At 40.9% G+C, this 57,671-nt stretch carries 51 protein-coding genes (1 of these 51 cut by a window edge); 16 read left to right on the top strand and 35 right to left on the bottom strand.

Annotated features, from left to right (window positions below):
* Positions 1-30: 30 nt before the first annotated feature.
* Positions 31-897: a nucleotidyl transferase AbiEii/AbiGii toxin family protein gene (locus AC3IRT_RS06400; protein ID WP_489395582.1), complete on the bottom strand. Its 867-nt coding sequence runs from the start codon at positions 895-897 to the stop codon at positions 31-33.
* Positions 898-1,698 (bottom strand): type IV toxin-antitoxin system AbiEi family antitoxin domain-containing protein, encoded by an 801-nt coding sequence (locus AC3IRT_RS06395; RefSeq protein ID WP_489395581.1) that lies wholly within the window; start codon positions 1,696-1,698, stop codon positions 898-900. It lies immediately after the preceding gene.
* A 202-nt stretch (positions 1,699-1,900) separates the two neighbouring features.
* On the opposite strand from AC3IRT_RS06395, the gene AC3IRT_RS06390 reads away from it, so the two are divergent.
* Positions 1,901-4,873, top strand: coding sequence for a TOTE conflict system archaeo-eukaryotic primase domain-containing protein (locus tag AC3IRT_RS06390; RefSeq protein WP_489395580.1), 2,973 nt, complete (start codon positions 1,901-1,903; stop codon positions 4,871-4,873).
* A 551-nt stretch (positions 4,874-5,424) separates the two neighbouring features.
* Here AC3IRT_RS06390 and AC3IRT_RS06385 read toward each other — a convergent pair.
* Complete coding sequence (locus tag AC3IRT_RS06385; RefSeq protein ID WP_489395579.1) at positions 5,425-5,727, bottom strand: hypothetical protein; 303 nt, start codon at positions 5,725-5,727, stop codon at positions 5,425-5,427.
* Between the two features lie 773 nt (positions 5,728-6,500).
* Here AC3IRT_RS06385 and AC3IRT_RS06380 point away from each other — a divergent pair.
* From AC3IRT_RS06380 to AC3IRT_RS06370, 3 genes are read left to right on the top strand one after another with little or no spacing between them, the layout of a single operon-like run.
* Complete coding sequence (locus AC3IRT_RS06380) at positions 6,501-9,575, top strand: SusC/RagA family TonB-linked outer membrane protein (protein WP_489395578.1); 3,075 nt, start codon at positions 6,501-6,503, stop codon at positions 9,573-9,575.
* A gap of 13 nt (positions 9,576-9,588) precedes the next feature.
* Positions 9,589-11,046, top strand: a complete 1,458-nt coding sequence (locus tag AC3IRT_RS06375) for a RagB/SusD family nutrient uptake outer membrane protein (protein ID WP_489395577.1) — start codon at positions 9,589-9,591, stop codon at positions 11,044-11,046.
* Positions 11,047-11,068: 22 nt separating this feature from the next.
* Entirely contained in the window at positions 11,069-11,617 is a 549-nt protein-coding gene (locus tag AC3IRT_RS06370) for a hypothetical protein (protein ID WP_489395576.1), read from the top strand.
* Positions 11,618-12,317: 700 nt separating this feature from the next.
* Here the strand turns inward: AC3IRT_RS06370 and AC3IRT_RS06365 are convergent.
* The 5 genes from AC3IRT_RS06365 to istB all read right to left on the bottom strand — a co-directional run bounded on the left by AC3IRT_RS06365 (position 12,318) and on the right by istB (position 15,638).
* A complete protein-coding gene (locus AC3IRT_RS06365; protein ID WP_489395575.1) occupies positions 12,318-12,989 on the bottom strand; it encodes a hypothetical protein in 672 nt (223 codons plus the stop codon).
* 11 nt (positions 12,990-13,000) lie between these two features.
* Positions 13,001-13,525: a DinB family protein gene (locus tag AC3IRT_RS06360; protein ID WP_489395574.1), complete on the bottom strand. Its 525-nt coding sequence runs from the start codon at positions 13,523-13,525 to the stop codon at positions 13,001-13,003.
* Between the two features lie 18 nt (positions 13,526-13,543).
* Positions 13,544-14,194 carry an NADPH-dependent F420 reductase gene (locus AC3IRT_RS06355; RefSeq protein ID WP_489395573.1) on the bottom strand — a complete coding sequence of 217 codons (651 nt, stop codon included), beginning with the start codon at positions 14,192-14,194 and terminating at the stop codon, positions 13,544-13,546.
* Between the two features lie 126 nt (positions 14,195-14,320).
* A complete protein-coding gene (locus AC3IRT_RS06350) occupies positions 14,321-14,884 on the bottom strand; it encodes a Crp/Fnr family transcriptional regulator (RefSeq protein WP_489395572.1) in 564 nt (187 codons plus the stop codon).
* A 172-nt stretch (positions 14,885-15,056) separates the two neighbouring features.
* A complete protein-coding gene (gene istB / locus AC3IRT_RS06345; protein ID WP_489395571.1) occupies positions 15,057-15,638 on the bottom strand; it encodes an IS21-like element helper ATPase IstB in 582 nt (193 codons plus the stop codon).
* Between the two features lie 158 nt (positions 15,639-15,796).
* Between istB and AC3IRT_RS06340 the strand changes: the two genes are divergently transcribed.
* Positions 15,797-16,162, top strand: a complete 366-nt coding sequence (locus AC3IRT_RS06340) for an HIT family protein (RefSeq protein ID WP_489395570.1) — start codon at positions 15,797-15,799, stop codon at positions 16,160-16,162.
* Between the two features lie 50 nt (positions 16,163-16,212).
* On the opposite strand, the gene AC3IRT_RS06335 is transcribed toward AC3IRT_RS06340, so the two are convergent.
* Positions 16,213-16,794, bottom strand: a complete 582-nt coding sequence (locus AC3IRT_RS06335) for a DUF4142 domain-containing protein (RefSeq protein WP_489395569.1) — start codon at positions 16,792-16,794, stop codon at positions 16,213-16,215.
* A 555-nt stretch (positions 16,795-17,349) separates the two neighbouring features.
* Between AC3IRT_RS06335 and AC3IRT_RS06330 the strand changes: the two genes are divergently transcribed.
* Together AC3IRT_RS06330 and AC3IRT_RS06325 are read left to right on the top strand one after the other, a co-directional pair.
* A complete protein-coding gene (locus AC3IRT_RS06330) occupies positions 17,350-17,499 on the top strand; it encodes a hypothetical protein (RefSeq protein WP_489395568.1) in 150 nt (49 codons plus the stop codon).
* 250 nt (positions 17,500-17,749) lie between these two features.
* Entirely contained in the window at positions 17,750-18,001 is a 252-nt protein-coding gene (locus AC3IRT_RS06325; protein WP_489395567.1) for a hypothetical protein, read from the top strand.
* A 54-nt stretch (positions 18,002-18,055) separates the two neighbouring features.
* On the opposite strand, the gene AC3IRT_RS06320 is transcribed toward AC3IRT_RS06325, so the two are convergent.
* From AC3IRT_RS06320 to AC3IRT_RS06270, 11 genes are all read right to left on the bottom strand, one after another.
* Complete coding sequence (locus AC3IRT_RS06320; RefSeq protein WP_489395566.1) at positions 18,056-18,805, bottom strand: LytR/AlgR family response regulator transcription factor; 750 nt, start codon at positions 18,803-18,805, stop codon at positions 18,056-18,058.
* A 4-nt stretch (positions 18,806-18,809) separates the two neighbouring features.
* Positions 18,810-20,447: a sensor histidine kinase gene (locus AC3IRT_RS06315; protein WP_489395565.1), complete on the bottom strand. Its 1,638-nt coding sequence runs from the start codon at positions 20,445-20,447 to the stop codon at positions 18,810-18,812.
* Positions 20,448-20,708: 261 nt separating this feature from the next.
* The gene (locus AC3IRT_RS06310; RefSeq protein WP_489395564.1) at positions 20,709-23,090 is read right to left on the bottom strand and encodes a GH92 family glycosyl hydrolase; all 2,382 of its coding nucleotides are present in this window, start codon (positions 23,088-23,090) and stop codon (positions 20,709-20,711) included.
* Between the two features lie 72 nt (positions 23,091-23,162).
* Positions 23,163-24,332, bottom strand: a complete 1,170-nt coding sequence (locus AC3IRT_RS06305) for a glycoside hydrolase family 76 protein (protein ID WP_489395563.1) — start codon at positions 24,330-24,332, stop codon at positions 23,163-23,165.
* Between the two features lie 5 nt (positions 24,333-24,337).
* Complete coding sequence (locus AC3IRT_RS06300; protein WP_489395562.1) at positions 24,338-25,537, bottom strand: glycoside hydrolase family 76 protein; 1,200 nt, start codon at positions 25,535-25,537, stop codon at positions 24,338-24,340.
* Positions 25,538-25,540: 3 nt separating this feature from the next.
* On the bottom strand, positions 25,541-26,683 hold the full coding sequence (locus AC3IRT_RS06295; RefSeq protein WP_489395561.1) for a SusE domain-containing protein: 1,143 nt from the start codon (positions 26,681-26,683) through the stop codon (positions 25,541-25,543).
* A 17-nt stretch (positions 26,684-26,700) separates the two neighbouring features.
* The gene (locus AC3IRT_RS06290) at positions 26,701-28,305 is read right to left on the bottom strand and encodes a RagB/SusD family nutrient uptake outer membrane protein (protein WP_489395560.1); all 1,605 of its coding nucleotides are present in this window, start codon (positions 28,303-28,305) and stop codon (positions 26,701-26,703) included.
* A gap of 11 nt (positions 28,306-28,316) precedes the next feature.
* Complete coding sequence (locus AC3IRT_RS06285) at positions 28,317-31,364, bottom strand: SusC/RagA family TonB-linked outer membrane protein (protein ID WP_489395559.1); 3,048 nt, start codon at positions 31,362-31,364, stop codon at positions 28,317-28,319.
* Positions 31,365-31,588: 224 nt separating this feature from the next.
* Positions 31,589-32,761 carry an ROK family protein gene (locus AC3IRT_RS06280; protein WP_489395558.1) on the bottom strand — a complete coding sequence of 391 codons (1,173 nt, stop codon included), beginning with the start codon at positions 32,759-32,761 and terminating at the stop codon, positions 31,589-31,591.
* Positions 32,748-33,902, bottom strand: coding sequence for an MFS transporter (locus AC3IRT_RS06275; protein WP_489395557.1), 1,155 nt, complete (start codon positions 33,900-33,902; stop codon positions 32,748-32,750). The genes AC3IRT_RS06280 and AC3IRT_RS06275 overlap by 14 nt, the downstream gene beginning before the upstream one ends.
* Positions 33,903-33,927: 25 nt before the next feature.
* Positions 33,928-35,652 (bottom strand): class I mannose-6-phosphate isomerase, encoded by a 1,725-nt coding sequence (locus tag AC3IRT_RS06270; RefSeq protein ID WP_489395556.1) that lies wholly within the window; start codon positions 35,650-35,652, stop codon positions 33,928-33,930.
* A gap of 125 nt (positions 35,653-35,777) precedes the next feature.
* Between AC3IRT_RS06270 and AC3IRT_RS06265 the strand changes: the two genes are divergently transcribed.
* Complete coding sequence (locus AC3IRT_RS06265) at positions 35,778-36,512, top strand: GntR family transcriptional regulator (RefSeq protein WP_489395555.1); 735 nt, start codon at positions 35,778-35,780, stop codon at positions 36,510-36,512.
* Between the two features lie 126 nt (positions 36,513-36,638).
* Here the strand turns inward: AC3IRT_RS06265 and AC3IRT_RS06260 are convergent, their stop codons facing one another.
* The 4 genes from AC3IRT_RS06260 to AC3IRT_RS06245 form a co-directional block, all read right to left on the bottom strand.
* The gene (locus AC3IRT_RS06260) at positions 36,639-36,911 is read right to left on the bottom strand and encodes a hypothetical protein (RefSeq protein ID WP_489395554.1); all 273 of its coding nucleotides are present in this window, start codon (positions 36,909-36,911) and stop codon (positions 36,639-36,641) included.
* 366 nt (positions 36,912-37,277) lie between these two features.
* Positions 37,278-38,492 (bottom strand): enolase C-terminal domain-like protein, encoded by a 1,215-nt coding sequence (locus AC3IRT_RS06255; RefSeq protein WP_489395553.1) that lies wholly within the window; start codon positions 38,490-38,492, stop codon positions 37,278-37,280.
* A gap of 296 nt (positions 38,493-38,788) precedes the next feature.
* Positions 38,789-39,244 carry an SRPBCC family protein gene (locus AC3IRT_RS06250; protein WP_489395552.1) on the bottom strand — a complete coding sequence of 152 codons (456 nt, stop codon included), beginning with the start codon at positions 39,242-39,244 and terminating at the stop codon, positions 38,789-38,791.
* 4 nt (positions 39,245-39,248) lie between these two features.
* Positions 39,249-39,566, bottom strand: a complete 318-nt coding sequence (locus AC3IRT_RS06245; RefSeq protein WP_489395551.1) for a cation:proton antiporter regulatory subunit — start codon at positions 39,564-39,566, stop codon at positions 39,249-39,251.
* Positions 39,567-39,585: 19 nt separating this feature from the next.
* Between AC3IRT_RS06245 and AC3IRT_RS06240 the strand changes: the two genes are divergently transcribed.
* A complete protein-coding gene (locus tag AC3IRT_RS06240) occupies positions 39,586-39,894 on the top strand; it encodes an AAA-type ATPase lid domain-containing protein (protein WP_489395550.1) in 309 nt (102 codons plus the stop codon).
* A 23-nt stretch (positions 39,895-39,917) separates the two neighbouring features.
* On the opposite strand, the gene AC3IRT_RS06235 is transcribed toward AC3IRT_RS06240, so the two are convergent.
* Positions 39,918-40,505, bottom strand: coding sequence for a pentapeptide repeat-containing protein (locus AC3IRT_RS06235; RefSeq protein WP_489395549.1), 588 nt, complete (start codon positions 40,503-40,505; stop codon positions 39,918-39,920).
* Positions 40,506-40,661: 156 nt separating this feature from the next.
* Here AC3IRT_RS06235 and AC3IRT_RS06230 point away from each other — a divergent pair, with 156 nt between their 5' ends.
* Positions 40,662-41,252 (top strand): riboflavin synthase, encoded by a 591-nt coding sequence (locus AC3IRT_RS06230; RefSeq protein WP_489395548.1) that lies wholly within the window; start codon positions 40,662-40,664, stop codon positions 41,250-41,252.
* A 9-nt stretch (positions 41,253-41,261) separates the two neighbouring features.
* Here the strand turns inward: AC3IRT_RS06230 and AC3IRT_RS06225 are convergent, their stop codons facing one another.
* Entirely contained in the window at positions 41,262-42,203 is a 942-nt protein-coding gene (locus AC3IRT_RS06225) for a hydrogen peroxide-inducible genes activator (protein ID WP_489395547.1), read from the bottom strand.
* 173 nt (positions 42,204-42,376) lie between these two features.
* Here AC3IRT_RS06225 and AC3IRT_RS06220 point away from each other — a divergent pair, with 173 nt between their 5' ends.
* Complete coding sequence (locus AC3IRT_RS06220) at positions 42,377-44,536, top strand: S46 family peptidase (protein ID WP_489395546.1); 2,160 nt, start codon at positions 42,377-42,379, stop codon at positions 44,534-44,536.
* A gap of 72 nt (positions 44,537-44,608) precedes the next feature.
* On the opposite strand, the gene AC3IRT_RS06215 is transcribed toward AC3IRT_RS06220, so the two are convergent.
* Positions 44,609-44,926 carry a hypothetical protein gene (locus tag AC3IRT_RS06215; RefSeq protein ID WP_489395545.1) on the bottom strand — a complete coding sequence of 106 codons (318 nt, stop codon included), beginning with the start codon at positions 44,924-44,926 and terminating at the stop codon, positions 44,609-44,611.
* A 102-nt stretch (positions 44,927-45,028) separates the two neighbouring features.
* On the opposite strand from AC3IRT_RS06215, the gene mazG reads away from it, so the two are divergent.
* Together mazG and AC3IRT_RS06205 are read left to right on the top strand one after the other, a co-directional pair.
* Complete coding sequence (gene mazG / locus AC3IRT_RS06210) at positions 45,029-45,832, top strand: nucleoside triphosphate pyrophosphohydrolase (protein ID WP_489395544.1); 804 nt, start codon at positions 45,029-45,031, stop codon at positions 45,830-45,832.
* Between the two features lie 17 nt (positions 45,833-45,849).
* Positions 45,850-46,998 carry a serine hydrolase domain-containing protein gene (locus AC3IRT_RS06205; RefSeq protein WP_489395543.1) on the top strand — a complete coding sequence of 383 codons (1,149 nt, stop codon included), beginning with the start codon at positions 45,850-45,852 and terminating at the stop codon, positions 46,996-46,998.
* 74 nt (positions 46,999-47,072) lie between these two features.
* On the opposite strand, the gene AC3IRT_RS06200 is transcribed toward AC3IRT_RS06205, so the two are convergent.
* The 6 genes from AC3IRT_RS06200 to AC3IRT_RS06175 all read right to left on the bottom strand — a co-directional run bounded on the left by AC3IRT_RS06200 (position 47,073) and on the right by AC3IRT_RS06175 (position 52,737).
* Positions 47,073-48,398: an ammonium transporter gene (locus AC3IRT_RS06200; RefSeq protein ID WP_489395542.1), complete on the bottom strand. Its 1,326-nt coding sequence runs from the start codon at positions 48,396-48,398 to the stop codon at positions 47,073-47,075.
* 197 nt (positions 48,399-48,595) lie between these two features.
* Positions 48,596-49,039, bottom strand: coding sequence for an Hsp20/alpha crystallin family protein (locus tag AC3IRT_RS06195; RefSeq protein ID WP_489395541.1), 444 nt, complete (start codon positions 49,037-49,039; stop codon positions 48,596-48,598).
* 168 nt (positions 49,040-49,207) lie between these two features.
* Positions 49,208-49,573, bottom strand: coding sequence for a dihydroneopterin aldolase (folB, locus tag AC3IRT_RS06190; protein ID WP_489395540.1), 366 nt, complete (start codon positions 49,571-49,573; stop codon positions 49,208-49,210).
* Positions 49,574-49,647: 74 nt separating this feature from the next.
* The gene (locus tag AC3IRT_RS06185) at positions 49,648-51,159 is read right to left on the bottom strand and encodes a carbon-nitrogen hydrolase family protein (protein ID WP_489395539.1); all 1,512 of its coding nucleotides are present in this window, start codon (positions 51,157-51,159) and stop codon (positions 49,648-49,650) included.
* 123 nt (positions 51,160-51,282) lie between these two features.
* Positions 51,283-51,606: a DUF3467 domain-containing protein gene (locus AC3IRT_RS06180; protein ID WP_489395538.1), complete on the bottom strand. Its 324-nt coding sequence runs from the start codon at positions 51,604-51,606 to the stop codon at positions 51,283-51,285.
* Between the two features lie 15 nt (positions 51,607-51,621).
* Positions 51,622-52,737: a M42 family metallopeptidase gene (locus AC3IRT_RS06175; protein ID WP_489395537.1), complete on the bottom strand. Its 1,116-nt coding sequence runs from the start codon at positions 52,735-52,737 to the stop codon at positions 51,622-51,624.
* Between the two features lie 94 nt (positions 52,738-52,831).
* On the opposite strand from AC3IRT_RS06175, the gene lgt reads away from it, so the two are divergent.
* Both lgt and AC3IRT_RS06165 read left to right on the top strand, forming a co-directional pair.
* Positions 52,832-53,656, top strand: coding sequence for a prolipoprotein diacylglyceryl transferase (lgt, locus tag AC3IRT_RS06170; protein WP_489395536.1), 825 nt, complete (start codon positions 52,832-52,834; stop codon positions 53,654-53,656).
* 68 nt (positions 53,657-53,724) lie between these two features.
* Positions 53,725-54,939 (top strand): multidrug effflux MFS transporter, encoded by a 1,215-nt coding sequence (locus tag AC3IRT_RS06165; protein WP_489395535.1) that lies wholly within the window; start codon positions 53,725-53,727, stop codon positions 54,937-54,939.
* Between the two features lie 10 nt (positions 54,940-54,949).
* Here AC3IRT_RS06165 and aroQ read toward each other — a convergent pair whose 3' ends face one another.
* Positions 54,950-55,372, bottom strand: coding sequence for a type II 3-dehydroquinate dehydratase (gene aroQ / locus AC3IRT_RS06160; protein ID WP_489395534.1), 423 nt, complete (start codon positions 55,370-55,372; stop codon positions 54,950-54,952).
* A gap of 49 nt (positions 55,373-55,421) precedes the next feature.
* Positions 55,422-57,047: a gliding motility protein RemB gene (locus tag AC3IRT_RS06155; RefSeq protein WP_489395533.1), complete on the bottom strand. Its 1,626-nt coding sequence runs from the start codon at positions 57,045-57,047 to the stop codon at positions 55,422-55,424.
* A 200-nt stretch (positions 57,048-57,247) separates the two neighbouring features.
* Between AC3IRT_RS06155 and AC3IRT_RS06150 the strand changes: the two genes are divergently transcribed.
* A protein-coding gene (locus AC3IRT_RS06150; RefSeq protein WP_489395532.1) for a glycoside hydrolase family 125 protein crosses the window boundary here: on the top strand, positions 57,248-57,671 show its 5' portion. 998 nt of this gene lie beyond the right edge of the window; 424 of the gene's 1,422 nt are visible here — the first part of the coding sequence; its start codon is at positions 57,248-57,250; its stop codon lies beyond the right edge, outside the window.

The raw sequence follows: 57,671 nt of genomic DNA, 5'->3' as shown, positions 1-57,671 counted from the left end.
AAAATCTTACTAGGTTTTCATTGAATGCTATTATATCGTTTCAAATATTGTATTAAACAATAGTATCAAATCATTTTTTACCTCGTCAAAAACGGGTAATTTTTTAGCAGAGATTTGATGTCCTAAACTATTTTTCCATGCTCGTTTTACCGAGTTTTCACTTTTAGCATTTAGAAGTTGATCTACACCTGTAAACTCAAGTCCTTTAAATGCCATTTTTTCGAAGAAAGCTTGTTTAATCTCCACCCAATCAAGATCAATCACGAACTTTGATAAGTACCATATATCATAATAGTCGCGTGGTGCTGTATACGAGCGTTGTATCAGAGCTCTTAATTTTTCAGACAACACTTCTCTTATATCGTAGCAGGCAATTTGATCTACTGCAGAACTTAATTGATCAGAATAATCATGATGAACTGCTTTCAAAGTCGGTGCAAATAGCATCTTCTCGTATAAAATAATTTCAATCTTAATTGAAGTTGTCCAACGGACAGGATCTGGCGGAATTTGGTCCTTGGAATGATCGGCTCCCCAAAACTTAACAATCGCAGCATATCCAGTAGGCATATCATTATGCCGAAGATTAGTCACCTTTTCGAGATGCAATTGAATACCAGTACGTTCTTGCACTAATGACATGATTTGCCACAATAAATCTACATCTAATTGAAAATCGGGATTTATAGATGTAAAATCTAAATCTTCTGAAAAACGATAATCCGGGATATAACACTTCCGTAAACATGTTCCCCCTTTGAAGATTAGTGATTTTCGGCAAGAGTCTATCGAAAATATAGCGTCGATAAAATGACCTAGTACCCAATCCTTATCAATGGTACTTCTGGACACTTCGTGTTCCAAAGCCTTTTTCTCTACTTCCTTTTTCAGTATCATTTAGTATTGCTTATTGGATATGTCTAACAATTCCTCTCGGCTGATATTTAACCTTAATCGCCATTCAGCTACAAATTCTCCTTCTTCCAAGCCACCGGGATCAAATAAGTTATATCTGTTATTTACCTGCTTCTTGGCAAAATCTTTAAAAGGCTCCATACCCCTGATCTGAAGAAGTTCGACTAAGTAGCCAATTCTTTTAGTAATCGCTATGTTATTCACAGCCTGGCAATATTCCACTAATTTATTGGCTTGCATTTTCGCTTGGCCAACAGCTCTGATCAGTTCGGCATAGCCTCCAGAATGCTGAGGTAAGTCAAAGCAATCGACTATTGTTTTTTCTACATCAGTAATCGGGTACTGAAGATTACCGTAACCATTGTGTGTGATACCCAATTTCTTATGGGGCGCGATCTTGACGAATTTGTAAGAAGTACCACGAATTGATTTATGGTACTTTTTATGTGTCGTTTGAATAAAGACGGTATTAGAAAACTGTTCTGTCAATCCGTGTAAATTTAATGCAGACCAATATGCGACAGCACTATTTTCAGCAACGAAAGTACCTATGACATATTCGTCCCTAAAACCTTGTTTGCAAAATTTACCTTTCTCAATTCGCACAAGTAGTTCCTTATCGACTAGATTCTCTAGAATTTCACTTAAGTTGTTAAACTTTTGTTCTAGTAATTGTTCAATTTCGGAGAATTTAAACAGCTGAATTTCATAGTCGTCCAACAACTTCAAGAACTCCAATTGAGATTTTGTGAGATGTTCTGATATATAAACGCTGTCTGCCATATTACCTTTCACGGAATGATAAGACTTAAAAATTGGGTCTTATCGTTCCTCGATTGGTAAATATAAGTATGAATTATCCAAAAAACAACACTTAATATAAGTTAGCAATAGTACTCTGAAAAATAAAATGAAGTATAATACATCATCGAATCTTTAAAATGCATATGCTATTTTATTATCTTAATACCAAATAAAATACGGAGTGGAATTCACTAATAATGACATATCCCTTCTTCTCAACCTATTTAAGGGTCGTGAAGATGTATTTGCCTTACGCTGGGAGAAGGCAAATAAAAGCGGATATATGCCAGCCTACAGTTATGATCCATACCATTATCGACTGCATAAAGCTAATGGTGGTACTTTTCAAAGCTATGTCCACAAAACCTACATGTCGTTATCTGAGATAGAACTCATTAAACATCTTAAAGGAATACAGCAGATCGGAATTTATCCACTGTTGCAAGACAATACTTCTTGGTTTTTAGTGGCTGACTTCGATAAATCCGATTGGCAAAAACAGGCTTTAGATTTTCTTAAAGCATGCACAGATAAAAATATTCCTGCTTATCTCGAACGTTCGCGTTCCGGCAATGGCGCTCATGTATGGATTTTCTTCGAAAGCCCTTATCCAGCAGCCAAAAGTCGTAAGTTATTTACGCATATCTTGGAAGGATGCGGATCATTCTCGCCGTTTGATAAAAGCTCCAGCTTTGACCGTTTGTTTCCAAATCAAGATTACCTGTCTGGTAAAGGTTTAGGAAACCTAATTGCGCTGCCCCTATTTTTGCCTAATCTTCAGAAAGGCAACAGTTCGTTTGTTGACCCTAAAACAATGGATCCATTTCCTGATCAAGTTGCGTACCTAAACGAAGTACAAAGAGTAAGTTTAAATTTACTAGAAGAATTATATAACGATACTGGAGCTAATAGTACAGATAACTATATTTCAGGTATTGACGAAAAACTTAAGATCACTCTAAACAATACGATCCGTTTAAATAGCCACGCTATACCTTTTGTACTCATCAATTTTTTGAAAGAGCATCTTAATTTTGCTAACTCAGCCTTTATTATCAAGAAAAAGTCCGGAAGAAGCACCTTTGAAACGCCTAGATTTTTCAAATTAATTGAAGAAACAGAAAATGAGATCCTTATCCCAAGAGGATTTATTGGCAAACTACTACGATTTTGCAGAGAAGCAAAGATAAAACATGACTTTTTAGACACTAGACGAGAACTCCCGACGATCCAGTTCGCTTTTAACGCTACGTTCCGAAAACACCAAACCACGGCGATAGCCGCAGTAGGGAAAAAAGATTTCGGGGTAATCGTGGCACCACCAGGAACAGGAAAAACTGTTATAGGTTTGAAGATTATTGCAGAAAAAAAGCAACCAGCAATCATCCTTGTACATCGTAAGCAATTGTTAGATCAATGGGTGGAACGTATAGAATCATTCTTAGGGGTGCCCAAGAGTGAAATTGGGATGATAGGTCAAGGAAAGGCAAAGTTGGGCGCTGGTGGAATAGCCGTTGCAACTATACAAAGTCTTCCAAAATATATGGAAACAGTTCAGAATAAATTTGGCACAATCTTGATTGACGAATGTCATCATATTCCGGCTGAATCCTACCGTGCTACCGTTGGAAAACTGGCTAGTGTTTATTGCTACGGACTTACAGCAACTCCTTTTCGGAAATATAATGACGACAAGTTGATCTTTACTTATATAGGTGATATCATTGCAGAAATCCGGCCGGAAGAAGTTGAGGATTACAAGAAGGCTAGCATCGTTGTTCGGAATACAAAGCTCCATGTTCCATTTAATTCCAAAACAGATAGCTTTGAAACACTTTCTCAGATTCTGATACACGATACGGCGAGGAATGCACTTATAGTAGACGATGTGGCTAGTGAGCTAAATCAAGGCAAAAAAGCAGTTATCATCACAGAGCGGAAAGAACATATAGACACTCTACATCTATTACTCAAATCCAATTATGAAACCATAACACTTAGTGGTGACGATTCAGACAGTGGTAAAAAGACAAAATGGAAGTTGTTATCAGAAGGGAATTTTCAAGTACTGATTACGACAGGTCAATATTTCGGTGAGGGTTCGGACATTCAGCATATCAGCACACTATTCTTGGCTTATCCCTTTTCTTTCCATGGTAAATTGATTCAATACATCGGTCGAGTGCAGCGATCCGAGCTCAACCCAACAATATACGACTATCGCGATAGCCAAATCGATTACCTCGACAAAATGTTTCTCAAACGAAACATCTATTACCGTAAAATCTCCAAACAGGCAACGCTTTTTGACGAACCAATGCTGGATTACCAACCTCAAACAGACCGCCTATTTACTTTAGAAAAAAGTGCGAAAATAGCTATCGAGACTCTATCCTTCCACTATGGCTATGTATCCTTTATTTACAAAGTAGAGGAAATGCATACAATTTTGGAATTTCATATCGAAAACATAGAAATACGTCCCGAATTTGAGGTGTTAAAACCTTACTTTATCAAGATCCTGAAATCTAAAAACATCACAGTTCGGTTAAACGCGGAATTTGAATACGGAAAGCTAGTTGCGCAAATTGCTACATCTGAAGATATCCAACGGATAAATAAAGAAATTGTAGAAGGAGTAAAGTTTCAGTTTTTAAATAAAGGATTATTAGGTAGACTACCTTTTCAAAAGCAAAATATTTTGACTTCAGACCAATTACAGAATGGCGAGACTGTATATGCAAACGCAGAGGAATTACTATCTGAAATACTTAAACTAAGAAATTACAAACACTCTAGACAAGTTCAATTTTTAGCCAATCACCATCAGAGCAGTATAATGAAGATTAGGTTTGTTCTCAGTCCATTCGCTTTTGTATTTCTTATATCTGGCGATCAGCAGTATCACATAATTCTTGAAACTCTAGATACGGAGGAAGCAACTTATATCTGGCACACAGAAAAAGATAGAGCCATCTTGAAAGACAGCGTTGCAGTGATAGATAGAGATTTACAAGTCATTCGTGAAAAAGGTAGACAAAGGTTCTTGGAAAAGAATCTCCCTGCAAACTTTAACCGTATTTTACATGATTACAGCGATCCAGATAGAGGATTTATTCTCTGGAAAACATACTTGGAAGAAATCCTTCACTAAGAGGCACTACATATAAGGACGACATACTTCAAAACAATGTAATACTGGAATACACAAATATGTCTTAGATGTAACATGAACTATCTTATCTGTTAGCTTTACAGGACTTAAAGATTGAAAGATTCTACCTGAGGTATGTCGGAAAATACAAAAATGATAAGAACCGCATTTCTCCAGATATAACAAGATTTAAAACTACAATTGTACAAACTTATTTATTTCCATTTTGATTTTTTCATACCTATATTTATAAGATAGCATTTGCAGCTAAAAAAAGGTGCGTTTTTCGGTGAGTCATTATTCCAAAAAGGGCTTAAAACACTTTAAAAGGCGATTTTATACTCAAAATATGATCCCAGCGGGATCACAGAGAAAGCAACTCCAAAAGAGTTGCTTTCTTTGTTTCCGCCCGATTCGAACAGAAGCGTCGGGATGGGTTCGAACATATTCTTTGCGGCCTCGAGCTTGGGGCTAAGCGACGAAAAATATCCCAGCGGGATCACGAAAACCCGTAGAAATAGTTACTGTTAAGAATTGGATATTTAAAACTCTTAATTGTTGCAATTCACATCCAATATTACCTCGCCTTCAGGGCCTTCTACGTATATGACACCGGTGAAACATCCAGAATTTACACGACCCGGCGATGGAGTCCAGTTCAAAAATGACGGCGTATTTGGCCCTCCAATGGTAACTTTGATACCAGTCACCATAGCACCTTCATAAAAAACCTGTACATGAAAACCATCTTTGATAAATCTAATATCTTTCGTGGCAATATGCTGACTGCTTGAAAAACTGAATACTGTGAATGATGATACTACGACTAGAAGTGCAATTACAATTTTTTTCATAGTTAGTTTTTTTAAAAAGGTTAGAAAACAGGAGTCTATTTTTGATGGAAACCCCTTGGTTATAATTCATAAAGTACACTAGACCATAAGTAAGTCAATTAAATGTATACCAACTCTTTAAACACACAATTAATATAATAACATCCTGTGTACAAGCATATTTTTTTCTTTCATCAGTGAATTAAAAAAGATAATAATTGCACCTAAAAATCAGATAGATATCATTACCGAGCTATTTTGCCAAGCATCCTTCAAAGCTATCTGCAAGCTTTCACTAATCTGATCTTTTGTTGAATATCCCATTCTTGGATATCTCGGGAGATAAGATTCCGGAAAACAAATAATTTCCGCAAGCCCTTCAGCGGCTTCTTTTACCATTTCTTCGCACACAGTTAAACCTTCATTGATATTTTTAGAAAATGAAGGACAGGACGAAGCTATTTTTATAAAAAAATAAGGATAACGTATTTTTTTAAAACCTAAATACTAGGATATTCAGTTTATTTATCAAAAAAATACAATAATTATAATATTATACTTGACCAAATAGATTATTAAATATGTTTATGAAATATAAAAAATGATTTTTTTGTGTAATAACAAATTGTTTTATAGTAAATTTTGTATTTTTTAATCATAAAAACACTAAAAATGGTCAATACTATTTAAAATAATAACATAATGTCACGTGTTTTATATTTTTTATTTAACATTCTTTAACAAACAATGTTTTTTTTCATATAATTGCATACTATCAAACTAAACACACACCTATGAACAAAAAATTACTCACCTTTTTTGTGCTGTGTACGCTGTTATTTAGTGTATCGTACGCACAGGAATCAACCAAAAGAATTACTGGAAAGGTAATGTCGCAAGAAGATGGACGACCATTAGCTGGTGTTACAATCCTAGTAAAGAATGCACAGAATGGATTTCAAACAGATTCAGAAGGAAATTATTCTATCTCTCTACCATCCGGATCCTCTATCCTAGTTTTTCGATCCATCGGTTTTGCTGAACAAGAGGTCGCGGTAGGATCACGTAGTGTCGTAAATGTCTCATTAATGACAGACGCATCTGTCGTCTCGGAAGTCATCGTAACGGGCTATGGCCAGGAACTCAAGAAAGAAAGCTTGACTGGTGCCGTGGCTGTTTTGGGTGGAGCGGAGATTGAGGGGCTACCTACACAATCATTTGACCGGGCGATGCAAGGTCGTCTTGCGGGTGTTCAGGTAACATCAAGTGGCGGCCAACCTGGAGGAGGGCTCAACGTATCTATTCGAGGTGCGGTATCTGTAAATGGGAATGCGCAACCGCTTTACATCATAGATGGCATACAAATGAATGCAGGAGGCGTCTCCACCCAAACTACTCAAAATTTGTTTTCATTTGTCAATCAAGAAGACATCGAGTCTATTCAAGTCTTAAAAGATGCCGCGACCGCATCCATTTATGGTGCGCAAGCTGCCAACGGTGTTGTTCTTGTTACTACTAAAAAAGGTCGCGCCGGACGAACAGTGATTAAATTGGACGCACAGCAAGGGTGGCAGGAGAACCCCAACCCTTACGACTTAGCAACAGGTCCAGAGTATTACGAATTGTACAGACAGGCTTATTTCAATCAATACCTGGAAGTCACAGGTAACGGACAAGCTGGAGTTACTGCTTGGAACACGAGATTGTGGGGAAGTAATCCAAACAATTGGTTAGAACCTTCTCAAATACCCAGTATCGATTGGTACGATGCAGTATTTAGACGCGGTAAGTTGGGTCAATACAACCTTAATGTATCAGGAGGTACCGACAAAACACGTTTTTATATAGGTGGCGGTTTAAACAAGACCGAAGGAACCGTAATTGGTTCGGAATTTAATCGGGGAAATGTTCGGGTCAATTTAGATCATCAAGCCTCTGAAAGATTTTCTATCGATACAAGAATAAATCTATTCAATGCTGTTTCTTCAGGACCTTCAACTGGAAATGGTTTTTTTACCAATACCCCTTTTACTGGAGCCTTACTACTTCCTACCATCAATCCGATATACAACGAGGATGGTACCTGGAATAATAACCTTATCAATGGATATGGCTACAACATTGTTCAGGTCTTGAATGAAGAAGAACGTGAAACCAACACCTACGGGACACTTTCTTCTTTAGCATTAACGTACAAAATATTACCTGGTCTCAGTATCCGCGGTTTCGGTGGTTTTGATTTTTCTGACGCCAGAAATTATAATTATAGACCGGGCAACATACCAGCGTATGCGGGTACTGCCGGAACCGGTGCCGATAACTTTATTCGAACAGTAAACTTCAACACCTCGCTTACGGCTAATTATAGTACAATAATTGCACAAGACCACTCCATTTCTGGATTTGCTGGTGTCGAGTATAGAGATTACTCGCAAAGGCAAGTTGGCGCAGCGGCGCAGACATTTCCAAATCCACTACTTCGTCTAATCAGCCAAGCAGCTACCAATACTGGCTACACCTCAACATTTACGGGATATAAGATGGCTAGTTTTATTGCCAGCGGCTCATACGATTATCAAGGTAAGTACTTGTTTACAGGTAACTTACGTTACGATGGATCATCTCGCTTTGGGACAGACAATAAGTTCGGATTGTTTTACGGATTATCAGGAGCTTGGCGTATATCGCAAGAAGAATTTTTCAATGTGTCGGCCATCAACGAACTCAAGCTACGTGCAAGTTATGGAGTTACAGGAGATCAGGGAGCTATCGGTAATTTTTCTTCTTTAACATTATTTAATTCCCCTGGTGCTGGAGCTGCATATAATGGGCAGTCGACACTGAGACCCGCACAAATGGGGGTGCCCAATCTAACTTGGGAAGAGCTCTCTTCTGTAAATTTAGGGTTGGATTTTGGTTTGTTTAATAACCGACTTTTCGGATCTGTTGATATTTACAGAAATCACCGCAATAACATGTTACTTGCACAAGAACTCCCTACTGATGCAGGTTATAGTTCAATCACTGTTAATGCCGGTAGAGCTCGATTAGAAGGTATTGATTTAGAGTTGGGCGGTATACCTGTTAATACAGGCGGATTTAAATGGACCTCTTCTTTCAATATCGGATTTATTGACAATGAATTGCTGGCATTAAATGAACAAGCAGGCATAGAGCCTTACTTTGGTACGCCAAACATTAACACCGGTCGATACACTGTCGGTCAACGCCTAAACCAGGTGTTCACAATACCTTGGGCAGGTGTTAATCCCGCAGATGGGCGAGCCATGTATTACGATCAACAAGGCAATATAACGTATAACCCAGTCGGCGTGGATGACCGACGTCCTTACGGATCCTATGATCCTAATTTCTTTGGAGGCTGGAATAATACATTAAGCTACAAAGGAATTTCTTTAGACTTTTTGTTTCAATATCAATATGGCAATCTTGCATGGACAGATACCAATTATCCTTTAGAACTGTCTGGAGCTTATGGTTATAACTCTTTAGCCAATCAACTATATGACTCTTGGAGCCAACCTGGAGACATTGTTGGAATTCCGAGACCTTTCTATAATGGAGCTGAGCCTGGAAGTGTACCAATTACCACCTTTTCTTCTAGATGGTTACAAGATGCATCTTATATTCGTCTGAAGCAATTAACGTTAAGTTATAATTTACCAAAATCTATACTTGGAAACATTCAGGATGTTAGGGTTTTTGCGCAAGGAATGAACTTATGGACCATTACACGTTTTACTGGGGAAGATCCAGAAAATACAGCAATCAGCGCCACAAATCAGAGCCAAATGAATGTGTATCCACATCCGGTCACAGTTACATTCGGCGCATCAATCACTTTTTAATTAGCAGATTCATATGAAAAAGAAAATATTAGTATACACAACGGCTTGTATAGGCTTACTATTCTCTTCCTGCGAGAGCTGGATCGAGATCGAGCCACAAAATCAACTATCTAAAAGTGCAGTTTTTACCGATATTAGCGCCGCTCGCGCAGTACTAAATTCTGCTTATAACCGCTTTTTGCTTGCGGGTGATGGTCAATTATATGGGCGAGATTTAAAACTTATGGGTGATGCCCTCGCCGATAATATAGTAACTGATGCGGATTTAGCGGGGCAACGTTATAACTCAGTTAACCGAAATGACAATTCGGCACATTACAACATTTGGACCGTTAGCTATTCTGTCATTAATGATGTAAACGAAGTGTTGGCAAATACGCCTGCTATGTCTGTTACTCCCAGTGAGGAAGGAACGAAAAATAGTATTTTAGCGCAGGCATTTACAATACGTGCTCTTTCTTACTTTAATTTGGCTAGAGTATATGGGTACGAGCCAAACAAAATTCCAGCCACTGGATCTGGATCTGGCTTTGACCGTGCCGCTGTTATCAGATTGACCCCTACCGGAAGTTTGGAAGATGCGAGATCGATTAATCGGTCTTCCATTCTAGAGACATATCAACAGATAGAAAGTGATCTAGATGAAGCTATTTCGCTGTTTCAAAATTCTACCAATCCTACCAATTCAGTACGTTATTTTACTTTGGGCACAGCTTACGCAATCAAAGGAACACTGTACCTGTACTGGGAAAGATATGAAGATGCAATTGCAAACTTTGATTTGGCATTTGCCAACAGTTCAGCAGAGTTAACCTCTGATATTGCAACTGCCTTTAGATCTGCGACTCATCCAGAAGCATTTACGCAGCTCTGGATTGATTTTGCGACCCAGTCGCTCGGATCCAATAATTCACTCTATTCTTACACGCATGCTCCCTTATGGAATGGGATATCGACATTTGGGGGACAGACCGTCAGTCCTGAATTATATGCCTCATTCGATGATCCCAATGATGATCGCTTAGATCTCATATATGTAGACAGCAGACATCCGCAGTACCGTTGGTCGGATAAATACAACGGATCTAATGGCCTATATGCAGACAACTTGATCATTGTTCGATATGCAGATGTATTGTTAATGAAGGCAGAAGCATTGGCGGCAACTGGACGGTACGGGGAGGCAGCTACTGAGATTGTTCGTTTGCGTACAGCCCGAAATGCCTCGACTACAAGTGTGCCGACCGATGCATCTATTTTTGATTATATCAAAGTTGAACGTAATAGGGAACTTCATTTCGAAGGCGTAAGGTATTTTGATCTCAAGCGTTGGGGCAATGGTGTTAGTAAATCTGCTTCGGTTATTGGTGGAATAGGTTTCCTATCTCATGATAATCACAGATTACTTGCGCCACTTCCAGTTGCTCAGGCTGTTTTCAACCCCAATCTTCCCCAAAACCCAGGGTATTAATTTTACATTATTCTAGATAAATATGAAAAAGACAAGTTTATATATATTCGGTTTCCTTCTCCTTACTATTAGCTTGGTAGGATGTCAGGAAGAAAGAGAAATCATTTACACAGGCCCTTCTGTTGTGGAATTTAAGAACCATATATTAGGACGAAATGCAGCGTATAGACCTGCGGGGGTTTTTGCTAACGCAACTGGAACTCCGATGACGTTAGTAAGTCGCCATGTATCGGTAAACACCCGTGGTCGTGATTCTATCTTAGTACAACTGGTCGGCCCACAATCGTCATCAGATATGGTGATCAATTTTGGTGTAGGAACTTTGGATGTGCCACCGGCTCAGCAAAACACCTTGGTTCCAGCGGTCGAGGGTACGCATTTCGAGTTTGTAAATCCGAATAAGACCGTTACGATACCTGCTAATTCCTCTTCTGGATGGATATTAATTGATCCAATACCCGGCAGTACTACCGCAGGCAATCAGTACTATCTGGCACTGGATCTTTTAGGCAACGATCAGGTTTCGCCGAGCCAGAATTACAGTCGATTCACTACTTATTATCGTAATTGATCGAAAATAAAATATTCGCTCTGACAACGAGTCGCCGAAATAGCGGCTCGTTGTTGTTTTAGCAGGATTTTCATTGTGCCGGCTATCTAAATGCATGGAGTAATTATGCTAACGAAAGAGCCTTTAGGGGTTTCTGAGATAGAAATGTTACGCTTGTTTTCCCAGCAGGTTCAAGAGAGCATTAAAGGAGAGCTACACGATCGCAATGATTCGAATGTTTATGTTTATATAAACAATTCTAAGCGATTAGGAATACGGCGAGAATGATGGCTTACAATCCTTCGTTTTTTGAGACAGGTTGGTTGTGCAGGATACCTTGGTCAGGCATAATAAATGGTGTTAGCTTTGTAAATACTGAGGTAGGGTAATAATTAGTTAGATAAAAAGTAGACTTCGTAGTAAATTTTTGCATTACCTGTATTTAAATAGTGGCCAGCTTTGGCGTTATTACCGTAAGGAATTGCATCTTTTAAGATTGGTCCAGCTTGCATAAAGTATCTTGGATGCTTTAGATCCTGAGCATATAGACTGATAGAGAAGAAGCTCAGAAGTATGAGAATGATTGGTTTAATTTTTTAGATGTTTTACATTCATTATGCGTATCTGGTATATGCTTTTAAGAGTATTTTAGTGTTAAGTTCGCCCACACAAAACCCCTAACATTGATTAAATTCAATTGCATTAACTATATCCATTTGACTTAGTTGTTAATTGTTACCTTTAAATCTTTGAAAAAACCTTCTGTTCCAACCTCTACCCATAATCCAATTGAACCGGAATCAGGCTCAATTCCTTCGGGCGAATCAATATATAAAGAAGGTTGCTCAGCCCCATCAATAAAAAGCTTTTGGATATTATTTTGAAGAACAATTTTTAGGGTTATCCATTTATCCAGCTCCATATCAGCATAGGATTCATACTTTTTTGGTGCCGTTTCCCTTAGCTTATCAAATTTATAGCCTGGATAAGCATAATATTGAATAGAATTGTTTCGCCGAATTTGATCATCAGCCCTACCGTTAGTTGGACGAATGTATATACTTTCGTATTTAGTGTTGTCTTCATTTATTCGATAGGCTAGACCAATAAAGCCTCTTGCGAATTCTGGAGCCGAAGGTAGGAGTCTGCTTAGCACTTTTACTTCAATCGTGCCATTTTTGAAATTGAAGTCGGAGACTTTCGCAAAAGTAGGTTCATCTACTTTTTTCACATTTCTATTTTTCACCACTTTAAGCGCAGATTCACCTTGAATTTCTTGTATTTCGATCTTTACTAAATTTGGGGTTACGCTATAATTCTCAAATTCCTTTGTTTGGCTATTAGCAGCGGCAATATTAAATAGTATTGCCGCCGCTATAATAACAATTCTCATATCATTTCAATTTAAAATAGTTTCTCTTGAGGTGGAACTATCCCCGCTAAACGAAGATAAATAGTAGTTTGTCCGCGGTGATGAGTTTGATGCTCAAAAAGCTTTAAAAGTGCTTTTCCTTTCGTCATTTCGAAACTATCAAACAACCGGATAGAATGATCGAATTCAGAATCATCCGTAGACTCAATACTTCTAATAACGAAATCGTAACTCTCAGTAACTAATTTCGTAACTGCAGATTTTGATTTATCATTTCCTTTTTCCAAAGGGACTTCAGATAGAGGATTATCTGTACTAAGCGCCGCAGAAGTGAATCCATAATTTGCATCCGCAACATGCAGCATTTGCTCAGCAAAGGAGCGGATATCATCAGTTGGCCTCAAGCTGTATTTAGAATCTGGCATCGCTTCCAAATACTCGATTGTATACTCTTTTGCTCTTTTCCAGTCACTAATTAAATCGCCTTTAGTTGATTGTGCTCGTGCAATAGATGTACTCACAAATAATCCTATTGCTATAATTATTAAATTTTTCATATAAAAGAATTTAAAGTATTATAATTTCGATTTCGCTTCTTCCATATTTACAGGTTTACCGAGCGCTCCAAACTCATGGAGATCGCCAAATACCTCTATTCTGATGGAAGATTCTATACCGCCTACTTTTAAGGCTTCAAAGCCTAAATCGTGAATTACAGATTCTACGTCGTGATCCAATGAGCTATCATCGCTCGCATAAAACAAAACAGCTTTTTGCGGAGTTTGATAAGCAACGCTATTTAAAGAGTCGACCCCTAAAGTGCCAAGGGCTTTAACAAGGTATATCCCTTCGGGTGTGGATTGATGATTTAAGACCCCGGCAGAAAGATTTTGTTCAATGATTTTTTTAAAGCCACCATTTTCATCTGGAGCAACAGGGTTAGTGGGATCTATAACTATTTTTCCTTGCAAGTCTTTGCGGTATTCAGCTATAAAAGGGGATATTGCCTCATATGGTATTGAAAGTACTATTATTCCGGCTTCTTTGATAGCTGAGTTTATATCACTAGATTTTGCGTGATTTCCCCATTTAGCAACGTAATTAGCTGCCTTGTCCGTATTACGGTCTGCGGCAATAAATTCCCGTTGGGATTTTGATAAATTGTTTCCGATGGCTTGACCAATGTTTCCTAGACCGATTATTGCAACTTTTTGATTTGTTTTCATCTTTGTAAATTTTAGTTGAACTTTTCTTTACAAATGTCGTACAAAGTTGTACAGCCGACCAATGAACTAAATCAATAAATAAGATTGATCTTGTTTAAGATTTAACACGTTTATTGCGTAAACGACTTAGAAATTCTGGATACCTAGATAAGCAGAAATCTGTACCTGAGACAAACGATTTGCTAGGTCAGGATAATTTTCGAGAAAAGATTCATATCGTTCATCGGCTGTTGAACTAATCATCTGAAGTAACCTATTTTGCAAGGATACATAGCTATTTTCCATCAGCACTCTAAATATTCTATCAAATACAGGAGCCATGGTATATAAATTTATCAGATCTTCATAGCTTATTTGAAATACTATGGTGTCTTCGAGTGCATCTATATTTAGCGTCGAAGCTTTTCTGCCGTGAAAGCTGCCAATATCAACACTCCACCAATTTTTTACTGGAAACTGAATTATATGAATAATTCCTTTTTCATCAATCTTGTACATTCTTAAGCATCCTTGAAGAATGAAATTCATATGATTGCATTGATCTCCTTCCTGAAGAACAAATTGCTTTTTCCTGTATAATCTAGGTTTAAATAAAGTTTCGACTAACTGTATTTCTTTCTCACTGAGCTTGAGGAATTGTTCAAAATAATCGACTAGTGGTTTGACTGAATAGTTTTGTATGCTCACCATTTTATATGTAATAATGGGTAATCTATAAATTTTGAGAAAGAGCTGTTCGTTGTATATTTCGGAGAAACTGACCATGTGATTCCGTGGCAAACTGACCACCTAATTCGCTGGCGAACGAACGTTGCAAATGCTATAGAAGCGTTAACAAAAGTAGTGATTTAAAAGTTGTGTTTTATTGGAAGCTATTTTCTTGCACAGGCACCCTTTTCTTTCGCATTGATTCTCCCTTGAGTTCAATACGGTGTGCAGCATGAACAATCCTATCCAATATTGCGTCGTCAATGGTTTTTTCACCAATCACTTCATGCCATTTGCTTACCGGCAGCTGTGAGGTAATGATAAGTGAGGTCTTTGAATTTCGATCCTCGATGATCTCCATCAAAGCCACCCTGCTCTGGGCATCGAAGGGCTGTATGCCGAAATCATCTAGGATCAATAGCTGCTGTTTTTCAATTTTTCCAACCTCTTTGATATAGGAACCATCGGCCTTGGCCATTTTCAGTTTGGCAAAAAGCTTTGGCGTACTGGCATATAATACCCTGTAGCCCAGCATACATGCCTGGTATCCGATTGCCGAGGCAAGGTAGCTTTTTCCGATCCCCGTACTTCCGGTAATGAGCAGGTTTTCAAACCTTTCGATAAAAGTACAGTCTGCCAACCTCACCACCTGGTTTCTACCAATGCTCCGATCCACATGGTAGTGGAGCTCCTCTATGGAAGCTTTATAACGGAATCTGGATCTCAATCCAAACATGTTAGAAGTCAAAATAGACGAAGAATTGCAAACGCTATTCTTGCACAGCAACCTGATGCGGAAGAAAGACATTAGTTCGCCAAAAGCAATATGATTTATCCCTAAATTTATCGGTACAAAAATGGACTTCGCCGATAGAACTTGCCCCCCTTATTTTAATGAAGAATTTCACAGAAATAGCTGCCTACAAGGTACTTTATAAAGATGCACATTTCTTTATTATCGAAGAGGGTTTTCCGGTAGCACCCGGTCATTTACTCATCATTTCTAACCAACTTCGGAAAGACTTTTTCGAACTTAATGAGGAAGAAAAAGCACAGCTACCAAAAACCATTGAAGAAGCAAAAAAGCAGATAGAATTGCAGTATCAGCCTGATGACTATAACATTGGAATGAACTGTGGCGAGAGTGCCGGACAAACTGTTTTCCATTTCCATTGTCACCTCATCCCGAGATACCACGGCGATATGGAAAATCCGCGCGGTGGTGTGCGGCACGTTATTCCTACCAAAGGAAACTATTAAAGCCCCGCTATAGAGCGAGGCTTTAAAGTACATCGTGATATACGAATGACTTATTTCATATCGGAGTGCATCTTCTTCACCATCTCCAGGTGTTGTTTTACAACAGGCTCTGTTTTCGCAGCAAAATCACGCAGTTGCTGATCTTGATTGTTTTTAGCCCCATCTTCCATCACTTTGTGGGCATCTTCATGTCCTTTGACCATTGCGTCTATGTAAGCCTTATCGAAGTCCGCACCTTCCTTCTTCATCAAATCTTGTTTCTTCTGCTCGTGCGCAGCATCTAGTGAGCTCGGTACGGTTATATTTTTTTGGTCGGCAATGGATTTCAATTCTTCATTTACCTTTGTATGATCGTTGACCATCATCGTCGCAAACTCCTTGACTTTCGCATTGCTGCTCTTGTCTACCGCCAGTTTACTCATCTCTACCTCGGCCATGCCTCCTATTGCTGCTTTACGTACAAAAGCTGTGTCAGCCTGTGCTGAACTCCTTGCGTCGTCGTTCACCGTAGGTGGCGTCGTAGCCGCACCCATTGTGGTATCAGAAGTTCCATCAGTCTTGTTTGCATTGTTGTTACAAGCGGTCGCCGCTAATATAGCCGAAACCGCTAGTGGATAAATTAAGTTCTTCATAGTTTATATGTTTATATGTTTATAAATGTTTTTCTTCTGTTGTACAACGGTTTATATGTCTTTTGGTTTTAAAAGGTTTAGAACGTCAAAATCTAAAGTGATGGAATTACTGATTATAAGGCTAAACCTGATCGCCGATTCCTTGCCGCAACATTCAACATACATTTTCTAAATAATAACCATTTATAGGCGTTTAATTGTCGCTTGTAAGTATAGTTGCCATATGGTACAATACAGTACTATTACATAAAATGACTATGTGAGTTACATTAGCAATACACTAATAATACGGGAAAGGTGAAGGAGTGCCGAATCAATCGGCGATCTATAACCAATTTCTTTTGCCTCTCACAGCAGTTGAAAAGATCTATAACACCAAATCAAAAACAGGATTACAGCGTTAAAAATCTGTTAATCAGCACTAAACAACCAAAAAAAACAATAGCATAAATGGAATTAAATTACTTAACCTGCAGCTATATATATGTTTGTATCCATTGCATCTTGATAATTTTCAAGAACCGATAGTGCATAGCTAGCAAAAAGCGACAGGTTATGGCAAAACAAATAGACATATCGAAATTGATCCGAATGGTCAACCATCTTTGCTTAGCGGAAAGTGGCATCAAACGCTTCGGGTTCGGTAAGAAAAAGGGCGTGCCTCTAGAAAAGCCAAGCAAATCCGCCAGCAGCTCCATTATGTAACTAGAGAAATGGCCGGTAGATCGCTACGCACTAGGCTGCTATCCTTAGTACACCGCATACAGAAAAGCGACAGCAAAAGCTCGCGCGGTGATCGGATGTTACGAGACGAAAATGTCCCCTACTGTGTGGCTTTGAATTCAATATCAATAGCAGTCTTTCTCATCTCTTGGCAGAACGACTGATCACGCGGTTCGATCGCCATTCTGGAATGGCGACACTTATGATTCCGCCTTTCGAACCTAAACTCAGCATGAAGATGCATAAGGGTGCTACGCATATAAAATTTCGCTTCGCGGTTGCTGCACTGCCAAACACCGAAGAGCGATTGCCTCGCCCGATCATGACGGAGACGGATTACATTCCGCTCTTTGGCTATTACGAAGGAGCTGAACTGCTGGCACAGCTTCCTGCTCCCGCATCGGATGTGGTGTATTGTATTGTGGATATCGATACATCAGATCGTCCACGGCACGTATTATCCACTAGTGAATGGACTCCATAATGCACTTACCATTACGCTAGTAGATGTGCTGCCGGAAGGGGACTAAAGATTTGATCAATAAGCTCCTTTCAAAGCTTGCTTTACGACATCTTTATTCGGTTTAGAGACCGGAATTTTCTCGCCCGATAGCATAAGTAAAATACCACCATCTTCTTTAAGCCAACTTTTTACAAATTGGGGGTTGATAAGGTGACTTTGATGCGTTCTGAGAAAACCATTCGGACAGAGCATATCCGCATATTCTTTAAGCGATTTGGACACCACTATCTGCTCACCATTGGATAGGAAGAACTGCGTATAGGTATTGTCGGCTTCGCAACGAACAATGTCGGACAAGCTGACGTACCGTATTTCCTGCTGCATTTGCAATGCTATTTTGCTTAGGCTGGTATCTGGTTTTTGCAGTTGTTGGAGCAAAAAATCAAGTTGCGAGGTCTGTTTTTGCGTTGCGAGCTTCGCTCCTGCTTTATCGACCGCCTGCACCAATTCTTCGATATCGATCGGCTTCAACAAATAATCTAATGCTGCACATTTTACTGCTTGTATGGCATATTGGTCGTAAGCAGTCACAAAAATGACTTCAAAGTTGCGAGAAGGGAGATGCTGCAACACATCAAAACCAGTTTTATCGCCTAGCTGAATATCTAGAAATAAGAGGTCGGGCGCATATTTCTGCAACGCATCAATGGCATTGGATACCGTTTGCGCGGTCGCGACGATGCTCACCTGCGGACAATGATTTTCGAGCAAAGTCCGCAGATTTTCTAGATTAGAAATTTCGTCATCAATTATTAGTGCTCTCATTATGCTATAGCCAATCGGTTAAAGTCATGCTAACTACTGTGCCATCTGCAGTTGAGCTAATGTCTAAGATAACTTGATTTTCTTTATAAATACTATTTAATAGCGCGATCCTGCGCTCGCTCAATAGCAGCCCCAAACCATCGATTTTTTGATGGGTATCGAAGCCATCACCGTTATCAGTGACGGTAAATAGTAAATCGTTGGCTCGCCGTACAAATTCAATAGTGATCATGCCATCAGCTCCTTTTTGCGCCATACCATGCTTCACGGCATTCTCTACGAAAGGCTGTAGCAGCATACTGGGTATTTCAATATTGGTAATATCGACGTCATCAGCACAGTTAATGTCATATTGGAAACCAAACCGCAACTGTTCCATCTGCAAGTAATCGTCTAGCAATGCTTTTTCTTGTGCCAAGGTAATCCGTTCACGATCATTGAGCACATTACGGGTTAGTCGGGCAAATTTCGACAGGTATTTGTTCGCAAGGTCGATCTCGTTTTTGTTCATTAAATTTTGAATACCTGCTAGTGCATTGAATAGGAAATGCGGATTCAACTGAGAACGAATGGAGCTGAGCTGTAGCTTTACGGTATTCTTTTGCTGTTCCTTTTCTTCCAGCACCTTTCTATTTCTTCTTTTCGTGACTGTAAGCACAATTAAAAAGAGGAAACCAAGAAACAGTACCACAAAGAATGTATACATCAGCAGCTCTTTCTGGCTATAATTCTCCTGATCTAAGGTAATAGCGAGCGTATGTCTGGTGGTATATTTTTCGATATCTGCTGGTGTCATATTACAACCAAGGCAATTATCCCATCTTATCAATGGTTGAATAATGATTTCGTAATCGCCCGATTTTTTGAAAATGCTTTTATCGACCCTGACATAAGGCAGGAGAACGTCATATCCATCAATAATGTCAACCGTGCCACCATATTGCCAAGCTGTGGATTCGAAAATGATTCTATCTCGTTGCTTATCTTTTATGGAGATACCATACACATAGTCAATATCCGACCAGTCCTTTGTAATCGTTAATTCATCGTCCTTTTCACCAAAAGTGAGATCTGTTCTATCTTTTGGCTCTATGATGTGATCGTAGTCAACACCTCGGTCAGTCTTAAAACGTTTTGCAAGAACTTTGATCTTAGCTCTCGGAATTGGCTTTCCATAAAACACCGCTTTTTGAATAGCGAGCGGTCTTTCTATATCATAATGAATTATGGTAAATGCTTTATCTTTTATTTGGAATGTACCAAGATTTGCAGAAGCCAGCAATTCGTCTTTGAAGTCATTATCTTTCCGGATGACATCTTTCAATTGCTCTTGCTTGATCGACTGATTTACTACAAGTGGCTTATCATCTACTAAAATGGTGTATCGGTAGTTTTCTACACGATCTTGTTGTCTAAAATAATTTTGGACGGAAACATTTTCGATGTCCGGCAAAAAGTTAAAAGAAGTATTAGGCTGATTTGGAAATAGGGTAGCGTAATACACGTTCTTGGCAGCGCTATCAATATTCATATTTAATCTTCCACCGGCTAAGTAAAAGTGACTAAAATCAATGCCTTTTTGTGCATATACCGTGCTGAGCGCAACAATAAAACTGAGGAAGGTGTAGATGAGCTTTATCATAATGTTTAAGTTTGATTTTTCTCAAACTTGTCACAATTATAACAAATCTAAAACCCGAAAACAGCATAGGCCGGTATTGAAATAGTAAAGGTGCTATTCGATGGAGTATTTGAATAGTGCTACGCAAGGAATATCAGGATCTTAAGCGATATATTCCTAGGCTGTACGCTATGGTTATAAAGTAATAAAAACGGGCAACAAGTTGCATACTGCAATTTGTTGCCCATATGGTGATTGATGGATCTGCGTGTTACGTCAAACTTATTGCTTCAATGCAGTATTGGGTTTCCTACCCATTATTAATTTCAGAACACCACCATCGACCACGTCTTGGAATGGCAGAAACACAGATTGTTGCTCATTGCCATTTTTATGAATAGACTGTACATACATATTTTCGGGCGAGTTATTGGTTACTTCAATCACAAATTTATTTCCTTTATGGTATTTTTTATTCAGCTTTACTTCAATGCGATCAAAAATGGGGCTACCAATTTGAAATTGAGGGTTGATCTCTGTTAAACCTTTTACATCAAACAGACCGATACCTGCCATCACATACCAAGCGCCCAGCTGACCTTGGTCTTCATCTTGCCCGTACCCATATCCGTGAAGGCCATCTGTGCCGTAGAATTCGTTGCTTATGGTACGCACCCACTTCTGTGTCAGATACGGCTTGCCAGAAAAATTAAACAACCACGAGATATGCAAATTAGGTTGGTTACCATGATTGTATAATGCATGTACACCCGCAAAAGCATCCACGGTCTTTCCACCTCCAAAAGTGTTTTGTTGTGACTGAATAAAGATACTATCCAAGCGCTTATTGAACAAATCCTGACCTACTTTATCAATCAACTTATTCGGCTCATGCGGCACATAAAATGTATACTGCATGGCATTGCCCTCTTGAAATCCAGCCCAAGCCGCCATCGGATCAAAACCTTGTAAAAAACTACCATCCAACATACGCGGACGTATCAACTCCGTCTCTGCATCGAAGAGGTTTTCCCAGTTGGAGGCCATTTTTGATAATCGTTGGTAATCGGCTTCTTTATTTAAATGCTTGGCAAATTGTGCCACGGCGTAACTACTAAACGAATACTCCATGGTATGTGAAGCTCCAAATACAGAACCTTCCTCTTGCTTGGTAATGAAATAATCGTCGCTCGGTACGTAAGGGCAATAGCCACGATTAACGAATGCAGCCACATCTAACTTACCAGATCCAGCAGGACGATTATGTCCATCCATTTCGTTTTTTAGCGCTGCTTCGTAGCCTAACTGATAATCAAAATCGCGTATTCCTGTGTTGTACGCTGCCGCAATAGCCAGACCGGTAAAATTGGTACCGACCCCAGATACATATTTTGTATTGGCGATACCATCTCCAAGCCAACCTGTTTCTTGATAAAATAAGAGTTGACTCTTTACCCAATCTGAATAATACTCGGGATACACTAATGACCATAATTGTGTCAGATTCCAAAAGCCTCCCCAGATGGCATCACTATTGTAATAATCAAAGGTGGGCTGTTGCTTACCATCTACTGGTAGATGACCAATAGTGCCGTCACTTTTTGGGTAAGCTCCATTGACATCGTTGGCCAAGCCTCTTCCGAGCAACGCGTGATAAAGGCCTGTATAAAACTTTGTTTTATCTTCTACACGACCACCTTCTACGGTTACGCGGGATAGCATATCGTTCCAGCGAAGCGAAGCATTTTCTTTGGCTGTATCGAAGTTCTGCTCTAATGCTTCTGTCTGGTAGTTTAGTTTTGCATTTTCAATGGAAGTATAGGATTGTCCCATCTTTACGGTGATCTGTTCGTCGGCGGCGGTAGTATATTCCAGTGCCAGACAAGCGCCTGCTCCTTTTATTTCTTTGTCGTTAGCGATAGCACCTCCACGATGGAAAGTTTTTGTACCGGAAAATGGTTTGCTCAGCTTGGCATAGAAATACATATTGACCGTTGCGTCTGCTTGGAATTTCTTGACATACTCGGGCTTGGTAACGACGTATCCTTCAATCGTAGTATCATCGATTACTTTGATATAAGCATCTTCTACGGCACCACTTTCTCCTAATCTGCTCCCAATATCAAATAAGATATGTGACTCTTCGGATGCTGGAAAGGTATAGCGCTGATAGCCTACTCGATCACTAGCGGTGAGCTCCACTTTTGTTTGGTATCTATCCAACACTACGCTGTAAAATCCTGATGTAGCATATTCATTTTCTTTCTGGAAATTGGAGCGGTATCCTGCTTTTGGATCTTCCAGCGTGCCGGGTGTTGTTTTTACTTCACCAACGATAGGCATGAGCATAATGCCGCCGATCTGAAACTCGTGAAAACAAGCAAAGCCTTCAATCGACTCATGCCCGTCTTCATAACCTACCGCTTCCCAACCACTCTCGTTGCCATAAGATCCGTTGGTAGATGGGCCTAGCTTTGCCATGCCAAATGGTACGGCAGCAGGTGTATAAAAGAACCATCGGCTGTGAATCGATCCGATATTTGGATTTACGAAATCGGACAGTTTTTCTTTGTCTTCTCGCATCGTTGCGCAGGAAGAAAAAAGCACACAACATGCTATTAGTACTAAAAATGGATTCGTGTTTTTCATCAATCTATTTTTCATAAGTATTATAATGATCAAATTGATCTATCTGTATGATGGTCATTCACGGGATAGATCTTTAATTGTATTCTTTTAATCTTTCAAAAGCGCTATCCGGGCATACAACTCCGCCATGCAAGCGGTGTCGAGCAACCATTTCGGTGTTTTATGCTCCTTTTTTTGACCAGTCCAATCTTGATAAGGCAGGCCTTCTTCATCCCGCGCATTGTGCCAAGCCCAATCTGCTCGCTCAATAACGGCATCGATGTATTTGGCGTCCTGATCGATCTCAAATAATTCTTGGTATCCTCTGAATAGCACTAAGGTAAACCAGGGAATATCCTTGACGTGTGGTATTACTTCTGGCGTGTAATCAAAATAATACTGCAAAGAGCCTTCGGCTAAATCGCGCGCATCGGCTAGATAATTGATATTGCCTGTGATCTTATACAGCCGTACAGCCGATTGAATCATCGTACCAGTATTGTAAGTATACGCATGCTGCTGTACGTTTGATGAGCCGTCTGGAGAAGTGAGCAATGCGTTCCAAATGATATTCAAGTCTTTATCTCGCAGTGTAGCGAGCATCCAATTATATGATTTTATAGCGTAATTAAGATATTGAGCGTCTTCTGTTGCCGCATATATTTTTAGTGCTAGTACAGTTGCTTTGCCATTGCTACACGCCGGCTTTTGATCGTGCACACCTTCCAACCAAGACACCCCGCCGCCAAAACTATCTGTCCAGCCACTTTCAATGAATGTCATGACGTCTTGGGCTTTTGCTAAGTAACTAGGATTGCCTGTGATGGCGTAGGAATCCATATAATCTATGCCTACCAGACCATTATCATCATAATACCGATCTACCGTTTCAAACTTGGATGGATAGGCCTGATAGCCATGGGGCGACCTGCTGGTATCTAAGTAGTGCTCTACGGCCAGTACCATTGAATCTACATACGGTCTATACACATCTGGTTGTAGTTCGCTGAGTATATTTACTGCCGAAAACACACCACTCATCGGCCAGAGATAAGATACGTCCTTAGCTTTTTGCCCACTTTGCTGAAAGTAGGTAAGATCGGGCTTGAACGTATTGGGATAGTACTCCGAAAACAGCCCATACTCATGTACCCTATACTTATCCCACACTAGTTTCATAATTTCTTCAGCCCGTTGAAGATACGTGCTTTTTTGCTGTGCTACTACTTGTAGAATTGTCATACTGAGTAGCACAAGCATTGGTAGTTTTACTTTCATAGCTACTATTCTTTTGTCTCTCCTCGATATAGCGCCAAGGCACCATAAGATTCTACTACTGCGCCTTGCATCAGCAAGGAGTAGTATCTGCCTTGGCTACCACCTGTCCAATCTTCGTAATAGAAACCGGCATTCGTTCGTGCTTTGGTATAGCCATTATTGATAAAGTTATAATAGGTATCGATGTATGTTTTTGCGCGATCATCATGTGGTGCCAAGTCGATGTAAGCACGCAGCAATTTGGTATTGAACCAAGGGTCTGTTTCGGTGTAAGATAATATACCGTTTCGGGTTTTAACGAAATAATCATAAGCTCCCTGAGCGGTTATTTTCGCTTCTTCAAGATACTGATTGTTGCCTGTGATCTCCGCTAGGCGGACGCCATTTTGCACCATGACGCCCGCATTATAGGTCCACAATCGTGTATTTACAGATCCATTGGCATTTTTATCATTCCAATAGCATTTGGTAGCCGGATCGTACAGGTTGGTACGCAACCAACCATACAGGTCGGTCGCTAGTTGTAGCACACGGACTTTTTCGGATTCGGCACAGACCTCGTAGTACATCAGTAAGAACAGCGTAGCATAGCCGTTAGAACAAGTAGGTTTGTTGGCTTCGCTGGATGTTGGATCATAGCGATGATCTTCATTCCACCACAGCGCTCCTCCTAATTTATCGTCTATTCCGCTTTCTAAGAATGGTACAATGCGTGCCGCCCGATCGATGTATGTGACATCTTTGGTAATATGATACGCTTCTATCAAATTGACTCCGATAATGGAATTATCGTCGTAAAAGCGTGTTCCGCCTCCGGTAGCACCGTCGGTCGAAGATCCATATCCGCCAATATTATTTCCGTGTGCGGTCTGTCGGTAGTACTGCTCGAAGCCTGCTACAATCTCGTTGTACCGTACCTCGTAGCCCAACTGATGTAATTGTGATGCACCGCTAACTACAGCGTCGTATGGCCACAGATAGGAATAGGTATTGTCTCCGGTTTGCACCGGATAGTTTTCTTTATACAGATCACCTGCTTTATAATATTGATTGATGAGATCAAAGATTTCTTTTGCGCGTGCTGGCGCTTTCACCACTTCTACTGGCGATGTAATTGGCTCATCGGGCTTGATGACGGGTTCAGATCCATCATCACATCCCGTGATGATGAACGCACATAAAAGTAAAAAAACTGTCTTCTTCATACTTTAGAGATTGGTAATATTAGAAAATTCATGTACCATCAGGTTATCCTTGTTGGTATTGATCGTAATAGTTGCTCGTTTGGAGTCCAGACTTCCCTTCATTTTCCAAAGATGATCCCATTGGCTCCAGGTGAATTCGGCCAATTCGTAGAATGATAATGGCTCACCTCCTACTGGTCGTTCGCTACTCACGCCATCCATGCGCCCCCAACATTTTTCTACGTTATCCACTTCAGCGATAAAATAATATCTTTCTTCTATCCAGCCTAGCCATCCTGGTGGATTGGTTTCCGGTTTGCTAGGGTCTAAGAATCGTATCACACTATTATTAGCGACAAACTTGCCCTCACCAGCATACGCTAACTGACCGATGACATCGTAACTTGCACCCCAAATACAGCGCACTTTGGAGATCACTTCTGTTTTGATAGATAGTGTATTGAAATCTACGGTGATACGGTATGGATTTGCATTAGGTGCTAGATTTATCGTGCCAGCTCCTTCTTTAAGTTTGGCATCGTCCAAGTAATAACTAAAATCTTCATCGCCTACTTTTCCTTTAAACTCCAACTCGCCATTACCTCCTACTTTAGAATAGATGACATAGACACCATCAGCCGCTTTCCGGAACAGGGAGCCTTCCGCACCGATACTTTCATTTCCAGATCCGTACAGATATAGATTGTTCGGCATATTGTCAATACCCTCTCCTCTAGTAACTTCAATATCTTTGCTAAGATCTGTCGTTAACATCTCTCCTCCCTTTGAGGTAGCTACTGTCCACGATAATTCGCCTTTCTCTCCAGGTTTAATGCCTGCTTTCCTTGCGATGGCATTCAACGTAGCATGCGTAAGGGTCAACTTTTGCTCTGCACCAAGATCACTTTTAATCCGTTCGATAGGGTCTGTTGTGCTTTCTCCTTTTTTATGGAAGATCACTTCATATAAAGCGTACGAACCATCAAGTGCACCACCGCCACTCCAAGATAATACGATACTGTTGTTAGAGGCCACATCGAGGATGACGCGCTCTGGAGAGGATAATGTAGTAGGCTCTTTAAAATCGCTAGAGAGTTCATATTTTTTGGCGCAGCCACTCATAATTAGTACGAGTGCTACGATAATTGAGATAGATATCCTTTTCATAATTGGCAGTATTAGAGTTACCATTGCGGATTTTGTGTTAGGTTGGTATTTAGGTCTCTTTCACTTTGTGGAATTGGCCATAAGTAATGTCTTGACGGATCAAATCTTCGCTGCTCGACACGCACATAACCATTGTCTGTACCGACGGCATCGCCAGTAAAAAGGCCATGACCCCAGCCATTGAGCACATTTTCTCCTATTCGCCAGCGGAATATATCCTTGTGCCGCAGCCCTTCTAGCGCCAATTCGCTACGACGCTCGCGGCGTACGATATCTTTCAGACTCCCGCTTGATGGAAAATCCAAAGCACTAGCCGCGGTAAATCCCGCACGCTCGCGAATGGGACGTATGGTACGATTCCACTCTGTCTGATTGAGCTGCCCTAGCTCGGCAAGCACTTCCGCATGCATCAACAGAATATCTGCGTAGCGCATTAAGATGATATTGAGACCCGACATCAAATTGGATCGGTAGGTATTATCCCAATATTTTTTGATATAATATCCGGTGGCCGAAGCATCAGAAGCGAAATCGAAACCGTTAGGCGCTACTCCTTTTCTACTATCTACGGTATGCAATGATCCATCTGCCAAGGTGTAAGCATTACCTGTGTACATGATGGTAGCTGCCAAGCGTGGATCTCTATTGATAAATGGATCTGCGGGATCATAGCTGGCAAGAGGTGCTTCTGTAATGGCATAACCATCCAATGTGATGTAATTATCCACTAATTCTTGTAGCGGAGATAACTGTGAATAGCCGCCCAACGATGGTGGCAAAAAATGATATTGTACCTGATGCTCTCTATCGACTGGTTTGTACTGTACATCCAACATCACTTCTGCATTATTCTCCTGTTGTATCTGAAATAAGCTTTCATAATTGTTATGCAAAGCAAAACTGCCTTCATTTATGATTCTGTTGGTAATAGGAATGATTTCGTTAAATCTGGATACGCCTTCAAATAGCAATATGCGCGCCTTAAGACCCATTGCCGCCCATCTGGTGATACGACCTGTGTTTTCCGAATCATAGCTAGTAGGCAAGTAGTTGTTATCGATCACCTCCGATAGTTGGTTAAGCAGCGCCGATACGACTTCTGACTTCGCTGTGCGAGATACTGTTCTAGATTCTGCGATGGAAATCACATTGGTGAAGAAAGGAATATCACCAAACTTGGAATACAACTCGAAGTAATGATAAGCACGAATAAATAAGGCTTCCGCACGATATCTATTGCGCAGTTCGTCGGTCAAGTTTGGTATGCGATCTAGATTATCCAGTAGCTGATTACACTGATGAATACCAGAGTAGCGATATCCCCAGACTGAACGAACGTAGTTATCGGCAGTAGAATAAGCCCCGTTTCCAATCGCTTGATTGTGAGAACTTGGCACCTTGGTGTAGGCATTGTCCGTCATGGCATCTGCATACAACACCTCGTCGGCATTGTTCATCCCTTGATAGCATTTATTGATGGTATAGGCAGCCGATTCTGGATTATCCCAATAGGCTACGTCCGTTTCTCGGTCGTGTGGCGTCAAATCTAGATCGTGACAAGAAGCAAATAGTATAGAGAAAGTAAGTGCGGCAATGCAATATCTTAATGAGTATGTTTTCATGATAATAGTATTTAAAAAATAAGATTTAAACCAACGGCGAAGGTTCGGTTTACCGGATATATTCGTCCACTACCATCCGACGCTTCTGGATCCCATCCGCCTTTCATATTCGATATGGTCAACGCATTTTGTATACTAGTGTATATTCGAAGACGGCTCAGTGAAATTCGATTGGTCCACGCCTGTGGAAAAGTATAACCGAGCTGCACATTTTTTAAACGCAGGTAAGCCGCATTATCGATCCAGAAGCTGGATTTTGTGGCATTATTGGCCGATTCAGCGCCGATAGTGAGGCGCGGATAAACTGCATCTGGATTGGTGGTCGTCCAGTGATCGATATGAAAATCAAAAACGGGCCCTTCGTTGTTATTATGAAAGGCTTCTACCGATTCACCTCTCATCCATACATTTCTCTGCCCAACGCCCTGCCAAAACATAGAGAAGTCAAGTCCCTTCCAGCTGGCCGCATAGTTGAACCCATACAAAAAGCGTGGAAACCTGTTGCCCAGTACATATCTATCATCATCTTCTCGGATGACGCCATCACCATTTTTATCAATGTAACGGATGTCACCAGGTTTAGGAGTGATTCCATTGAGATGTGGACCCTGTGCGACTTCAGCATCAGATTGGAAATACCCATCGGCACGGTAAGCATAATAAGAGTCTATCGGATAGCCTTCACGCACAATGGTATTTACATCAGATCCATTGATCCACTCGGTTCCTTTTAAGTCGATTACTTTATTTTTACTATCTGATATATTTCCAGACATACTGTGGTTGACAGCTCCTGTATTGAATTGGTAACGTGCTGCGAACTCCCAACCTTTGTTTTGCACTCTTCCCGCGTTTTGAATCGGTGTACCGCCACCGAATAGGCCAGGTACTGGAATTCCAATCAAGATATCGTATGTGTCATTGACATAATATTCTCCTGATAAGGTCAACGCATTATTAAAGAAACCAAGGTCTGCACCTATGTTAAACATTCTGGTTGTCTCCCATATTAAGTCTGGATTCACAGCATCAAAAGAAGCAACAGGATAGATGGTATTTCCAAAATTGTAGCCTTGGGAAACATTGACGGTAGCCTGATATTGGTAATCTGCTATACGATTATTCCCGACAAGTCCCCATGATGATCTTAATTTCGCCGAATTCATGACATCTTTTAAGCCTTCTGGATAAAAGCTTTCTTCGGAGACACGCCAGCCAGCAGACATAGAGGGAAACCAGGCTGATCGATTGCCTTTCCGGAATTTGGAGGAAACGTCATCTCTAAGATTGAACTCAAACAGATATCGATCATCGTAGTTGTAATTGGCACGCAGAAATGCTGAGTAGATCGACCATTCGTGTTGCCATTCTTGATTGCCCGTATTGGCTGTCTGTGCCCCTCCCATAATATCGTATTTGGAGTCTTCTGCGATGCGAAATGTTTCAAAACGATTATCTGTGCTACCTTCATAGGAATAGCCTACCATAGAATTAACGTTGTGAGCACCCCAACTTTTGTCGTAAGATAGAATTAGATTCGTGGTGATATTCTGTATGCGTTGGCTACTATTGGTCATTCTATTTTCAAGATCGCCCGATCCTGGAATGGCTCTACGATTTTCTTTGAGCCGATTTTCGTATAGCTGCGTACCAACCATACCTTGCACTTTTAACCCGTTGGCTATTTTAAACTCCGCATTCAATATACCAGATAGGTCTCCGTTTGAACTTGTGCGCAAACCTCCTTGTTCTAAACGCGCTAAAGCATTGGAGTTGCTCCCTCCGGGATAATTGTATTCTCCATTTTCATTCTTTATAGGATAGATAGATGGCATGCGTGTAGCCTGCTCAATGATCCACTCTGTCCAATAAGCATGATCTTTCAATGTATTTCGCGCGTATGCTCCGAGTACCCCAACCTTGAAGCGCTCCGAAACTTGTGTTTCTATATTTGTACGAAAATTGATCCGATCCAGACCGTAGTTAGGCCCCTGCAACATACTCTCTTGATCGGTGTATGCAGCAGATATCAGGTAAGTTGTCTTATCGCCACCTCCAGATAACGACAAATTGTGCATTTGCTGGGGCGCACGCTCTCGATAAATCTCTTTCATCCAGTTGGTATTGGTCTGCGTGTTACGAAAATCTCTGATCTGATCGGCAGTGAATTGGGTTGGGCGACCTGAGTTGAAGAGCGCTTCATTACGAAGCTCAGCATAGATCCAAGGTTCTACAATTTTCGGCAGAAATGTGGGCGTTTGCGCTCCCAAGAGATAATCGTAGGATATTCTGGAGGTATTCTTACCTCCTCTTTTGGTGGTAATCAGGATGACACCATTGGAAGCTCTCGATCCATAGATAGCTGCGGATGCCGCGTCTTTTAATACCGAAATATTCTCAATATCATTCATATTGACATTCTGAATATCCCCGATGATACCATCAATAATAACCATTGGGTCATTGTTGTTCAGCGTATTGATACCGCGAATATTGATCGCAGGACGGCTTCCGGGTTGAGAATTACTCTGCTGAATAGTCAATCCTGGAGTGGTTCCTTGTAAGGCTTCTACCACATTTGTTACCGGCCTACCTTCCAGTTCTTTCATATCTACAGAAGAGATTGCGCCGGTTACATTTGATTTCTTCTGCGTGCCATATCCGACCACGACAATCTCGTCGATATCTGCACTTGCCGCCGACAGCACAATTTCTACGTTTGTTCTTCCATTTATCGGCACTTCTTGCGTCGCATAACCTATGTAGGATATAGTCAAGATGGCATCTGAGGATGATACCATTAGGGCAAAGCGACCTTCTGCATCTGAGCGTGTGGCATTGCTGACTCCTTGTTCACCCACCGACGCGCCCGACACGGGTGCATTATTTTCATTTACAATAATGCCTTGAATAGCAATACTACTATTCTGAGCAACAACTGTGAAGGTGTGTATTCCTAATAGCACACATAGCAGGAATCGAATAAAGGCGTTTTTAATTAGGCCAGAATCATAGGGGGAATGCTCCTGGCGCTTCATAATGGGTTGTAGTTTTTTCATAGCATCATAATTTAATCTTGATTGAAATACCATATAGTCCAATTGTATGGAGGATAGAGGTATACGTAATTCATAAAAAGAAGTGCTTGTTCTTAGCTTTTTTTTATGAACTTTTATTGTTCTATCGGCTTATAAAATATTTTTTTGGTTAGTACTGCTTATGGAGATTTCAGTATTGCATAGGTAATAGGATGTTTTGCCGGAGGACTTTCAAAAGACCTGCTTTAGGCGGTTGTGTTTCTCATAGTATCATCTTTTAATATTGAGGGATAAATTGTCTCATTTTCTAGCGAATGTAGCGCGTATGCGTATGCACCCAATGCAATAGCTTTGCTCGTGCCAACCCTAGTATTCATAATAAATGTCTTTTTGATGGGGTTATAATCTACGGTACGATCCGTATTTGGAATGGCTATGGTCACCGGTTTCTCGGCAATAGATCTTTTAAAAAGCAGATCGTTATCTGCATCTACTAGCTGCATTTGCAGACGAGAGAAATGGGCTCCTGAAAAGGTGGTTAGATTGGACTGCATTTCTTGCATCAATGCTGGCATAATGTATTTTGAGGCGCCCATAATGCCACCTCCTAATACGACAATCCCGTCTGCAAATGTGAGTAGATGCGCAATGACATCACCTGCCACCTCCCCAAATTGTGCAAAACTGCCTTGAGCTGCTTGCTGATTACCCTTTGTATTGCCTTCTGCAATATGAAATATATCGCTTGGCGTAAGTTTATCGTCTTGCTCTCCTGCTAGTTCATTATATCTACGTACAATTGCACGTATACTCACACTCTCTTCGGCTATCAAATCAGGAAATAATTTATTACGATATAGCCAAACATCACCTCCGCAATCGTTATCGCCAGTAAGCAAATAATTATTGATGACTACGCCAGAACCAAATCCAGTTCCAAATGTAATACCGATGAGGTTGCGGTATTCCTTATTGTAGCCCATTGATTTCAACTGATGATTCAAGGCTGGTAATGCTCCTGCGAAGGCTTCACCATAGGCAAATAGGTTTCCATCATTATTGATATAAACTGGAATCTGAAAGTGCTCTTGTAAGAAAGGACCTAACGCAATACCGCCTCTAAATGAAGGGAAATTAGGTAAATCATGAATGATACCATTTTTATAATCTGCCGGACCTGGGAATGCGAAGCTAATAGCTGATGGCGCCTTAGGTAATTGATTCCATATATGCGTAAATCCATCAACCATTATTTGCAGACATTTTTTAAGATCGTCAGCATATGTTGGCAGACAATATGGGGCGACTATTTCCCGATTACCCTGAATGGCTGAAAAGACCATATTTGTGCCTCCAGCGTCCAACGTCAATACTATGCGGTTGTCGTAATCGTACATAAATCCGTTATTCAAAACCATAAGAAATAGTGCCGATGATCAACATACTAGCGAGTATAACCGACAAACCAGCTGTAAAACTGGTCGCATCTGCGATCAACCCTTGTAATGGCAATAGCAATGCGCCACCCGATACGCCCATGATCATCAGTGCTGATATCGCATTGGAGTGCTTCATATCACGTTGTAAAGCCAGAGAAAATATAATCGAGAACACATTGGCGCAAGCAAGACCTACAACACCGATAAATAGCAGCAGGGCCCCTAATGATGTACTCCACATCATGCCTGCAAAAGCAAGGATGGCTAGCACCATCGTAACACGGAGAAATTTTACAGCAGACAACTTCACCAGAAGTAGCGCGCCTAGAAATGTTCCAACAGTGCGCGTCGCAAAATATAGACTTGTACCTAGTGCAGCTTCTTCTAACGGCATGGATACACGCTCAATTAACAACGGAGGAATACTGGTATTCAACCCGACATCGATGCCAACTATCAAGATGATCACGATAATACATTTTACAAGATATTGGTCTTTCAGTAGCGCGAAGATCTTTTGAAAAGAAGAGGTCTTAGTCTCGGATTCTTTGATCTCCTTAGACTGCATCGAGTACAAAACAAGTACAGAAATGATCGTAGCTATACCATAAAAAAGAAAAATAAACCGCCAATTATCCAGATAACTCGCCGCATAACCCACTAGTATTGGTCCTAAAAACGAAGAGACCGCCTTTACAAATTGCCCCATCGTCAATATACTAGTCAGCTTCTCCTTCTGCACCACAGATGTCACCAGCGGATTTAACGAAACCTGCAATATGGTATTACCGACGCCTAACAAAGCAAATGCAAATAGAACCGCGATGTAATTGTATGCGATAAAAGGAATAGCCATGGCTATCGTGGTGATGACTAATGAAATGGCTACGGTTTTTTTACGGCCGATTTTGCTCATAAGCAAACCTGTCGGAACAGCGCAGACAGCAAACCATACAAATACCATCATCGGGATAATGCTGGCCATGGTATCAGATAGCACGAAATCTTGCTTGACATAATTGGTGGCTACACCAACGATATCAACAAATCCCATGATGAAAAAATTCACAAAGATAGGGATGAATACGAGGTATGATTTATTCTTTTGGTGATCTTGCATGGCGCTACAACTTTAAATCAATCGATTAAATCCTGACAGAAGCTTTGATCGTGACACATTGCTTGCCTTCGGATCTACCATGAGGTCGGATAGTGTAAACTCCTAATGAAGCTGGGATAATAAACGTTTCGGCATAATGAATAATTGTTGATTCAAATGCATTGGTAGGACTTTCAATAATAATTTCATCACCGCCTACCAAATTCAATACATTCACACTATCCTGAGTGTAATGTGTGACTGCTGTAGAAAATGTGTGCCGACGCGTTTCAATAAATTGACTACGGTGTAAACCCGTACGCTCCTCAATCCAACCATCTGCTGCGGCGACAACTTCAACATTATTTACTAATTGCGATTTTGTATATTCTGTATCGCATTCCCAATTTATCACCTTTTCACCCCGTTTCACATTGATAGGCCGTGGTTTATTATCTAAACCGAGTCTATTCCAGTCCCACAATTTGAACGTAAACAAATTGGGTGTGGAGCTGATTTCGAGCACAACAACATTTGTTCCCGAACAATGAATGGTTCCTGCCGGAATTAAGAAATGATCATGCTTCTTCGTCGGTATTTTATTAACGTATTTATCGGCATCGAAAATAAAATCGCTCTGCTGTGCTAGATTTAGTTCATCCATCATATGGTCACGATCTATACCTGTTTGCAACCCGAGATAGACGTGTGCATCTTCTTTAGCTTCCATGATGTAATAGCTCTCGTCCTGCGTGTATGGTAATCCAAAATGATCACGCGCATATTGCGTGGTAGGATGTACTTGCAGGCTCAGATTGCCACCATCTACAGTGTCCAAAAAATCAAAACGGATAGGAAAATCCTTTCCAAAACGAGCTTCTACAGGCGCACCAAGCACTTGCTGACTTCGGGTATTGATGAGGTTAACGGCAGGCATTTCAAACACCACATTATCCAAATCCAAAAGCAGACTATTTTCCTCTGGCACGCAGTCGAATCCCCAGCCATAATTAATTTTAGATTGTTCTAGATCCAACTCACTCTTCATCCATTGTCCACCCCATGGCGCTGGATCAAAAAATGGTACAACACGAAATGGTGAACTCGCCGCTTTGTCCATTCCTGCCCAAAAGGTCGGCTTATCGATCATTTTAGGTTGATCTGCAATAACCGTATCTAACCAATAATCAACGTCTTCGTATATGCTGCGTTTATGCTTATCCAGTACCCGCCAATCGTTAAACAAGCCACGCTTGTATTGCAATGAAAAAGGTTGTTTGCTATTGTCAACTCCTAATCCGGCAACCAACTGTTGTCGCATACGCAACTGTAGTTCCCACCGCGGCATGTCGGCATAAATTAAAACGTCAGGCTGTGCAAGTAACTGTGCCCCTCGCCCAAAAATTATGGCAGATCCATCTAATTGTCGAATTTTAGCACGTGCTGCTGCCAATTTCTCTGCTTCGAAATATTCTATTAAATCAATATTTGAATTATAGCCGAACAATACATCATCGGTCATAAATCGATCAGTCAATGCTATTGCAGCACTTTCAGAAATAAATAAATCCTTTGTTGAAATGACCAAACTCTTATTTAGACGTGAAAATTGGGTATATAGTTCCTTTTCTGACACCCCACTGTAGCAGTCTATAGCGATAATAGACGTTGACTTAGCGTTCTTTTGCAGGTGATCAATAATGGCATCCCATCCTTGAACTACAAAACCGCTTAATTGAATAGCAGGCTTCTTCTTGTACGTACTTGACATGTTTATATTGGTATAATTGTTCAACCATATGTTTAGTATGTATATACATATGATGTTTCAAATATAGAATCATTTGATGAAAAACCAAAAAATTCATATTATTTTTTTATTTTTATGAACAGATCATGGAATTACAAATAGACCATAAAAGCTCAATACCCTTTCATAAACAGGCAGAAGAGCTGCTTCGAAAGCTTATCAATGAGCCGGAATATCAGGATGGACAGCATTTACCAAAAGAGGTCGATTTGTCTGAACAATTAAAGATATCTCGTAATACGCTTCGGCAAGCAATTAATACATTGGTCACAGAAGGTCTGCTTGTGCGTAAGAAAGGTGTGGGAACACGGGTACAGAAAAAGAAGATTTTTAGCGGCGTCGGTAATTGGCTAAGTTTCTCAGAGGAAATGCGAATCTTAGGAATAGAAATTCAAAATTTTGAATTGCAGATTTATAAGCATGAAGTGTCCGCAGAAATCGCATCTTTTTTCGGAATTGACGTATCTACAAAGGTGATGCGACTGGAGCGATTGAGAGGAAAGAAAGATGCTCCCTTCGTATATTTTATATCAGATTTTAACCCGATAATCCCCATCTCAGCTTCAGAGAATTTTAATCGGCCGCTTTACGAAATCCTTGAGGCAGACTATGGCATAGTAGCTTACAACTCAAAGGAAGAGATCAGCGCTGCGGCAGCGGATCCGTTTATCGCATCGAAACTAGAGATCAAAATTGGGCAACCCATCCTTATCCGCAAAAGGTATGTATACGATATACATAATAACCCGATCGAATACAATGTGGGCTGCTATCGAGCCGATTCTTTTACTTATACGATTGAAAGTAAGAGAAATCTTTGAAAGAGCGCTATTGTACTCCTATATATCAACCATAAATAGCCGCCTATTTGTTGATGAGTCTAGATATTATTAAGAAATTAGTTAAAATTCCACCGTTTTTGGTATTTATGAATTTTATGGTTAGCATTAGACTGCGATATCTTCTAAATAATTTGAGCGTGCAAAGAAAAGTTCTAACGCCTTATTCGCAACTCTGGCAATAGCAGGCTCAGGCCATTCATAACTGGTGAGCTCTTCGTTACAGTATGCAAATAATTCTGAGATATCTATCAGAGTATCCGCGTCGTCTTTCAATGCAAAACTAGAGAAAACGCGGCGAAGCATGACAATGTGTTCATCTCCAAGCATACGCGCAACCTCATGGTTCGTGAGATAATCTTCAATTATTTTTTCAGTCATATTGTTTGTCTGTAACTTTATAATTCGACGATCAAGACTTATAGCATGTCGACAAGTGAACAGTCATGTTGGCACCAAGAGCTTTATCCATTGTGACAAATACGTCTAAAACGTAAAGAATTGGTAAACATAGCGCTTTATTAGCATCCAAAAGATGCCTAAAATAGATTGTCCCGTTTTTGTCCCAGATGAATAATAGGCCGAGTTGTAAAGTCAAGAACAATGTCTACTGTAAACCACAGCGATACCCGTGGCTTTGGAAAAGTTTTTTCCAAATGCGCGTTCACCAAATAATGCCCACGAACAAAAGTATCAAGCAAGCTACTACTTTAATACAACCCTAGAATTACCTTTTTTATAGTGTGTTTACACTTCCTTCAACAATCGCATCCCAAAGCCCGGCAAAGCCGGCGGAATCAGCTTTCCATCTTTCAATTGATAGCCCGAAAGATCTACGTCTTCAGAACTGCTGGATACGCCTTCGATGGTGACAACATTGCCCAAACCACCGGCCAGATGAGCGGTGTAATGGGACTTCAACAACGATCCCCAAGCGTGTGGTGATGCCAATGTGTTGGTTTTCTTCAATTCTGGAATGAGTTTTCGCCAATTGGTGAATCCCAATTCTTCGATATCGGTTAAGTGTACGTCGAGCAATTTCTTCTCGATCAAGGTGCTTAAGAATTGTTGGTCGGCATCGGCCTCGCCATCAGCGAGCAAAGGATGGAGTCTTTGGCTTTTGAGATAAGCTCTCAACTTCTCATACTCCGGCACGGTTTCATGGAAAGGTTCTTCGATCCAAAATAAGTTGATGCCGGCGATTCCTTCCAAGTATTGAATAAATTCGTCGACCGAAAATCCATTGTTGCCATCCACCAAGATTCCACAATCTGGAAATGCGCTAGCCACTTGTTTGGTCACTTCGATATCGCGCGCCAAACCTTGTTCGAATGGCATCCAACGGTGGCCTCGGCCGATTTTCAATTTAAACTGTCGGTAACCAAGGTCGTAATCATATTTACATTCTTCCAAAATTTTATCAATACCACCGGGTTGGTGTGCGGGTTCTAAGTCGTCGAAATAGATCATTCCGCTATAACAATCCGTAATGATGGGCTCAGATTGTCCCAATAGTGCATAAACCGGTTTGTTGAGAATCACGCCAGCTAGATCGTGCAAAGCAAAATCGAAAGCAATATGATTAGCGTTGGTAATCCCTATTCCAGTACTAAACAGATCGGACACTTTTTTTCCGACTAACTGCGTACTGAGATTTTCCGCATCACGCCGACTTCCGCGCAGCGAACCCCAACCCATCGCGCCTTGATTCGTATCGATCAGGCAAATCTCTACTCGAGGGCCATAACCGTGTAAATCCAATCGAGCATTTTTACCGACCAACCTTGGGTATTGCAATCTTACGTTAGAAAATCGTATGCGCTGAATGGTGTGATGTGATAAATCATCATCAGGCTGATTTTTCTGACCTTCAAATAGTGATTGACCGTAGGAGTTTTGTCCCAGTAATGTAGTCGATAAAGCCCCAATACCCAGAGCCTGCAAGAAATTGCTGCGTTTCATAGTGTAGAATTTATAGTTAGCGGCACATTGGTGCCCATATTTTATCATCGTCCACTCTGGTCGTGCTAATTTTTTGATTAGCTATAACGATTTACCTATTTGCGCTCATAATATTAAGTATAAGCTACACGCAAGGAAAAATGACCTATTGAAATTGGACTATTAGTTTATAATGCATTGTAAATATAGCATTTATACCCAAACCGCAACTATGAAAAAATGGTAAATTTTCTATTACACGTGTAAAATCACCGGATGATTGATCTCTGAATGATGTGCAAAATCACTGGCAGAAGTTAGTGCGCTGTTAAGTTAGACTCTACCCTTTTCTTCAAACTTTCATTCATCAATTCAAAGCCCTTCCTCGTGTTATTTTCAAGCTGTTTTTCTAGTAAACCGACCAGTATTCCGGTAAAGTATTCGCTATGCTGAAAAGTAGTCGTGCCATCTCCATTATCCACGAGCTCAAATTTATGTTCCCCGTCGAAAATGCCTTTAAACCACAACTTTCCTATCCAGCGAAATGCTTTGTTTCGTTCGAATGCGAGAACCGTCGGCTTGAAAGTCATTCCCTTCCCATCTGGAGGCGCGATACTGACCGTGATTGTCGCCCCAACATTTGGCTGCCCCACGATGCTTTTAATAAAAGGATTCCAGTTTTGATAATGATCAAAATCCGTCAATACCGTCCACACCTGCTCGGTTGTGGCATTTATGATGATCTGTGTGTTGATTAGTTTGGTGCTCCCCATATTATTATACTTCTAAAAATTTCCATTGATTTTTTAAATATGCCCTGACTTTGTGCGTATCACCCACAAGCCAAATGACATCATCCGCGTAGATCACTTCGGACGAACTCGGGTTAAGCAGGCGATTTCCATCTCGTCCGATGCCCACAATATGACTACGCAGATCTTTTCTAATGTTAGATTCTCTGATCGACTTATTCGTGTATTGATTGCCTACCTTCACCATCACTTTGGTGAGCTGAATATCGTTGATATCCATATCCCTGTCCTCCGTGTCCAGCAAATCCTTCTGACCGAAGATCGCTTTTAATTGACTATCCACCAAAACGATACAAAGATTAATGCGTTATCATTTCTCAGGAAATATAAGGGAACTGCAAAACCTGATCGAGCGCGCCGTAATTCTAGAGAGCGGAACAACCTTAGAACCAGGCAACTGGACACCCGAAAAAGACGGCACTGCGCTCCCCAGTGAATTTAAATCCTTCGAGTCAAAACAGCGAGAATATATTGTGGATGTGCTTGATCAAACTAATTGGCGCGTGAGTGGCCCTAATGGAGCAGCAACAATCTTAGAGATGAAAGATAAAACACTATTCGCAAAAATGAAACGCTTGGGAATTGAAAAAAAAGTGGGTTTAAAGACATAAAATAATTTTAGAGCACAACTAGTTCAATGACTATCATAATCAATATCCAGATTGTACTTAAACAGCAAGCCACTTAAGTTCATCGCGGAAAACTTTGCTTTCTTCATCTTATTACGATCTGGATCTATGGCGAAGTTGACGGCCGTGCTGAAATCTACTTTTTCTAGATTGGAGTTGGAAAATCTGGTCGCAGAAAGATCACAGTTTAGAAATGATGAACTAGTGAGGTCGGTTTCGGTAAATTCTACCTCGGTGAGCTTACAATTTGTGAAAACGGTCTTCCTTAATTTCGTCCCGAAGAAATTGCTGTAATCTAGATAACAGTCGGTAAAGGAAAATGAGAAGGCAAACATATTACATCGGGTAAAATCCAAACCGAGCATTTTGCAACCCACAAATTCTGCATTTCTGAAGCTAACCGAATCAATCACAGCCATCGTAAGATCACATTGTTGGAAAGCACAATCTTCAAAAGCATTCCCCATCAAGTCACTTTTGTTAAAATTGCAACTTACAAACGTGCAGTTCACAAACTCTCTGTTCCGTAATTTCTTCTCCGAATAATCAACTCCCGTAAATATTTTGTCCTGATGTATTACCGTTTCTTCCATACTGTAGCCTTCGTAGCTAAGATCCGAAAATGATTTGAAGATTCTTCAACGAATAATTAGAAAATCTACCTGTACCAGTACACAAGAATATCGTCAGAAAGGCGCTAGCCATTCCAAGTTGCGCTAAATATTAATAGCTTTGTATAAATTAACGTCATGTTTACAGGAATCATAGAAGGCTTAGGTACTATTTTGAAAATCGAGAAGGATGATCAAAATGTACATTTTACCGTACAATCAGACATCAGCAAGGATTTAAAGATCGATCAGAGCATCTCGCACAATGGGGTTTGCTTGACTGTGGTAGCACAAGATCAGCAGACGCACCGTGTCACCGCAATCCACGAAACCTTATTAAAATCTAGCTTAGGGAGATTAAAGCAACATGATGTGGTCAACCTAGAACGTTGTACGGTAGCTGGTGGCCGATTGGACGGTCATATCGTGCAAGGGCACGTCGATCAGACTGCTACTTGCGTAAACATAGAAGATCAAGGAGGAAGCACGCTCCTCACGTTTGAATACGATGCATCGTTGAATAATATTACCGTTGAAAAAGGTTCGATCACGGTGGATGGCATCAGCCTGACGGTGGTGAATTCACAGACAAACCGTTTTTCGGTAGCCATCATTCCTTATACCAAAGAACATACAAACTTTGCACACATTGCCATAGGCACCGTGGTCAATATCGAATTTGACATCATCGGTAAGTATGTGAGCAAATTGCTTTCGCTACGCGATTAAATCGAACGATTAGTGCCGAAATCCGAGCACATCCATACGTCGTTTGGATCTAAATCGTTCGGGTACGGCACACCATATCTCTTGTTTCAGAGCTTCTATTGCTTTTTGCTTACTGAAGTTTTTAGTCATCACAATGCTGATTTCGCGCACAGGTTCTGGTGATTTGAAGTACCGAACATGCTGTAGTTCATCCTCCCCGTAATCCAGAATCGTCAATTCGGGCAAGATGGTAATGCCGCCATTGATATCGACCATGCGTTTCAGCGTTTCTACACTGCCCGTATTATAATCGAAGGTAGCATTCGCCGATTGGCTCTGTCTGTATTTACAAATATTCAAAACCTGCCCGCGCATACAATGTCCTTCATTGAGTAACCACAGATTATCATCGGCGATTTCACTGGTTTGGAGCAGCTTCTTGGCATATAATTTACTTTCGGTAGATACGTAAGCCACAAAGGTTTCATAATAGAGCGGTAATTCCGCAATGGCGGCATCTTGCAACGGTGTAGATAAGATACCACAATCCAAGGTGCCATTTTTGAGCTCTTGAACGATCTTTTCGGTCGTATATTCCCAGATCTGTATTTTCAATTGGGGATATTGCTTGGCGAAAGAAGCAATTACCGGTGGCAATAAATACGGCGCCACCGTCGGAATCACGCCAATTCGAAATTCTCCCGCTAACTGACCTGACGCTTCCTGTAAAATATCACCGATCTTCTTGCTTTCTGTCAATACAATACGCGCTTGACGAATGATGCGAGCGCCTATTTCCGTCGGCACGACTGGCTGTCGACTACGATCAAAGATTTTTGCTCCAAGGTTTTCCTCCAGCTTTTGGATCTGCATACTGAGTGTCGGTTGGGTCACAAAACACTTTTCAGCTGCCGCCACAAAACTCCGATAGGTATCTACTGCTATAACATATTCTAATTGAACTAGCGTCATACTATAAATTTAAACTATACTAAGATACTTAAATTATATAAAATGATAGTATCATATGATACTATCATTTGAAATTACTAACTATACAGAAAGATCGAGGCTCCACAAAGACCGACAGCTACTACAGAAAGATTTTGTAATTTTGAGCTCCAACAACACAGGGTTAAAAGTTTATGATTTCACACAAAGTATTATTGACGGCAATGCTGCTCGGTGCTAGTGCCTTTCAATTTGCCGCAACCGTTCCCGACGAAGGCATGTTTCCGCTGAGCGACCTCAACCGCGCAGGACTAAAAAAAGCGGGATTAAAAATTTCAGAAAAAGATATTTACAATCCAGGAAGCATCGGTTTGGTCGATGCCTTAGTGCGCGTTGGCGGATGTTCTGGTTCCTTCGTTTCTGGCAAAGGCCTCATCATCACCAATCACCACTGTGCTTTCAGCGCCGTTCAACTGGCCAGCACACCGCAACACAATTATTTGGAGAATGGTTTTGTTGCGCAGCAACAAGAGCAAGAAATTGAAGCGAAAGGATTGACGATTCGCATCACCGATTCGTACGAAGATGTATCCAAGCAAGTATTGGAGTCGGTAAAGAATATTAGCGATCCATTGCAACGCATCGAAGCAATCAATCAAAAACGGAGCGAATTAGCTCAACAAGCAGAGCAGGCCGATCCAACCATCAAAGCTGAAGTTTCCGAGATGTTTATCGGAAAAAGCTATGTCTTGTTTAAATATAAAACCATCGAAGATGTGCGCTTGGTATATGTACCGAGACAAAATATCGGTGAGTTTGGTCTAGAAACAGACAATTGGGTATGGCCACGCCACACCGGTGATTATTCTTTTCTTCGCGCTTATGTAGCCAAAGATGGCTCGGCGGCTACTTACTCAAAAGACAACGTACCGTACGAACCAAAGAAACATTTGAAGGTCAATCCAAATGGCGTAGAAGAGAATGATTTTGTCTTCATCTTGGGTTATCCAGGTCGCACATTCCGCCACAGACCAGCGGAATACATCGATTACCAGCAGAAATTCTTGTTGCCGTACACCTCCGAACTGTATGATTTTGAAAATCAACGTATGGAAGATGCCGGAAAAAAGGATAAAGCCGTAGAATTGGCTTTGGCTACGCGCATCAAACGTAATGCGAATGTGCTGAAGAACTATCGTGGTAAACTCAAAGGTCTGCGCAATACCAATCTAATTCAAAGTAAAATAGATGATGATGCGGCTTTAGCCAAATTTATTGACAGCAAACCCGAGCTAAAAGCTGCCTACGGCACGCTGATGAGTGATATCGAACAACACTATGATATGGTATTTGCAGATGCACCCAAAGAACTTTGGATGAATAACGTATATCACGGCGTCAAGACTTTCGATATTGCCAACTACTTCCAATCTTTTCAAGATGCGCTCGCGCAGCAAGCTTCGCCAAAAGCGCAAAAAGCTTTGTATGACCAAAACATAGTCACATTCAGCAAACGCATCGACGAGCTTTTTGAAGCCTATCATTTGGGTGTGGATCAACAAATTGCCAGTCACCTATTCGCACAAGGCGCAAAGATGCACGGCATTAATTCCTTAAACTTCTTGCAAAATAATACCCAAGCGCAGAGCGATACGACTGGTGCATGGATTGCACAATTAATCGTCAATACGAAGCTGAATAGCGAAGCCTCTTTCCGTCAACTCATTTCTTCGCCGGCCAGCATTCTGGCCTATAAGGATGATTTATTGGCTTTACATCGCGGTTTAGCAGCAGAATATGCGCAATTCACGGCAGAGCAAAAACGTCGCGAAGGCGCATTAAACAAATTGATGGGCGATTATGTAGCCGTCCGCGAGCAGTTTATGGACAAAAACTTTGTGCCAGATGCCAACTCCACTTTACGTCTAACTTTTGGCAACATTAAAGGTTACAGCCCAGCAGATGCGACCTACATGCATCCGTTCACGAGCGTAAAAGGATTGGTAGAAAAAGGAAATTCAGGTCTTCCAGAGTTTGGCTATCCTCATAAGATCAAAGAAGCTTGGTTAGCGAAGGATTTCGGCACTTATATGAAAAAAGATATGAACGATGTACCAGTAAACATATTGTACAATATGGATACTACGGGTGGGAATTCAGGATCGCCGATTATGAACGCCAACGGCGAATTGATAGGCGTGAATTTCGATCGCGCTTACGATGCTACGATCAACGATTTTGCGTGGAATGAAAGCTACAGCAGATCCATTGGCGTAGATATACGCTTCGTACTATGGGTGGCGGACAAAATTGATAATGCACAGTTTATCTTGAAAGAAATGGGTGTACAGTAAGGATCATCTCTTTTACAGAAAAAGGTCGAAAGCGGATGCTTTCGACCTTTTTAGTATATGCTATTTCTCACTTTAGGAGCCTTCTTGCTCTTCGTGGCGAGCACGAATTTCCAATTCTAAAATGATATCTCTCTTCTTACCTTCGATCACTGAGATATCACCAGCTACAAAGACTCCTTTCGAACCTGTTTTGACGTTTCGAATACCATAAACATGCGATTCGTCGCCCGGATCTGTCGCTCCTTCATATCGATAGATTTGATCAATTTTGTAATCTTTTGCGCTAGCAAGCAATTCATCAAATTCAATATTATAATCTACTTCGTATCCATCTTGCTTCAACTTCTCAATTGCTACGGAAGCTGATTCGTAATTATGTCTCGTTTTCATAAGCCTTTATCTCCTGTTCTAATGGAGTAACAACTCAAATAAAAATGTGTTTTTAAGGCCAGCATTTTTTAACTTGCCGTGTACAACGACAAACTATTTATCATGGCATACCCTATTCCACCGGCATTACCTACTCCTACTGCAGCTTTCGATCGATTACTCACTGTGTTGAATACGCTGCGCGAAGCTTGCCCGTGGGATAGAAAACAAACCATGGAAAGCCTTCGCCTCCTTACTATCGAAGAAATGTATGAATTGGGCGATGCCATTTTAGAAGCCGATTTGCCAGAAGTGAAAAAAGAACTGGGTGATGTGATGATGCATTTGGTATTTTATGCGCGCATCGCCGAAGAACAAAAAGCGTTTGACATCGTTGATGTGCTCAATGGTGTGTGCGATAAACTGATCTCTAGACACCCGCATATCTATAGTGATGTGCAGGTAGAAAATGAGGAAGATGTGAAGCAAAATTGGGAAAAACTGAAACTTAAGGAGGGTAATCAATCGGTACTTTCTGGCGTACCAAAAGGACTTCCGGCTTTGGTAAAAGCCTACCGCATACAAGATAAAGTGCGCGGCGTCGGTTTTGATTGGAAAGATCCGGCCGAAGTATGGAACAAAGTAGAGGAAGAAATTGCGGAATTTAAAGCAGAATTCGACCTCAGTACGCACACCACCATCGATACCGATCGTGCCGAAGCAGAATTTGGCGACGTACTCTTTTCATTGATAAACTATGCGCGCCATTTGGGCATCAATCCAGAGAATGCACTGGAGCGCACCAATAAAAAATTCATTAAACGTTTCACACACGTAGAAAAGCGGACACAGGAATCCGGCCGCCAACTGCAGGATATGAGCTTAGAAGAAATGGATGTGTACTGGAACGAAGCCAAAAAAATGTAAACTAAGAACTGGAACTGATGCGTATAATTTGGAAATTGCTTGCCGCCTTATTCGGAGTTGTTGCGATCATCATCGCAGGGATGTATATCTTCGGATACGGATATATTATCAAAGGCGCTTATGTGACGTATTTGCACGGGCACAAAACGGCTTACCTAGCCGATTACATCCATTTTGACAATCACCTGATCGAACACGGAACTGGCCAACCTTGGCCGACCGCTCGTCCAGAAAACCAGCGTGAATTACCCGATTCATTGCGTCGTTTCCACGAAAAAATCCAATCGGTTGCTTACGTCATTATTCAACGCGACAGCGTGATGCTCGAAGCTTATTTTGACGGTTATGCATCCGACTCGAAATCCAACTCCTTTTCCATGGCCAAAAGTATAGTGGCTGCGATCCTCGGAAAGGTAATTTCCGAAGGTAAAATCCAAAGTCTGGATCAAAAAGTGACGGACTTTGTTCCCGAGATCAAAGGAGAATACGCTTCAGATCTTACCTTTAAAGATTTGGTCAGCATGAGCTCAGGCATGCGCTGGGAAGAAGATTATTACAGCCCATTCTCGGTAACCACCAAATTGTATTTTGACGCTAACATCCAGAAAGTAATTACCAATTTGCCGATCTATAAAAAGCCAGGAACAGAATTTATCTACCAAAGTGGCGACACGCAGCTATTGGGCATTGCGATCCAGCGCGCAACCGGCCAAAGCTTAAGCGAATTACTATCCACCTTTTTTTGGAAGCCGATGCAAGCAGAGCACGATGCCTTGTGGCAAGTAGACAGCGAAGCCAATGGCATTGAAAAAGCATACTGTTGTATTGCCAGCAATGCGTTGGATTTCGCTCGATTTGGTAAGTTATATCGTGATCATGGAAAATGGAATGGACAACAATTATTAGATAGCGCGTATGTCCAGGCATCATTAAAACCACGTTTTGAAGATTCACCCGAATATGGTTATGGCTGGTGGATGGGCACCTTCGATCAAAAGCCCTACTTCTATATGAATGGTCATCTTGGCCAGTACGTCATCACTATTCCAGCAGATGATTTGATTATCGTGCGACTTGGCCATCAAGTAGACAAGCTCAGTGCTTCTAATCCAGCTTCCAATTTCTATCAATTGATCGCGCAAGCATATCAGCTAATTGATAAATAAAAAAACTTGTCCCGAGAACCGAGACAAGTTAAATAATAGAGGATAGCGTAGTAAATAGAAACAATTAAATAATTTTACAGCCTCTCGCCGTGTTGAGAGAAGTCGAGACCGATCTCTTCTTCTTCATCAGTTACACGCAGTGGTGTGATGAGATCCGTTACCTTCAACAAGATAAAAGCCATAATCAAGGTAAAAACTGTCGCGCCGATTAGACCGATCACATGCGCTGTAAATAGGCCCGTTTCCCCAAAGAAAAGTCCATTTGTTTCGACCGCTTCGTTAATCGCGCTGTGCGCAAATACGCCGGTAAGCAACATACCGACCATACCACCAACACCATGACTTGGAAACACATCTAAGGTATCATCTAGTTTAGACTTTGTTCTCCACTCGATACACAAACGACTAATGATGGCAGCAACTGCACCTATAATCAACGAATGCGGCACTGTAACGAAACCTGCAGCTGGCGTAATCGCTACCAATCCGACCACCACACCGATACAGACTCCCGTGGCCGAAGGTTTTATTCCTTTGGCGGCATCGAAAAAGAGATATGTCAGCGCGGCAGCGCCAGACGCAGTCGATGTCGTGGCTAATGCCGTTGCAGCCAAAGCCGAAGCGCCAAAAGCAGAACCGCCATTAAAACCAATCCAACCAAACCAAAGCATTCCTGTTCCCATTAACACGTAGGTAATACGAGCTGGCACATGTGGATGTGTTTGGAAATCTTTACCATGCTTTAAGTAAATGGCTGATGCCAAAGCAGTCAAACCTGCCGACATATGCACCACCGTACCACCCGCGAAATCCAAGACGCCCAAATTGAATAAGACCCCATCTGGATGCCAAGTAGCGTGCGCTAATGGCGCATAAATAAAGACGAAGAAAAGACAGACAAAAAGCACATAAGACGTGAACTTGATACGTTCTGCAAAAGCACCCGTGATTAAAGCTGGCGTAATAATCGCGAACTTCAACTGATACATCGCAAATAAAACAAAGGGAATCGTCGGAGCACCTCCCCAAGGTTCTCCGTCGACCACGCCTTCAAACATAAAATAGGTCATCGGATTACCGATGAAACCTCCTACTGACTCACCAAAGACGAGTGAGAAGCCAAAGACAACCCACAAAACAGCAACTATAGCCATACAGATAAAGCTTTGTAACATGGTGGAGATCACATTTTTCTTTTTGACCATACCACCGTAGAAATAAGCTAATCCGGGTGTCATAATCAACACCAAGGCCGCCGAAGCCAACATCCAGGCTACATCTGCCCCATTATATTCATATGTTTTAGAAATATCTGGAATCCCAGGGTTGAAAAAAGCTAAGATAACGACGATACCCATCAATATTATAGGTATAAAAGATTTTTTTCCAGATAAACTCATACTTTTTTATTGAAATATTAAATAACAACCCAAAAAAACAATAAAAAAACAATATTTCAAACATTTTATTGAAAACATCTGATTAAAAAATGATTTTTTATAAAACATTTCAGTTTTATACGAAAAACAAGCATTTATTAAACAAAAAAAGAGCCCTCCCAAGGGGAGAGCTCAAACAATAATCATAAATCACAAGACTACATTACCTCAATGCTTCTTTTAGCTACGATAGCATCCTCTTTCTTTCCAATTTTCACAAACAAAACACCATCTACATAATTTGCATCGATGTTATTATAGTTTACGACATCAGGGAGCGTGAAAGAACGACTGAATGAGTTATAGTTGAACTCGCGTTTGCTATAGCTCTTATCTCCATTTTCTTCTACTGTTTTCTTTTCAGCAGCAATGGTGATCAGATTTTTATCCACATTAATGGTGAAGTCTTCTTTTTTCAAACCCGGGGCTGCTAACTCTAATTGAAATGCGGCATCCGTCTCTACGATATTGACCGCAGGCACACGGGTTACCAAACGATCACTAATAAACGAATCTGTAAATAAGCTATCAAATACGTTGTTGACAAATGGGTTTACCGCGTCGGTATTTACATTGCGTGTTGGAAATTTTACTAAAGCCATGATATATCCTCCAATTTTAAATTTTTTTATATATGGAACGATTTACAATTGTTATACCATTGCAAAAAAAACCAAAAATTCAGACTTTTTGACACTTACACTCAAAACAAAGCGACATAATGTCTTATTTAGCAAAATAATCGGCAGATATTGGGAATATAGACGCGACTAACGCTGATAGGTTAAGCCCACAACCGATTGCGAACTACCCGCTCCAAAGGGCGGATTTTGCTTTCGGATACGAACGGATATCTGTTGTAGTGTAGCATATCGTTCGAGTAAACGATTTAGAATATCTTCGGCTGCGGATTCGAGCAACTCCCGCTTAGGCGCCATCACTTCTACCATAACTTGGTAGAGCTCTTCATAATTAATGGTATTTTCTAAACGCTCTGCATTTGGGTTAGCAAAAGGAAAAGAAACAGAAACATCCACATAAAATTCATTACCCAACAATTGTTCTTCGGGATAAAATCCTATTGGAGAAAAAAAACGCGCATCTTTTATTGCTACTTCTTGCGTAATGGTTGCCATGAATGAGTAGATATGTTTGTTTAAAGATACTAATAAACATATAATTCCCTAATTCATGACAACCTTAGCTCGTCTTACTTCAAGAGATTGACCTCGTAAAGATCTTTACGGCGATCTTTCAAAATCTTTACTGTACCGTACTCATGCAAGTCGCGCAAAGCATATAAATCCACATCTGCAATTAGCACCATCTCTGTGTTTGGCGTTGCCTCGGCTTTAATCGCATTATTTGGAAAGGCAAAATCAGACGGTGTAAATACCGCCGACTGTGAATACTGAATATCCATGTTACTCACGCGCGGCAAGTTACCTACTGAACCCGCAATAGCCACATAACATTCATTTTCGATTGCGCGTGCTTGCGCACATGCGCGTACGCGCATATAGCCATTTTGTGTATCCGTCATAAATGGTACAAAAAGAATCTGCAAACCTTGATCCGCGAGAATTCGGCCTAGTTCTGGGAATTCTACATCATAGCAAATCAACAAACCTACTTTACCACAATCCGTATCAAATACTTTTACCTCATTACCGCCAACCATACCATAATACTTGGATTCGTTTGGCGTGATATGTATTTTTTTATGGGTATCCAACTGTCCATTGCGATGACATAAGAAGGTTGCATTATACAATTTTCCTCGTTCGACGACAGGCATAGAACCAGCAATGATATTTACATTATAGGATACCGCGAATTCCTGAATTTTAGCTACCGTCTCTTTTGTCAACTCAGCCAATTTTTCCATCGCCATACGCTCCGGCATGTCGTTGTACGAACTCATCAATGGGGTATTGAAAAATTCTGGAAACAGTGCAAAATCAGCACCGTAATCACTCACGGCATCCACAAAGAATTCGACCTGATCGTAAAATTCATTGATATCTTTAAACAAACGCATTTGCCACTGCACCAATCCCAAACGAATGGTCTGCTTGGAAGCGGAGTTGGATTTAGCATCGGGTTCATAGTAGATGTTATTCCACTCTAATAGCGTTGCAAACTGCATGGATTCGGCATCTTCCGGCAAGTAATGTTTCAAAATCTTCTTGACATGGAAGTCATTAGAAAGTTGAAACGTCAAGGTTGGGTCGTAGATTTCCTTACGCTTCACGCGCTCAATGTACATACGCGGACTCATTGTATCAGCGTAGGTATGATAATTCGGAATACGACCTCCCGCCACAATACTTTTTAGGTTCATCTGCTCGCACAATTCTTTGCGCGCATCATACAATCTACGCCCTAGCCGTAGCGAACGAAATTCGGAATGCACAAAAACTTCGATACCATATAAGGTATCACCATCGTTATCGTGCTTAGAAAATTTACCATCGTCTATGATTTCATAATATTTTTCATACACGTTGGTCTTTTTGGTATTGATAATGATGGACAATGCGCAGGCGACTACTTTTTTATCGACTTCTACACAAATCTGTCCTTCGGGAAACATGTCTACCAAATCGTCAATATGAGCACGCGTCCACACATCCCCAGCGTGACCATCATAAGCTTCGATCATAGACTCACGAAGGTCTTTATAATCCTTCTTCGTCAGGGTTCTTAAATTAATATCCATTATATAAATCTGTATTGCACTGTAGTAACAGGCTATTTAAAAGATTGTTTGCACACCAAACCCTGCTGATCACAGGCAAAAAAAGAGGCTTATAAATAAGCCTCTTGTATGTTGATAACAGAATTAAGCCTGACCAGTTGGTCCACCAAAATTGAGTGGAACAGGCACTTCCCTCGGGTCAATCTTTCCATTTTGCGCCTCAAATCGATTCACATTGTCTTGCAAAGCAGAAAGCAGTCGCTTGGCATGCTCGGGCGTAAGTATAATCCGTGATTTTACCTTCGCTTTGGGCACACCTGGCATAATTCGCACAAAATCCACCACAAACTCCGTATTCGAATGTGTGATAATAGCAAGATTAGAATAAATACCTTCCGCTACTTCTTCGGTCAGTTCGATATTGATCTCCTGCCCTTCTGGGTTCGGATTATTTTGATTATTACTCATATTGGCTGTCTACAATTATTTAGTGAAAGTACGAAAATCTTGATCAGGCTTAATAGCAAGCACCATTTCGTAAATCAAGCGGATCACATTGTCCACATCTTCCTTATGAATCATCTCAACCGTGGTGTGCATGTAGCGCAACGGTAGTGAGATCAATGCCGAAGGCACGCCTCCATTAGAATAAGCAAAAGCATCGGTATCTGTGCCTGTAAAGCGAGATGAGGCTTGTCGTTGGAATGGAATATTATGCTCTTTTGCTACTTCAATCAGCATTTTATTCAGATTGATCTGTACGGCAGGCGCATACGATACCACCGGCCCCTTACCACACGCCAAATCACCTTGCGTGATTTTGTTAATCATTGGCGTCGTCGTATCATGCGTGACGTCGGTCACGATAGCCACGTTTGGCTTGATGTAATCGGCAATCATCTCCGCTCCTTTCAATCCGATTTCTTCTTGTACAGAATTCACGATGTACAAACCAAAAGGCAATTTCTTCTTATTCTCTTTCAACAAACGCGCGACTTCGGCAATCATTAGGCCACCGGCACGATTATCCAAGGCACGCCCCACGTAATAACGATCATTGAGCACCATAAATTCATCTTCGTAGGTCACCACGCTTCCCACATGAATACCCAAGGCTTCGACTTCGCCTTTCGAAGTACATCCACAGTCTAAAAATATATTTTTCAAAGTAGGCGCATCTTCTTTCTCGCCCGAACGGGTGTGGATTGCAGGCCAACCAAATACCGCTTTCACAATACCATTGTCGGTATGGATGTTCACTCTTTTAGAAGGTGCGATCTGATGATCGGATCCGCCATTGCGAATTACGTAAATCAATCCATCCGAAGTGATGTAATTTACAAACCAAGAAATCTCATCGGCATGCGCCTCGATCACCACCTTATATGGCGCATCTGGATTAATAATCCCGACGGCGGTACCGTAATTATCAATATACGTATCATCTACATAGGGTTTGAGATAATCTAACCAAAGGCGTTGCCCTTGCCATTCAAAACCAGTAGGAGAAGGATTATTTATATAGCTTTCGAAAAAGGCCAATGATTGCTTATTGACTACTTCGACGTGTTTATTCTCTTTAGAATTCTTTTTACTCATAATACTTAATTTGTGCTACGCAAAATAAGTATTTCAAACAGATATGACAAAAACTAACCGAGTAAACCTTATCTTTACGCCATAATTTGACCGCATGACAACTACTCTGGCACATATCGTTTGGAATATCGAACCCGAAATATTTACGATAGGATCCTTCGGTTTAAGGTATTACTCTCTATGCTGGCTATTAGCGTTTGCTTCGTCGTATTTTTTCATGCTGAAAGTCTTTAATCGAGAAGGCAAATCACAGGAATTATTGGATAAGCTTACGATCTATATCTTTCTAGGTACGCTACTTGGAGCAAGACTCGGCCATTGTCTTTTTTACGACTTTGCCTATTATAAAGATCACCTGCTGGAAATATTCATTCCATTTCAACAAGTGAATGGCCAATGGCAGATGACTGGTTTTACAGGATTGGCCAGCCACGGTGGTGCGATCGGAATATTGACCGCTTTGTGGTTATTTGCTCGCAATACCAAGATGAACTTTATCTGGATTACAGATCGTTTAGTCTTAGTCGTGCCGATTGCTTGTTTTTTCATCCGCTTAGGCAACTTCTTCAATTCGGAAATACTTGGTCACCCGACGGACTTACCTTGGGCGATCATCTTCCAACAAATAGACAACATACCGAGACATCCTGCACAGCTTTATGAAGCCATTGCTTATTTGATCTCCTTCGCGATCATGTGGTATCTGTATCAGAAGAATCAGAATCCAAAACCCGGAAAATTGTTTGGAACGCTGCTTATCCTATTGTTTGGAGCACGACTAGCTCTAGAGCATTTCAAGATCGATCAAGTGGCATTCGAGCAAGGCATGGCACTCAATATGGGACAGATTCTGAGCATTCCTTTTATACTCGTCGGGTTATATTTATTACTGCGAAAAACCACATCGGTAACTCGCTAAGAATAGAAGCCCTTCGACTACCAAGAAGGGCTTTTTTAATTTTCTCTTTTTCAACACGCTACTACTATATGAATTTTAATTCTCTTTCCAAATCAAGGCGTTTTATCATATTACTGATTCTTGGTTTGCTGTCTGCCATTGGCCCGTTTTCGATTGACATGTACCTCCCGGCTTTTGATACGATAGCAGCGGATTTCGATTCACCAATCGAAAAGATACAGTTATCGCTGACCGCTTTCTTTGTGGGTATCGCTATCGGTCAGATCATATACGGGCCACTTTTAGATAAATTTGGCCGCAAAAAACCGCTATTTGTTGGTCTCATCATTTATATCGTAGCGTCCATCATGTGTGCCTTCACCGAAAATGCTGACCACTTAATTGTGTTTCGCTTCTTGCAAGCTTTAGGTAGCTGCTCTGGTATGGTCGCATCTAGAGCTATGGTTCGTGACTATTTTGATCCTCGCGAAGGCGCTAAAGTTTTCAGTATGCTCATGTTGGTGATCGGTATTTCACCGATTATTGCGCCTAGTGTTGGTGCCTTTGTATTAGCCCATTTTGATTGGCATATCATTTTCCTTATCCTAACAGGTTTGGCTGTCTTAATTTTACTCGCCGTTATTTTTGTCTTACCAGAATCTTATAAAGGTAATCGGCACATGTCGTTGTACCCGAAAGATATCATAAAAGGTTACTGGTCGGTATTCAAGACGCCCGTATTCTTGCTTTATGCGATGGTTGGTGGTTTTGCAGCGAGTGGTTTGTACGCATACTTATCAGGATCACCATACGTACTGCAATCGCTGCATGGCCTTAGTGAATCGCAATATGGTATTGCGTTTGCGATGGTCGCATCATGCTTGATCATCGCCACGCAATTGAATCGGGTCTTGTTAAATAAGTTAACAAGTGAAGAAATTTCTAAGAAAGCGAGTTATTTCCAAGCATCTGCGGGGATTTTATTGGTCATATTTGCCCTCACGGGAATGCTTAACCTCATCACCTTGTTGGCATTAATCTGTTTATTTCTTTGCGCACAAGGATTTATTTTCCCTAATACCTCTGCCCTGGCTTTAGCGCCGTTTGATCGCTTAGCTGGTAGTGCTTCTGCTTTATTAGGATGTATACAGATGGCTTTGGGTGCCGGTTCTTCTGCGTTGGTTAGTCATTTTCATAATGGCACACAATTGCCGATGGTAGCGGTAATGTGCGGTGGCGCGTTAATCAGCTTTCTGATCTATTTATTGTTGCCCAAATTCAATAAGCGCAGAGCGCAAGTTTAATATTGTCTTTTTAAGACAACATTAAACTTAAAATTCCTAAACGATAGCTATTCAGTCCGAAACCAAGAATAACGCCTTTGCATTGCGCAGATAGATACGAATGATGTCTAAACTCTTCCCGTTGATGTACATTAGAAATGTGCACTTCGATCACGGGAGTAGTTACTGCCGCAATGGCATCCGCAATGGCAATAGAGGTGTGTGTGTACGCACCGGCATTCAGCACGATACCATCCCACTCAAATCCTACTCTTTGAATCTCATCAATAATAGCACCTTCGCTATTCGCTTGAAAATACATCAAATCTACATCAGGAAATTCGTCCTTCAATTCTTCAAAAAAGGAAACAAAATCCTGATCGCCATAAATGCTTTTCTCCCGTACTCCTAATAAGTTTAAGTTAGGGCCGTTTAATAGTAATATTTTTTTCATAGAGGATGATTGTCAAATGTTTGATGATATACAGCGTAGGTAAGAAAGCTTAAATATCGCCATAGAATGGTCGAAAAGTAGAACGTAAACCGACAGATATCACGCCTGTACGTATCGAAGGCCGATCAGCAATATTTTGCTGACGATGCGTATAGCCTACCTCAAAACGTAGATTGTACGTTGGGTTGAGTACATAAGAAGCACGCACATCTGCAAAGTATAAATCATTGCGAATACCTTGCCCGATGCTATTTCCGTACCAATTCGGATAATTCTCGTACGATTCGAAGATATCTCCGCCATAACTCGTACCATCGCCTGGATCTGTGCCAAATAAGCTATACATACCATGCAATGAAAAATGGAATCGTCTCCAAGCATAATTAGCAATACCCACTACTTCACGAAAATTAGCACCACGTGGATGAGCCAAAGGCTCCGCATTATTACTGTAATTAGAAATCGACACAAAGTGTTGATAAGTATATGGCCGTGCCAAATTGTATTCCGCAAGCAAGCTCAAGTTGCGCACGCCAAACATATGATATCCACGAGCACCCAGCTGTGCAGCCCATTTGTTGTGGATGTAGCCGTTTCCAGCAAAAAATTCGCTTCCCGTAAATTCGCCTAACAGAAACTGGCTGTACAGTGTGATGTTTTGCCATGTTTTATATTTAGCATTCAAACCCAGAAACATCTTGTCGGGCGACGAAGAGTTGTTGGATTCGATCGGACGCAGAAAATTGATCGGAATCGCATAATTCCAATCAAAACCTCGACTACCTGCTTGATTTCTATTGGCCCAGATCACGGCTTGAAAGAAACCGACTGACAAACGGTTTGAAATATTATAATCCAAGTATTGAAAAGCACCCCACTTTTTGCCATCACCAAATTGTGATCCACTGTTTAGCGAATCTATCCGTGCTGTCCTCGGGTCATTCATATACGCCCATACCGAGGTATAGCGCACGTTACCAACCGAACCTGTAAGTCGAAGTTGCGCATAATTAGAAGAAAAGTCGGATAAAAGCACGGAGCGGTAACCGTCACCGATATGATTGCGATCGTAACCTACCGAAGCTTGAAAATAATCACCAAATGCGTAGGTCGCATTGGCCGTCGCAAAAAGCCACGATTTACGATCTCCATTACTGCTTCGCACTACACCTTGCCCTGGCACCACCTCATTGGTATTGATATAATCGGTTAGATAATTCGGAAACACCGCGCGATTATCAATCAGATTACCATAAAACACAAACTTATCTTTGTAACTGAAGCCGGCTTGTATTCCTTTAGAACCTAGCCACACATTTTTCCTGTCGGACGCGCTCAGATCTGAACCAATCATCAGATCAGGAATCACATCGGCATAGAAGCGATAATCTTCGCCATTCGCCTCCACTAAATGTTCATTAAATAGCTTTCTTGCAAACCAATTATCAGAATTGGTACGATTCAAAGTAGTAATAGAATCGTGCGCAGCAAATAACCTTTTCTTCAATAATAAAGGTTTTACAGTAGTAAACTCACGACTATCGGCTCCGTATAGCACCTCTCCATATTGCTGGTATAGAGAATAGGAATAAGGTAAGTAATCTATCTGCGCGCGAGCCGGAACAGCAAACCCTAAACAACCTAAGGCGAGGATCAAACCGTGAGAAATCTTCATAACCACGAAATTAGACAAAATTTTTAATGCAGGACGCAATTTTTGTACCTAAATAGCTACGTTCAAAGAATACATCATTTAAATCTAACTATAATAGATGGTTAGGTTAGGCTAAAACGTTTTTATTAATATTTTTTTGCATAAAATATGTATCTTGTAGCACACAATAATAAACTAAAAAACCTATAATATACATTAGCATGAAGCGTAGAACCTTTATTCAGAACTCCGCTCTTTTTGGCGCAGGCATGTTGGCAAGCAAGTTTTCACTAGCCGCCGATGGGTACTCCAACTTTCCGGTAGTCAGAGTCGCTGAGAAAGACAGACATTTTAAAAGTAAAGTTGTCGAGAATATTATTAAAGAATTTCAAAGCAAAGTGGCCGACAAGGAATTGGGCTGGTTGTTTCACAACTGTTTTCCAAACACCTTAGATACGACCATATATGACGACTCTACTGCCACTCAAAAATTGACCTACGTAATTACGGGCGACATCGATGCGATGTGGTTGCGTGATAGTAGTGCGCAAGTGTGGCCGTATTTGCCCTTCATGAAAAAGGATAAAAATCTGCAAAACTTGATCGTTGGATTGATCAACAAACAAGCAAAGTGTATCAACATAG

The sequence above is a fragment of the Sphingobacterium sp. KH_072 genome (assembly GCF_057837975.1).
This window is presented reverse-complemented; position numbering and strand designations above follow the sequence as displayed.

Coding starts and splice junctions, on each gene's coding strand:
- AC3IRT_RS06400 (WP_489395582.1), bottom strand. CDS start 897: ATGATACTGAAAAAGGAAGTAGAGAAAAAGGCTTTGGAACACGAAGTG.
- AC3IRT_RS06395 (WP_489395581.1), bottom strand. CDS start 1,698: ATGGCAGACAGCGTTTATATATCAGAACATCTCACAAAATCTCAATTG.
- AC3IRT_RS06385 (WP_489395579.1), bottom strand. CDS start 5,727: ATGAAAAAAATTGTAATTGCACTTCTAGTCGTAGTATCATCATTCACA.
- AC3IRT_RS06380 (WP_489395578.1), top strand. CDS start 6,501: ATGAACAAAAAATTACTCACCTTTTTTGTGCTGTGTACGCTGTTATTT.
- AC3IRT_RS06375 (WP_489395577.1), top strand. CDS start 9,589: ATGAAAAAGAAAATATTAGTATACACAACGGCTTGTATAGGCTTACTA.
- AC3IRT_RS06370 (WP_489395576.1), top strand. CDS start 11,069: ATGAAAAAGACAAGTTTATATATATTCGGTTTCCTTCTCCTTACTATT.
- AC3IRT_RS06365 (WP_489395575.1), bottom strand. CDS start 12,989: ATGAGAATTGTTATTATAGCGGCGGCAATACTATTTAATATTGCCGCT.
- AC3IRT_RS06360 (WP_489395574.1), bottom strand. CDS start 13,525: ATGAAAAATTTAATAATTATAGCAATAGGATTATTTGTGAGTACATCT.
- AC3IRT_RS06355 (WP_489395573.1), bottom strand. CDS start 14,194: ATGAAAACAAATCAAAAAGTTGCAATAATCGGTCTAGGAAACATTGGT.
- AC3IRT_RS06350 (WP_489395572.1), bottom strand. CDS start 14,884: ATGGTGAGCATACAAAACTATTCAGTCAAACCACTAGTCGATTATTTT.
- istB (WP_489395571.1), bottom strand. CDS start 15,638: ATGTTTGGATTGAGATCCAGATTCCGTTATAAAGCTTCCATAGAGGAG.
- AC3IRT_RS06340 (WP_489395570.1), top strand. CDS start 15,797: ATGAAGAATTTCACAGAAATAGCTGCCTACAAGGTACTTTATAAAGAT.
- AC3IRT_RS06335 (WP_489395569.1), bottom strand. CDS start 16,794: ATGAAGAACTTAATTTATCCACTAGCGGTTTCGGCTATATTAGCGGCG.
- AC3IRT_RS06330 (WP_489395568.1), top strand. CDS start 17,350: ATGGCAAAACAAATAGACATATCGAAATTGATCCGAATGGTCAACCAT.
- AC3IRT_RS06325 (WP_489395567.1), top strand. CDS start 17,750: ATGAAGATGCATAAGGGTGCTACGCATATAAAATTTCGCTTCGCGGTT.
- AC3IRT_RS06320 (WP_489395566.1), bottom strand. CDS start 18,805: ATGAGAGCACTAATAATTGATGACGAAATTTCTAATCTAGAAAATCTG.
- AC3IRT_RS06315 (WP_489395565.1), bottom strand. CDS start 20,447: ATGATAAAGCTCATCTACACCTTCCTCAGTTTTATTGTTGCGCTCAGC.
- AC3IRT_RS06310 (WP_489395564.1), bottom strand. CDS start 23,090: ATGAAAAATAGATTGATGAAAAACACGAATCCATTTTTAGTACTAATA.
- AC3IRT_RS06305 (WP_489395563.1), bottom strand. CDS start 24,332: ATGAAAGTAAAACTACCAATGCTTGTGCTACTCAGTATGACAATTCTA.
- AC3IRT_RS06300 (WP_489395562.1), bottom strand. CDS start 25,537: ATGAAGAAGACAGTTTTTTTACTTTTATGTGCGTTCATCATCACGGGA.
- AC3IRT_RS06295 (WP_489395561.1), bottom strand. CDS start 26,683: ATGAAAAGGATATCTATCTCAATTATCGTAGCACTCGTACTAATTATG.
- AC3IRT_RS06290 (WP_489395560.1), bottom strand. CDS start 28,305: ATGAAAACATACTCATTAAGATATTGCATTGCCGCACTTACTTTCTCT.
- AC3IRT_RS06285 (WP_489395559.1), bottom strand. CDS start 31,364: ATGAAAAAACTACAACCCATTATGAAGCGCCAGGAGCATTCCCCCTAT.
- AC3IRT_RS06280 (WP_489395558.1), bottom strand. CDS start 32,761: ATGGTTTTGAATAACGGATTTATGTACGATTACGACAACCGCATAGTA.
- AC3IRT_RS06275 (WP_489395557.1), bottom strand. CDS start 33,902: ATGCAAGATCACCAAAAGAATAAATCATACCTCGTATTCATCCCTATC.
- AC3IRT_RS06270 (WP_489395556.1), bottom strand. CDS start 35,652: ATGTCAAGTACGTACAAGAAGAAGCCTGCTATTCAATTAAGCGGTTTT.
- AC3IRT_RS06265 (WP_489395555.1), top strand. CDS start 35,778: ATGGAATTACAAATAGACCATAAAAGCTCAATACCCTTTCATAAACAG.
- AC3IRT_RS06260 (WP_489395554.1), bottom strand. CDS start 36,911: ATGACTGAAAAAATAATTGAAGATTATCTCACGAACCATGAGGTTGCG.
- AC3IRT_RS06255 (WP_489395553.1), bottom strand. CDS start 38,492: ATGAAACGCAGCAATTTCTTGCAGGCTCTGGGTATTGGGGCTTTATCG.
- AC3IRT_RS06250 (WP_489395552.1), bottom strand. CDS start 39,244: ATGGGGAGCACCAAACTAATCAACACACAGATCATCATAAATGCCACA.
- AC3IRT_RS06240 (WP_489395550.1), top strand. CDS start 39,586: ATGCGTTATCATTTCTCAGGAAATATAAGGGAACTGCAAAACCTGATC.
- AC3IRT_RS06235 (WP_489395549.1), bottom strand. CDS start 40,505: ATGGAAGAAACGGTAATACATCAGGACAAAATATTTACGGGAGTTGAT.
- AC3IRT_RS06230 (WP_489395548.1), top strand. CDS start 40,662: ATGTTTACAGGAATCATAGAAGGCTTAGGTACTATTTTGAAAATCGAG.
- AC3IRT_RS06225 (WP_489395547.1), bottom strand. CDS start 42,203: ATGACGCTAGTTCAATTAGAATATGTTATAGCAGTAGATACCTATCGG.
- AC3IRT_RS06220 (WP_489395546.1), top strand. CDS start 42,377: ATGATTTCACACAAAGTATTATTGACGGCAATGCTGCTCGGTGCTAGT.
- AC3IRT_RS06215 (WP_489395545.1), bottom strand. CDS start 44,926: ATGAAAACGAGACATAATTACGAATCAGCTTCCGTAGCAATTGAGAAG.
- mazG (WP_489395544.1), top strand. CDS start 45,029: ATGGCATACCCTATTCCACCGGCATTACCTACTCCTACTGCAGCTTTC.
- AC3IRT_RS06205 (WP_489395543.1), top strand. CDS start 45,850: ATGCGTATAATTTGGAAATTGCTTGCCGCCTTATTCGGAGTTGTTGCG.
- AC3IRT_RS06200 (WP_489395542.1), bottom strand. CDS start 48,398: ATGAGTTTATCTGGAAAAAAATCTTTTATACCTATAATATTGATGGGT.
- AC3IRT_RS06195 (WP_489395541.1), bottom strand. CDS start 49,039: ATGGCTTTAGTAAAATTTCCAACACGCAATGTAAATACCGACGCGGTA.
- folB (WP_489395540.1), bottom strand. CDS start 49,573: ATGGCAACCATTACGCAAGAAGTAGCAATAAAAGATGCGCGTTTTTTT.
- AC3IRT_RS06185 (WP_489395539.1), bottom strand. CDS start 51,159: ATGGATATTAATTTAAGAACCCTGACGAAGAAGGATTATAAAGACCTT.
- AC3IRT_RS06180 (WP_489395538.1), bottom strand. CDS start 51,606: ATGAGTAATAATCAAAATAATCCGAACCCAGAAGGGCAGGAGATCAAT.
- AC3IRT_RS06175 (WP_489395537.1), bottom strand. CDS start 52,737: ATGAGTAAAAAGAATTCTAAAGAGAATAAACACGTCGAAGTAGTCAAT.
- lgt (WP_489395536.1), top strand. CDS start 52,832: ATGACAACTACTCTGGCACATATCGTTTGGAATATCGAACCCGAAATA.
- AC3IRT_RS06165 (WP_489395535.1), top strand. CDS start 53,725: ATGAATTTTAATTCTCTTTCCAAATCAAGGCGTTTTATCATATTACTG.
- aroQ (WP_489395534.1), bottom strand. CDS start 55,372: ATGAAAAAAATATTACTATTAAACGGCCCTAACTTAAACTTATTAGGA.
- AC3IRT_RS06155 (WP_489395533.1), bottom strand. CDS start 57,047: ATGAAGATTTCTCACGGTTTGATCCTCGCCTTAGGTTGTTTAGGGTTT.